This window comes from Labrenzia sp. 5N, from assembly GCF_012395805.1.
GTDB classification, from domain to species: domain Bacteria; phylum Pseudomonadota; class Alphaproteobacteria; order Rhizobiales; family Stappiaceae; genus Roseibium; species Roseibium algicola.
The window spans coordinates 227894-275088 of record NZ_JAAZTM010000011.1; the positions used below are offsets into that span (position 1 = coordinate 227894).

Sequence of the window (47195 nt, forward strand, 5' to 3'; positions counted from 1 at the left end):
TTATCGGGATGAGGGGCCGGGTGAAAAGCCGCTTGATCCTGCGGCCGAACGCATCCAGGCCAAGCTGAAGCGTCTGTTGCTCGGCTCGTCCCTCGTCATGATCGCCGGCTTTATCGCTGTCTTTGCAGCAATTCTCTACAAGATCAACTCCAATAAGTCCGATGTTTCAGCCGATCAATATGCCGCAACAGTGGCAGTTGGCGCTGACGCGGAAATTTTGCAGGCCGACCTTTCGAACGGTCTCTTGCTGGTTCTGGTGCGCGAAGGCAGCAAGACGGCGCTACTGCGCTTCGATCCCGTCACGGGCAAGCAACTGGGTCGCACGGATTTTGTCGCGCGCTGACGTAGCGTCGCGCATACGGCGCGCGGTTATGAACAGGCATGTGACAGAAAAATGAAAATTAGGGCTTGCGTCTTTTGTCATGCAGCCGTATACGCACGGTCCTCGGCTTGAGGCACTGAGCTTCTCAAGCCCCGCGCGCCCATCGTCTAGCGGTCTAGGACGCCGCCCTTTCACGGCGGAAACACGGGTTCGAGTCCCGTTGGGCGTGCCATTTCTCCCCAAGGCACAAACAGCATATCCACATCCTGCGCACAGGGTTCTCCACCCGTTTGTGCACCGGCTACACGGAGTGCTGTGTTCGATCAGCCGGCAGTGCTGTCTTCCTGCTGGCCGGTCTCGATCAGCTCGACTTCCGCGTCTTGCGCGATCTGCGCGAAGTCTGGCGAGGGGCAATAATCCGTCACGAAAGTAGTGACCTGTCGCAGGTGTCCGACACGGACCGGTGCAGTGCGCTCGAACTTGGTGCTGTCGGCCGCCAGAATGACGTGCCTGGCGTTGTCCATGATGGTCTTGGTGACTTTCACTTCCCGGTAGTCGTAATCGAGCAGGGAGCCGTCGGGATCGATCGCTGAAGCGCCGATGACCGCGAAATCCACCTTGAACTGGCGCATGAAGTCCACCGCGGCCTCGCCGACAATGCCGCCGTCGGAATGGCGCAACACGCCACCGGCAATCACCACCTCGATCTGGGAATAGCCGCGCATCAGGCTGGCGACGTTGATGTTGTTGGTGATCACCATCAGGCCGCGATGCTGGAGCAGCGCCTGTGCGACGGCTTCCGTGGTGGTGCCGATGTTGATGAAGATGGACGCGTTGTCAGGAATGAGCGAGGCAACCTTCTCGCCGATGTCTGCCTTTTCCCTGCTGGAGATGATCCTGCGGGCCTCGTAGCCGACATTTTCGATGCCGGACGACAGCAGGGCCCCGCCGTGGGTACGCGCCAGCAGGCGCCGGTCGCAAAGCTCGTTGAGGTCCTTGCGGATCGTCTGCGGGCTGACATCAAACCGCCGGGCGAGATCGTCGACGCTGACGCGGCCCATCTGCCGTGCGAGTTCGAGAATGGCGTTGTGGCGTTCGATCAACATGTACGGCAGACTCATCCTGTGCATGACGGGCTGGTTGCGTTCCTGCATCTGCAAACGGAAATGCGGGCGAGGAGCAACAGCGCGTCAGGTTCGTTCAATTTTCGGACGAATGTCCATCGGACTAGATGACCGGAGCGACCTGCTCAGATCAAGCCACATCTTTCTTTTTTTGTTTCGTGGCTTTCGTTTTCCGGTCGCTGTCTTGCGCGGCGCCGGTACTTGCAGGCGCTGTTTCCGCCTCCGGCTTTGGCTTGTTCCGGCTGGAGGCAACGATCCTGCTTACCAGCGCTTCAGCCGCGTTGGCGATATCGCCGGATCTTGATTGTGCTTGTGCCGTGCCCTGGTCCGCGTCTGCCTGCAGATTTTCCTTGGAGGATGCCTCAGGCCGGTTGCGATCTTCCGGCGGGCTGTCCTTGGTCTGAAGAGAAACCGGGACGAAAGGCGGTGCCGGCTTTGCGGGAGCGCCTGCGGCAGAAGCATTGACGGCTGGAGACGCCTGACCGGTCAGCTTTTCGGCAAGGGCGCGGAAATCGCGGCGCAGATCCACGAGAGCAGGAACCGAGGACAGGTCCTTCTGCAGCTTTGCCATCTGGGCGGTGATCCGCTGAAGCGCACGGTCTTTTTCAGCAGCGTCGGCCTGGTAGCGGGCAGCTTCGCCGGAAAGCTTTTCCAGCTCGGCATCAAGATGTTTCTGGCGCTCGTTTTCCGGAAGCCTGGCTGCGTCCAGCATCAGCGACAGACGGGTGACTTCAGCCTGTGCGGACACATAGTTGGATTCGGTGTCAACCAATTGGGCTTCCAGTTCGGCGAGCCTTGTCTTGGCGGTTTCGCTGCGCGCAGCATCCATCTGGCCTGCAACTGTCGGCTCATACCGGGCCAGCTTGGCCTTCAAAGTGGCAACTTCCGCTTCAAGTCCGGTGATTGTCGCAAGTGCCATGGTGCCGGACGCTGGCAGCCAGCCGCTGTCGTCTTCTGCGGGTTCTTCCGGCTTCGCCTCGGCAGGCGTGTCTTCGGGGCCTTTTGTCCAGCTTTCCGCAAGAGCCCGTTCGGCTTCCGACAGCTTCTTTTTCAGGGAGGTCACTTCGGACGACAGCATGTCGACAGCGTGCTGATCACTCGCCTGGGCGGCGACCTTGGCTTCCAGGCCGGAAATCTTTTCCTTGTGAGATTTCGTCAGCGCTTCAACTTCCGCCCGCATCCGCGTGGTTTCGAGCTGAAACTTCGCAGCCTTCTCACGCTCGTTGTCGAGACGCTTCTCGACACGGCGCAATTCTACCGCATGGCGCGCACGTTCCTGGTCCTGGGCAGCGCGGACTTCGGCGTAACTGGTCGGATTGACGGCGCGCAGGGCTTCTTCGGTCAGTCGGGCGGCCCGGCGGTAAAATGCGGGCAGGATTGCCAGTCCGATCAGGCCGGCGGTGCAAAACCCCAGCGCCACATACATCGCTGCTTCAATCAAGTCCGGCTCCCGGTTACGTTCTAAAAAACGCCCACAACTCCATCATTAGACGACAGTAGGCCTGCCGCCAAGTGTCCTGCGTGGAACGAATGCAACCCGTCTTCGTCGCCAGGTTGCGACAGCCGCCTTTCCGGTCCGATCAGAACGGGTTCCAGGTCGGCTTGTCGGTGAACTTCAGATATCCCATGTTCAGCCCGAGACGGGCGCCGACACCGGCGCGCACAGGCACCAGCACGATTTCGTTGTTCAAGAGCACGGTCATGCCGACCCCGCCGACCAGGTAGGCCGATCCGTTGACACCGGCAAAGCGGGTGTAGAGGGAGTTCACGGTTGGCAGGTTATAGACCAGCATCATCACCCGGGCACCATCCGCGCCAAAGTCCCAGCCTACGGACGGGCCTTGCCAGAACAGCTTGTGAGTGCCGGCGTTGCGTGTGTAGAGGTTGCCTTCGCCATAGCGGGCGCCGGCGATGAGCGCTCCGGAGCCTTCTTCCCCAAGCACGTAACCGTTCGGTTCGCCGTAGCTGGAGAAGGCCTTCTCGACAACTGATGCAAGCCCACCCGAAACAGAGCCGAAGAACTGGTGACCTGCCTGCAGGATTTCGTCCTGGTCGTAGGTCTGACCAGACGGAATGGGCTCATTGCCGGAATTCTGGGAGTACGCCGGGTTGGAAAACGCAAATGCACACAGGGCCAGGAACGCAGCCGATATCAGGGATACAACTCGCCGGGAACTTTGTGCCATTCGATATTCTCCGAAAATCTGTTGGCCGCGCCGATTGTTGCCGCTCGGTCAGACCGCAATGTTAAACTGATGCAATATCATGCTGATTCGCATGAGATGGTGCACCTTACATAAGCCGAATCAATGGAAAGCTGGCCTCAAAAAAAGACAAGGTTATGTCTTTGTGCTGTATTGATCCTGCTCTCCTGTCTTTTTGCGGGGAAAGTCTTCGCGCGTCCCCAGGTTTTCGTTCCCGATCCGATCACGGGATACGCGCTCGGCGGACATGATCCGGTGAGCTATTTCGTCGATGGTTACCCGCGCAAGGGAAAGCGGAACCATGTGCACAAATGGGGTGGCACGGAATGGATCTTCGTCAATGAAGGCAATCTTGCCGCCTTCAAGCGGGATCCTGAAGCCTATGCACCGCTTTTTGCCGCCTGCGGCGGGTATGCGCTGTCCGAGGGCTTTGGCACGGCCGGCAATCCGTTCATCTATGCCATTGTCGACGGACGACTGGTCTTTTTCCATTCGGTGGTCAACCGGTTCCTGTTCGTCGTCAACGGCAGCCAGCTGATGACGGCGGCCCAAGACAATGCCGAACGGGTCGGCTGCGTGCCGATGCGGTAGGTGGTTACCCGGTTAAACTGCTCCCGGACACCGGAAAAGGCGGATTTCGGGGCAAACTTTCATCTGGATGACACGGTTTGCTGCCCGCCGCTGCCTTGGCAGTCGCCGTGCGGATGTGTAACTCTTGCAGCCACTATATCGAATCAGTTTCCGCCGCCTCCTCAAGAAGAGCCTCAAAACGCCATGTCTGCACTAAAAGAGCTTTCCTCTCTTGATCTTGCCGCCCTGGTGGCCAGCCGCGTCTGCCACGACATCATTTCTCCCGTCGGGGCGATAACCAACGGGTTGGAAGTGCTGGACGAGGAGGGGTCGGAGGACATGCGTGAATTCGCCATGGACCTCATCCGCAAGAGCGCGCGCCAGGCATCTGCAAAACTGCAGTTCGCCCGTCTTGCCTTCGGCGCTGCAGGCTCGGCAGGCGCGGAGATCGACCTGGGGGACGCTCAGGTCGTTGCCACCGGGTTCATGGAAAACGAAAAATCCGATCTGAATTGGCAATTGACCCGGCACCTGATGCCGAAGAACTACGTAAAACTACTTCTCAACTTGATCCTCATCGCCAACCAGTGCGTTCCGCGCGGTGGAGAAATCAAGGTTGAAATGGAAGGCGATCCACAATCTCCGTCCTTCACGCTTCAGGCCAGCGGTCTCAATCCGCGCATTCCGCTCGGAATGAAGGAAACTCTGAGCGGAGAAGAGCCTGAACGGGTCGATGCGCACTCGGTTCAGCCGATCTACACGTTGCTGCTCGCCCGTGAATGCGGAATGGTATTAACGATAGATAAACAAGAAGAGTTGGTAAAAATAACGGCCCTCTTGGCAGAATAAACAAGGCCTTCAAAAGTCTCCATCCGCTTCAGCGTATCTTAACTGTTTGCCGTCAACCTAGCTCTCATGGACTTCTCGGTCCAGACGTCCCTTTTGGGATGCGGAACCAGTAACAAGTCGGGTGAGAGCAGGCCATGGACGACCTCCTCAGGGAATTCATTACCGAGACAAACGAAAGTCTCGATGTTGTTGACGTTGAGCTCGTAAAATTCGAGCAGGAACCGAACAACGCGACTATCCTAGATAATATTTTCCGCCTGGTGCACACTATCAAGGGCACCTGTGGCTTCCTGGGTCTTCCCCGTCTTGAAGGTATCGCGCATGCGGCTGAAACCCTCATGGGCAAGTTCCGCGATGGCGCTCCTGTCACGCAAGAGGCCGTTTCCCTCATTCTGACCTCGATCGACCAGATCAAGGACATTCTGGGTGAACTGGAAGCTGCCGAAGGCGAAGAGCCGCAAGGCGACGACAGTGAGCTGATCGGCCAGCTGGAAGAGATGTCCGCGAAAGCTGATGCTGCCATGAAGGGTGGCGCAGCCGTCAAGGAAGCGCCTGTGGCTGAAGCCGTTGCGGCAGAGCCTGAAGCGCCTGCCGAAGAAGCTGCCGCCGAGCAAGCTCTTGAACGTCCGCTCCGTCCTGGCGAAGTGTCGCTGGACGAACTGGAGCGCGCGTTCCGCGAAACCGAAGTTGAAGTCGAAGTCGCCGAGCCGGAAGTTCCGGAACTCGAAGAGATCGTCGACGAAGCCGATGAGCCAGAGCCTGCTCCCGTTGCGGTCAAGGCAGAAGCCAAGGCTGCTGCGAAAGCCCCGGCGAAAAAGGCTGGCGGCGAAGGCGGCGAGAAGAAATCCTCCGGTGGCGGTGTTTCCAACCAGAGCATCCGCGTTGCGGTCGACACGCTCGAGCACCTGATGACCATGGTGTCCGAACTGGTGCTGACCCGGAACCAGCTTCTGGAAATCGTACGTCGCCATGAAGACAGCGAATTCAAGGTGCCGCTGCAGCGTCTGTCGAATGTAACTGCCGAACTGCAGGAAGGCGTCATGGCGACGCGCATGCAGCCGATCGGCAATGCCTGGCAGAAACTGCCACGCATCGTTCGCGATCTCAGCCAGGAACTTGAAAAGCCGATCGAACTGGAAATGATCGGTGCGGATACCGAACTGGACCGCCAGGTTCTCGAGATGATCAAGGACCCGCTCACGCACATGGTCCGCAACTCGGCCGACCATGGTCTTGAGCGTCCGGATGAGCGCCGCTCCGCTGGCAAGCCTGAAAAGGGTACCATTACCCTGGCGGCTTACCATGAAGGCGGCCACATCATCATCGAAGTTCGCGATGACGGTAAGGGCATCGACGTCGACAAGGTGAAGGCGAAGGTCGTGGAACGCGGCCTGGCGTCGGAAGCCGAAGTCGACAAGATGACGGACGCCCAGATCCACAAGTTCATCTTCGCAGCCGGGTTCTCCACGGCGGCAAAGGTCACGAGCGTGTCCGGCCGCGGCGTCGGCATGGATGTCGTTCGCAACAACATCGAACTGATCGGTGGTACCGTCGACCTACGCTCTACCCAGGGCAAGGGCTCGAGCTTCATCATCAAGATCCCGCTGACGCTTGCCATTGTTTCGACGCTGATCGTCGAAGCCGGCGGCGACCGGTTCGCCATCCCGCAGCTTTCCGTTGTCGAACTGGTCCGCGTGCAGACCAATTCGGAACACCGTATAGAGCGGATCAAGGACACCCCGGTCCTGCGCTTGCGCAACAAGCTGCTGCCGCTGGTGCACCTGTCCCAGCTCCTCGGTATCTATGAGGGCGAAAACGCGGACGAGGCGATTGATGCGGACAACGGCTTCATCGTTGTCATGCAGGTCGGTAGCCAGACATTCGGCGTGGTTGTCGACGGTGTCTTCCATACGGAGGAAATCGTGGTCAAGCCGATGTCGACGATGCTGCGCAACCTCGGCATGTTCTCCGGCAACACCATCCTGGGCGACGGTTCCGTGATCATGATCATCGATCCGAACGGCATCGCCGGTGCCATGGCAAGCCATGCATCCAGCGCGGTCACCGAGAACCAGGAAGACGAACGGGAAGACCTGCAGAGCCGTGCGATTTCCGGCCAGAGCTCGATCTCGCTTCTGCTGTTCCGTGCCGGTGCGCCGGAACCGAAAGCCGTGCCGCTGTCGCTGGTCACGCGCCTGGAGGAGTTCGAGGTCTCCAAGATCGAACGGTCGAACGGCCGCGATCTGGTCCAGTACCGCGGTGCGCTCATGCCGCTCGTCTATCTGAACGAAGGCGACAGCCACAAGTCGGAAGGCACGCAGCCGATGCTGGTGTTCTCCGATGCGGGACGCTCCATGGGCCTCGTGGTCGACGAGATCGTCGACATCGTCGAGGACCGCATGAACATCGAAGTCGGTTCGGAACGTCCGGGCATCCTCGGCTCTGCCGTGGTGAAGGAACGTGCGACCGAGATCATCGACCTCGGCTACTATCTGCCGCAGGCCTTTGAAGACTGGTTCATGCGCAAGGAAATGGACATCGAGGCGCTGACGAAGAAGGTTCTCTTCGTGGATGACTCGTCCTTCTTCCGCAACATGCTGACACCGGTTCTGAAGGCTGCCGGCTACGATGTGACCACCTGTACCGGTCCGCATCAGGCGTTCGAACTTCTGGAAAACGGCGACAAGTTCCATGCGATCGTCAGTGATATCGAAATGCCGGAAATCAACGGCTTCGAGTTCTGTGAATCGCTGCGCCGCGATCCCCGGTTCCGCAATATTCCGATCCTGGCCCTGTCGTCCATGGTGACGCCGGCCTCGATCGAACGCGGCCGCCAGGCGGGCTTTGACGACTATGTCGCCAAATTCGACCGTCCGGGCCTGATCGCCGCCCTGAAAGACGTCTTCTCCGGTGAAATGGGAGCTGCAGCATGAGTGTGCTGGAACACAAACTGACCGCGGAGCAAAAAGCCGCGAGTGACATGATCCAGTATGTGACCGTGGTCATCGGCGGCCAGCTGTTCGGCCTGCCCATTTCCCAGGTTCACGACGTGTTCGTGCCGGAAAGCGTAACTCGCGTGCCGATGTCCGCACCCGAGGTTCAGGGTGTCCTGAACCTGCGTGGACGCATCGTCACCGCAATCAACATGCGCCGCCGCCTTCACTTGCCTCCGCTGAAGGAAGGGCAGATGATGGCCGTGGGCATCGAGTACAAGCAGGAAAGCTACGGCCTTGTCATCGACACGGTTGGTGAGGTGCTGACGCTGCCGTCCGCATCTGCAGAGCCCAACCCGTCGAACCTGGATCGCCGTTGGGCCGAGATCTCCGGAGGCGTCCATCGTCTGGACGGCCGCCTGATGGTCATTCTGGATGTCGACCGTCTGCTTGGTGCGATGTTCACCGAACCCATGGCTGCAGCATAACTGGGCCGCAATGGCCATTGAGTGGAGTTACGCCTGATGAAACAGTGCCTCGTAGTAGATGACTCAAGCGTCATCCGGAAGGTGGCTCGCCGCATTCTCGAGGATATGAATTTCGAGATTACGGAAGCGGAAGACGGCCAGAAGGCGCTTGACGAATGCCGCAAGACCATGCCGGACGCGATCCTGCTGGACTGGAACATGCCCGTCATGGACGGACTTGAGTTCCTGACCAGCCTGCGTGCGGAAGAAGGCGGAGAAAACCCGATCGTCGTATTCTGCACGACCGAAAACGATGTTGCTCACATCGCCCGCGCCATCCGCGCCGGTGCAAACGAGTACATCATGAAACCGTTTGACCGCGAAATCGTGGAAGCCAAGTTTCAGGAAGTCGGTCTTATCTAGTTTCGAGTTGGGCAGTCTAAATGGCGTTTGCGCAAAGAAGCATAACTGCGGGCACGAGTCCGGGCAGCGACCCCATCAAAGTCATGGTCGTAGATGACGCTGTCGTCATCCGCGGACTCCTGACACGCTGGCTCGGTGAAGACAAAAGTCTGAAAGTCGTCAGCTCGCATCGCAACGGCAAGCTTGCTGTAGAAGATATCGAAAAAAGCAATCCCGACGTCGTCGTTCTCGACATCGAGATGCCGGAAATGGACGGCATGACGGCCTTGCCGCTCATGCTGGCGAAGAAGCGCGATCTCGTCGTGATCATGGCTTCGACACTGACCCGCCGCAACGCGGAAATCAGCTTGAAGGCCCTGTCTCTGGGCGCGGCCGACTACGTGCCGAAGCCGGAATCGACTTCCGAGGTCACGACGTCCATCGATTTTCGCCGTGAGCTGATCGAGAAGGTCAAGGCTCTTGGGGCACGTGCACTGCGCATGCGCGGTCCTGCGCGCACCATGCGGGCAGAAACCAGCGCAGGCCGCACCGCGCAGCCGGTCAGACCGATTTCTGCGCGTCCGGCAACGGATACACGGGCGACCTTTCGCGGAGCTGCTCAACCGGCGGGAGCTGCTGCCGGTGCAGTGAAGTACCAGACACGTCCGTACTCTTCCGCGCGTCCGCGCATCCTTGCGATCGGTTCCTCGACGGGCGGTCCGCAGGCACTGCAGGAAGTCATGCGCGAAGTCGGTACGGCCATGAATGATGTGCCGGTGGTCATCACCCAGCATATGCCGCCAACCTTCACAGCCATTCTGGCCGAGCATATGGGCAAGGCTGCCCTGCGTCCGTCCAAGGAAGGTGAAGATGGCGAAGTGCTGAAACCCGGCAATATCTATGTCGCGCCTGGCGGCAAGCACATGATCGTGGAAAAGGACGGCGGCGTTGCCAAGATCCGGCTGACCGACGGTCCTCCCGTGAACTTCTGCAAGCCTGCCGTCGATCCCCTGTTCGACAGCGTTGCGAAGGTATTCGGTTCGGCAAGCCTGGGTGTCATCCTGACCGGTATGGGTCATGACGGCGCTGAAGGCGTCAAGACCATTGCAGCAGGCGGCGGCAGCGTGATCACGCAGGACGAAGCCACAAGCGTGGTCTGGGGCATGCCGGGCGCAGCTGCACAAACGGGCGTCTGCAGCGAAATTCTACCCTTGAAGGAGATCGGCCCGAAGATCTCGCGCGTTCTGAAGGGGAACACGAGATGACCCCGAGCGAGTTCGAGTTTCTGAAAAACTTCCTGAAGACACGCTCCGGCCTGGTTCTGTCGAACGACAAGCAATACCTGGTCGAAAGCCGTCTTCTGCCGATTGCACGCAGCTCCAAGCTGGAAACGCTCAGTGCGGTGATCCAGCAGCTTCAGCGCGGCACCAACAGAGCGCTGGAAACGGACGTCGTTGAGGCGATGACGACCAACGAGTCGTTCTTCTTTCGCGACAAGACACCGTTCGAGCACTTCAAGGACACGATGCTGCCGGCGCTGCTGGAAAGCCGCGCGACACGCAAGCAGATCAAGATCTGGTGTGCGGCTGCCTCGACCGGGCAGGAGCCTTATTCCCTGGGCATCTGCCTGAAGGAAGATGCGGCCAAGATGGCTGGCTGGCGAACCCGGATCCTGGGTACGGACCTCTCCAACGAAGTGCTGGAAAAGGCCAAGACCGGCCTCTACAGCCAGTTCGAGGTTCAGCGTGGTCTGCCGATCCAGATGCTGCTGAAATACTTCGAGCAGAAGGGCGACATGTGGCAGATCAATGCCGGCATGCGCGCCATGATCGAATGGAAGAAGCTGAACCTGCTGGAAAGCTTCACCCATCTGGGCGAGTTCGACATCATTTTCTGCCGCAACGTGCTGATCTACTTCGATCAGGCAACCAAGACGGAAATCCTCGGCCGGTTGGCGAAATCCCTGCCGGATGACGGGTATCTCGTTCTCGGTGCCGCAGAAACCGTGGTCGGTCTGACGGATGCCTTCAAGCCGGTGCCCGGTAAGAGAGGCCTCTTCCAGAAGAAACAGGCTGCACAGGCCGCGACCGGCACGGCAGCAACGCCGCGCCTGGCCGTGGGAGCTGGAGCAGGCCTGGGTCTGCAGCGTTAGAGCCTGCGTCCCTTCTTCAGCACGGTTCGGACATATCGGATCAAGTTCAAAGGCGGCCTCTGGCCGCCTTTTTCATTCGCTGCACCGTGAAGGAAACCCGTCAAAAAAGCGGTCTGTTGCGAGTGAGCAAGTTTTTGAAATTCATTTCGTTCGTTCGCTCTCGTGAAGTTTATCCGGCTGGCGGCGAACAGCACTTGTCTGCATCTGCATCCATTCCATTTTCTCGAACGTAAGCTTTGCGTCCTGCCGGGCACTCGGGGTGTTCGACTGCGGGACTGTTTTTATGGATCGGAATTGCAGGGAGTGGGAATATGACCGAGATAAAAGTTGAACTCACGCGTCGCGCGGCGCTTCTGGGAGCAGGTGGAGCGCTTGCCGGGGCAAGTCTTGCCGGAACCACCGTTGTCCATGCGGCTGCAGAAAAGCAGGCCTCTGTGCCGGCGCCCGTCGCCCGCTATTCCGTAGGCGGGTTCGAGGTAACCACCCTGCATGACGGTGCGGTCTCCCTGACCGAACCGCAGAAGACCTTCGCCATGAATGTAGACGCGGATACTTTTTCTGCGACCAATGCCGATAACTTCCTGCCCAACGACAGTTTCCAGATCAGTTTCACGCCAACGCTCGTGAACACGGGCAGCGAACTGATCCTGTTCGACACCGGCAATGGCGAAGGTGCCAGGCCAGGTCGCGGCAAGATGCGCGCTGCGCTGGAAAATGCGGGCTACACGCCGGAGCAGGTTGACGTGGTGGTGCTGACGCACATGCATCCCGACCACGTCAGCGGTCTGATGGAAGGTGGCTCGCCGACCTTTGCCAATGCCCGCTATGTGACCGGGCAGAAGGAATATGATTTCTGGGCGGCAATGGATGCGGAAGCCAATGGGGTGACCAAGCTGATGGCGAGCCACGTCAAACCGTTGGCGGAGAAAATGACTTTCCTCGACGATGGCGGCAGCGTGACGACGGGCGTCACCGCGATGGCTGCTGCAGGTCATACCCCCGGTCACATGATCTACATGCTTGAAAGCGACGGCAAGCAGCTTGCCATAACAGCGGATACCGCCAATCACTACGTCTGGTCGCTGGCGCATCCCGAATGGGAAGTGCGCTTCGACATGGACAAGGAAGGCGCCGCGGCCACCCGCAAGACCGTCTTCGGCATGCTGGCCGCCGACAAGATCCCGTTCGTGGGCTATCACATGCCGTTCCCGGCGGTCGGCTACGTGGAGACCAACGACAGCGGTTTCCGTTACGTCCCTGCGTCATACCAGCTGCAGCTCTGATCCTGCCATCGCAAGTGCGGAAAGGCCGGCGGCAACGCCGGCTTTTTTGTTTTCGCCGGATAGTTACGAGTTTCCGTCTGGTAGTGAAAATGTCATAAACGTGTGAAAGCCTTCTTCTCGTTACTTCAGGTTGAGGCGCGCATGTCAGACCATATCTATCAGGCCATTTGGAACGAAGATGCCGACCGGTTCAGCGTCAGCACGCGCAACGTGGATGGCGACTGGACGGACATGACAGCCGACATTCTGCTGGACGAGCAGGTGAAGGCCAAAGGGTCCCGCCAGGTCGACCTGGCCGCGAACCCGCTCTTTGCCCGGGTCGATTTCGACAAGATGGCGGCGAGCGATCTTTATCAGTCCTTCATCCGGCTTCTGGACAACTATGCGGTCCACTTTCGCGACCCGGAAACCATTTCGCCTGCCGAGCGAGACGAGATCGAAGGGTTTCTCGATCTGGTGATTGCAAGCCGGCCGATGCAGATCGCCTTCGAGCATATTTCTGCCGAGCTCGTCAGGGACATGACCGCTGAAACCTTCCGGCAGGATCTGTTCCGGATGTGGTTCGAGGTCTACACCAACTTCTTCCGGGGCAAGTCGACCCACTTCTGCACCGGTTTCGAGCATGTTTTTGTCGGCGAGGGCAAATACAAGAAAGGGGCGAATTCCGCCTCGGAGAAGGGTGAAATCTCCGGTTATCACTCCTGGGTGAAATTCGCGCTCGATGAACTCAACAACCGGGTCGACTACCTTGGTTACAAATACGATCTCGGAGGTCCGGGACCGGAAAATCCCCATGTCGTGACGCTGCAGATGGTCTGGAACCACCAGGACATGACCGGCAACCTTGTCGCTGAGCTCTTCAAGAGCAAGGGTGGATTTTTTGTCGGCAGCAGTCCTGCGTGCGAATTCGCGCTCGGCACGCTTGCCTATTACGAAGGCCTGCACGGCTTGCTCACCAACCAGAAGAAGCGTGTTCAGCTCGGTGAGGGCAAGTTCGATCTGGTGATGTATCACGAGACCACGGCTGATGGCTCGCTGGGACAGCACATCCGCTCATTCTACCCTGTGTTCCTTGGTGACGGCAGCACCCGCACGGACGATTCTGGCAATGTGGTCGTGCGTCCAAGGACCGTTGAAATGCAGAATGACGGTCCGCTTCGCATTCTTTCGGCCCTGCCGAACCCGCCGGGGGATGACCAGGGCACGGAATGGGTGGAGATCTGGAATGCCGGTGCAGCGGACATCGACCTCACGGGCTACGAACTGCGGGACAGGATGGGCCGGCCGCAGCCGGTGGAGGCGGTCGTTCTGATTGCAGGTGCCGTTTTGAAGGTGTCGGTGACGCGGGCAACGGTCCATCACATGCAGATGTCGAACCGCAAGGGGTTGATTACCCTGCATGACAGTTCCGGCGAGATGCTGGCGTCTGTCAATTACGGGCAGGCGGGGGAAGGGGCTGTGCTGACCTTTGCCGAGCGCGCAGGTGGCCAGGGCTAGATCAGCCTTGTCACATCCAACCCTCAACAACAAAAAGCCCCGGCAGTGCCGGGGCTTTTAAAACGTCAACGTCTGATGCTGGATCAGGCGGCTGCTTCGACGTCCGGCTCGCGCAGAACGTAACCTCGGCCCCACACCGTTTCGATGTAGTTCTTGCCGGAGGTTGCAGCTGCCAGCTTCTTGCGAAGCTTACAGATAAACACGTCGATGATCTTCAGTTCCGGCTCGTCCATGCCGCCATAGAGATGGTTCAGGAACATCTCCTTGGTGAGCGTCGTTCCCTTGCGCAGGGAGAGAAGCTCCAGCATCTGGTATTCCTTGCCGGTCAGATGGACGCGCTGGCCGCCGACTTCGACGGTTTTGGTGTCCAGGTTGACCTTCAGGTCGCCAGTGACGATGACCGACTGTGCGTGCCCCTTGGAGCGGCGGACGATTGCGTGGATACGCGCGACCAGCTCGTCCTTGTGGAACGGCTTGGTCATGTAATCGTCGGCGCCGAAGCCGAGGCCGCGAACCTTGTCTTCGATACCCGCGTTACCGGAAAGGATCAGGATCGGTGTCTTGACCTTGGAAACGCGTAGTGTCCGGAGAACCTCGTAACCGGACATGTCCGGCAGGTTCAAATCCAACATAATGATGTCGTAATCGTACAGTTTGCCGAGGTCGATGCCTTCCTCGCCAAGATCTGTCGTGTAGACGTTGAAGTTCTCGGACTTCAGCATCAGCTCGATGCTCTGCGCCGTGGCGCTGTCATCCTCAATCAACAATACACGCATGCCAATCCCCTTGTTCTGCCTTTCCTGGGCAAGTCGCAACGGCTCTGTCGGTGCCTGCTACGAAGGACTGATGTTAACCCCGACTCAAAGCTATCGGTTAATGGTTAACAAAATATGATTCGTAACGGCAAGCTCTGGAGAGAGGAAACTGTGAACAACACTCAACTTATTGAATCCCCAGAAAAAATTCGGATTCACAAATCTTAATGTTGAACTTTAAGAACCGGCGCTAACCGATTCCGTTCAGATTCCTTTCAACAAAGCCGTTTTGACTTCGAAATGGCTCTCGCTTGTCAGCCTTCCAAAGGTTAAGATTAACCAGAGTCGTAAACGATCGGTTACCAAAACCGTTAACGAGGGAAGGAATCTTACGTGAAGGCGCTTTTCGCCGAGATTGATTCGCTCATGCCGACCGAAATTTATGGCCGGGTGACTGCGGTTCAGGGACTTCTCGTCGAGATTGCGGGCCCTATTCACGAAATGAGTGTCGGCTCGAGATTGTTGATCGACAACGGTGAGGATAACCCGAAAGTGCCTGCAGAGGTTGTGGGTTTTCGTGAAGGACACGCACTTTGTATGCCTTTTTCCGGGCTCGAAGGCGTGCGAATGGGTTGCAAAGCCGTGATTCAATCGCGTGACAGCGTGGTTCATCCGGCAAATGCCTGGCTTGGCCGAGTGATTAACGCACTTGGTGAACCGATTGATGGTAAAGGAAGTCTTGTTCATGGCGGAGTGCCTCGCAAATTGCGAAGTTCGCCTCCGCCGGCCTCCGAACGTAAACGAGTTGGACCGCCCCTGGATCTCGGCGTTCGCGCACTTAATACATTCGTAACCTGTTGCGAGGGGCAGCGAATGGGCATTTTTGCCGGCTCCGGCGTCGGCAAGTCCGTGCTGATGTCCATGCTGGCGCGCAATACAAAATGTGATGTCGCGGTCATCGGCCTAATCGGTGAACGCGGTCGAGAGGTTCAGGAGTTCATCGAGGACGATCTGGGCGATTCGGGGCTGGAGCGCTCCGTGGTCGTCGTCGCGACCTCAGATGAAAGCGTTCTGATGCGGCGGCAGGCCGCCTATCTGACCATGACTGTTGCCGAACATTTCCGCGATGAAGGCAAGAACGTGCTGTGCATGATGGACTCGGTAACGCGATTCGCCATGGCACAGCGCGAAATCGGCTTGTCGATCGGCGAGCCGCCAACCTCCAAGGGCTATACGCCGACGGTCTTCACTGAATTGCCGCGACTTCTGGAACGGGCAGGTCCCGGCAAGGAGAACAGCGGATCGATCACCGGCCTTTTCACCGTTCTTGTGGAAGGTGACAATCACAACGAGCCTGTGGCCGACGCGGTGCGCGGTATTCTCGATGGCCACGTGGTGATGGAACGCGGCATTGCCGAGCGTGGCCGTTATCCGGCAATCAATGTGCTGAAATCCGTGTCACGAACCATGCCGCGCTGCGTGCCGCCGGAGCAGCTCCCGGTTCTTCGCAGGGCCCGACAACTTCTGTCGACCTATACGGACATGGAAGAATTGATCCGGCTGGGCGCATACCGTAAGGGGTCGGACCCGACCGTGGACGAAGCCATCTACAGGTTCGACATGATCGACGAATTCCTGAATCAGGGAAAAGACGAAGCGACATCACTTTCTGACGGGTATGAGCAACTTGCCAACCTTTTGGAAATGACTCAGGGGTAGACTGCCCGTGTTAGGGGAGTATTGAGTAATGAAAACCCGAGACAGTTTGATCCGTTTGAAGCGGTTTCAGGTTGACGAGAAACGACGACAGCTTGCTCAGATCGAGAGCATGATCGCCGAGTTCAACCGTATGGCCGATGAACTTGATGACCAGATCCGGTCGGAGCAGGAGCGGGTCGGTATTACGGATGTCACGCATTTTGCCTATCCGACGTTTGCCAAGGCCGCAGCGGACCGTCGCGACAACCTGCGCAATTCCGCGCATGAACTGGACGACCAGCTGCAACGTGCCCAGGACGAGCTCAGCGAGGCGATCGAGGAGCTGAAGAAGTTCGAGCAGCTGGAAGAACGCGACCAGCAGCGCGAGCGCACGGCCCAGGAACTGGCGGAGCAGGATCAGCTCGACGAAGTTGCTGCGCGGGCTCGAGGTCGATAACGGCTTACTGAACTCCCCTGGAAGCAGCCGGTCTCCGAATGGGGGCTGGCAGGGCTTGATATACGTTCTTATATTCCTGATCGTTGCTCGCGGCGGTCAGGTTTTGTGCTTTCCGATCCGGGTGATATAGGAAATGGTGCTCCTCTCGGTGTTGCCGGGCGCAGGTGCCGCTACAAGTTTACGCGATAGCCAGGGTACGGCAGTTTCAATGCGATTTTTTCTGGCTTTGCTGCTTCCCGTTTCCACTTTCTCGTTCGCCCTCGGACTGACGCAGCCGCTCATGCGGTTCGAGCGCCTCTATTTTCTGGAAGACCGACCGACGCTGATCGAAATGGTGACCAGCCTCTATCACGAGGGCGATGCGGTTCTTGCCGCGATCGTGGCGCTGTTTTCGATCGGGTTTCCCGCGCTAAAGATCCTTCTGATCCATGTGGCCGTGCTTAGTGGTGCCAAGACGCGTTCGCTTGCGCTCCTGTCGATGGTCAGCAAGTGGTCGATGCTGGATGTCATGCTGGTGGCGCTGGTGCTTTTTGCCGCCAAGACAAGCGGACTGGCGGCAGCCGCCATTTTGCCGGGCCTCTGGTTCTACGCGGCCGCGACCCTGTCGACGGCAATCGCCGCGACGCTTTGTTCCAAAAGCTGAATTCTCGGAAAACGCGGACTAGAAAAAGCGCTGACAAGGTTGCGCTTCGATAAGTCGGTTGGCGCGAAGCAACGCTGCGCGTTGTCGCTACATTGCCGCGACACGTCCGGGACGATCACCCGTGGGTCTTGGTTTCTTTTCCCGCCGGTTCGCCTGGAAATCACCGCATCGGGATTGTTTGGTCTGTGCCGTGCTGTCGAGAAACTTCTTGTAGGTGGCCGTCCATTCGGAGCCCTGCGTTGCCGGGATCTTCAAGTGGTCGCAGCGAACCTTGGCGAAAAGGGCGAAGGTCGGCGTGTCGAGGCCGGCTTTCTCCGCGGTTCTGAGAACCAGATCCTTCTTGCCGTTGAAGACCGCATCCTTGAGCGCCTTCTGGGCCGTTCGGCCGCGCGCGCTGAGCAGCTCGATCGCATGATTGAAGCGGCCATCCTGCAGCAACAGAATCATAAGCTCGTTGACGGTGATTTCCGCACGCTCCGCTTCGCGCCACAGGAGGGTCATGTCCGGATTGTTGAGGGCATCGCCGAACTCCCGGCGCAGCACCTTCAGTCTTGCGATCTGGTCCAGTTGATCCTGCGACAGGGAGCCTTCGATGATACTGCGCAGACGCTTCTTGGTTTCATCGTCCACAAGCGGCAGCAAGGCCCGGCACACTGCCGGGGAAAGATCGGAGCGCAGGCACAGGTCCTCGCGCAGGACCACGTCTTCCGTGGCGTATTTGACGAAACTCAGCATCGTTTCGCGGGACAGTTTGATCTCGCGGTTGCCGGCCAGAATACGGTGCACCGGGCGGTCGCCTTTTTCGGCAATGGCATCTGAGACTTCAGGCGAGAGATCCGTGCGGCGGGCAATCACCTGCAGGTGGCTGTTGCTCAGCCGTTCGACAAAGTCGATCAGGTCTTCCTGGGTCAGCGCGGGGCTTTGCGCAAGTAGCGGCATGGCCACGTTGACGTCGTCTTCGGCGATCTTGCGGGCAAGCTCCGGCGGGGTGTTGACTTGCGAAGCGAGCTTGTGGGCCAGCCTGGCACGGTCCCTGGGCGAGCCGACACTGTACAGTTTTATGATTACTTCGGAGAAGATTGCCAGTTCCCGGTCGGTCCGCTCATCGAGGTTCGCGATCACAAGTTCGCTCACCTGCGCGAACAGCCGTCGTCGCGCCTCGTCTGTGCCTTCCTGTGCAAGTTTGATCAAGGACCTGGGCATCCTTCCTCCTCGTCGGGCCAGATTGGCGCCCATATTGTTATTATTACGTTACCCGATAAATGGAGGCTGGCATATTACCTTGCGTAAAGGTGAAATCTTTTTGCGATTTCCAGTGAATCCTTGTTTCTGCTGGTTTTGATACGGTCGTTACTGCACGGGAAACTTGCGTTTTATAATAGTACCTAAAAAATGTCCGAAGACAGCAGTCTGAACCCTTTTCATCCGCGAGCGTTCCTCCATATTGTCCCTGCCATGGCCGGACCCCCGCCGGTCTTCCTGGAATTGACAAGAGTTTGAAATGAAGATTTTGCGCTGCTGCCTCTTTGCCCTGATGACAATGATGCTTGCCGGGTTGGCTCCGGTTCTGGCTCAGGAAAGCGGGGGGCAGGCCCCAGCGCAGGAGCAGACGCCACCGGCCGATGTCGAACAGGCGAGCCAGGCCCTGATAAAGGTCCTGAACGACCCTGAAAGCCGGGCGGCGTTGATCGATCTCTTGCAGAAAAGCACAGGGAACGGTCAGCCTGCTGATGGTGACAGGCAGGTTCCCGGGAATGAGGCTGCAATTCCGGTTGAGGGTATCTCCCAACCCCTACAACAGGAAAACTTTGCCCTGCGGATCGGTGAATACACACGGGTTCTGGTAGATGACGCGGGGTATCTGCTGGAGCAGGCAATGCGCTCGTTGAACGGCCTGGTTCTGGTCGCGCGCGGCGATATTCCGGTGAAATGGGACCGGGTCGAGGATATCGCGATCCAGGTCGGCATCGTGCTTCTTGCGGCTTATCTCGGCTTTTTTGCCAGCCAGCTGATCGCGAAGGCACTCTATCCGCGCATGTCGCTTTATGCGCGTTACGGCGGTGGGCTGACGCGCAGCTTCATTCTTGTTCTGACATCGGTCGTCGATGCAGTGACGGTAGGCGTCGGTTGGGCCGTCGGCAACGCGGCGGCCCTGGCAAGCTTCGGTGGAATAAATGCAGGCGTAACGCTTCAGGAAAGTCTCGCGCTGAACGCGTTTTTCATCCTTGGCATGGCCAACGTTTCGCTGCGCTTCATATTTGCGCCGGGGCGGCCGGAACTGCGGTTGCTGCCGTTCACCGATGAAAGTTCGCTCTACTGGTACGGCCGTTTGCGGTTGTTCATGTACTGGATGGTCTTCGGCCTGTTCCTCGCCGTGCCGATCGCCAATGTTGCGGTATCCTTCGTGCTCGGCAACGCCTTGCGGTTCCTCGTCGTGCTTCTCGGGATGATCTATCTTCTGGTGCTGGTGCACCAGAACAGGCACCGGGTAAACGAGGGTGCGCGGGATTACGCCGAGCATCTGCAGAGCGCCCTTGCCAAGCGTGCGCTCGTGCTCGTCGGTCAGCTCTGGCACCTGGCTGCCTACGGCTATATCGCGGCGGTTTTCATCATCTGGGTGACCCGGCCGTTTGACGCGACAACCATTATTCTGCGGGCAACGGGTCTGTCGATCCTCACCATCATGGCGGGCATGGCCATTTCTCTGGTTGTCACCAAGGCCATCAAGGGAGGGATACGTCTGCCGGATGACCTGAACCGGACCCTTCCGGCGCTTCAGAGCCGGCTGAACGCCTTTGTGCCGCGCCTTCTGAAGTTCATCCGGTTCGCCGTCTTCCTGGTGACGGTGTTGCTGCTTCTGGAGATCTGGGGTCTGTTGACGGTTGCCGAATGGCTGGTCAGCGAAGCCGGGGTGCAGCTTCTGAGCAGCTACGGTTCTGCCTTCCTGGTTCTGCTCGTCGCTTTCATGATCTGGCTTGCCGTCATGTCGTGGGTGGACCTCAGGCTGCAGTCACGTTCCGGATACATCGTTACAGCGCGCGAACGCACGCTGTTCCAGTTGTTCCGCAACGCATCGACGGTCGTCATTGTGGTGATGGCACTGCTCTTGTCACTGTCGGAAGTGGGTGTCGATATCGGTCCGCTGATCGCCGGTGCCGGTGTTGTCGGTCTGGCAATTTCCTTCGGTGCGCAGACCCTGGTCAAGGACATCATCACCGGAGCCTTCATCCAGGTCGAGAATGCCATCAACGAGGGCGACGTCGTCACTGTTGCCGGGATAACGGGAACGGTCGAGGGGATCACCGTCCGGTCGGTGCGCATGCGCGATATCGATGGAACAACCCACATCATTCCGTTCTCGTCGGTCGACATGGTGTCCAACTTCATGCGCGGCTTCTCCTATCATGTCGCGCTGATCGGTGTTGCCTACGACACGAATATCACCCACGCCAAGGACGCGATGCTGGAAGCCTTCCGCAGACTGAAGGAAACGGATTTCGGACCAAAGATCATCGGTGATTTCGAAATGCACGGCGTTACCAATTTCGGTGCCAGTTCCATTGATATCCGCGGCCGTATCAAGACCGTCCCGGGGGATCAGTGGGGCGTCGGGCGTGCGTATAACGAATTCGTCAAACAGGTCTTTGACGAACGGAACATCGAAATCCCGTTCCCGCAAGTGACCTATCACGCCGCGACGCCTCCCTTCGTGGAAGACGGGGACAAACCGAAACAGCGTAAGAAGGTTGACGTTTCTTCGACCCAGTTGGAGGACGATGCTCCGGCAGAGGACGGAGAAAACTAGACAGATCAATACCTTGTAGTTTCTGAGTGGTCTATTTAACCCCGGCGGAGGCGCGAGCTTCTTGCCGGGGTGTTTCGTCTTGGTGTGCGAAATTGTTGATTGAATTTCGAGAAGTTTCGTTTTATTTTCATTTTCAATCCTGAGACGCAAAAACACAGGCCGGGGACAGTTATGGCTGCGGATTACGATCTTTTGATCATTGGTGGGGGCATCAACGGAACGGGCATCGCCCGCGACGCGGTCGGCCGGGGGGCTTCGGTTCTTCTGGTCGAAATGGGTGACCTTGCCGGCGCCACATCGTCGGCCTCGACCAAGCTCATCCACGGCGGGCTGCGCTATCTGGAATATTACGAGTTCGGTCTGGTGCGCAAAGCGCTGAAAGAGCGTGAAGTGTTGTGGCGCGCAGCGCCGCATATTGCCTGGCCGCTGCGGTTCATCCTGCCGCATCACAAGGACCTGCGTCCGGCATGGCTCCTGCGGCTCGGCCTCTTCATGTATGACCATCTCGGCGGGCGGGAATTGCTGCCGGCCACCAAGACCGTGCGCCTGGATCAGGCTCCGTTCTCGCAAGGGCTCAAGAAGCTCTTCAAGAAGGGGTTCGAATATTCGGACTGCTGGGTGGACGATGCCCGGCTGGTGGTTCTGAATGCGCGCGATGCGGCTGATCGCGGTGCCGAAATCCAGACGCGCACCAAATGCATCAGCGCGCGGCGCGACGGCGACGTCTGGCAGGTCGTTCTAAAAGACTTTGCAAGCGGCGAGGAAAAGACCGTCACTGCCAATGTGCTGGTCAATGCCGCCGGGCCCTGGGTTGCGGACATGCTGAGCGGCGTTACCGGGGCGAACAACAGTTCCAGCGTCCGGCTGGTCAAGGGCAGCCACATCATCGTCAAGCGCCAGTTCGAACACGACCGTTGCTTCATCTTCCAGAACGGTGACGGCCGGATCGTGTTCGCCATTCCTTATGAAAACGACTTCACACTGATTGGCACGACCGATGTCGATTTCCAGGATGACCTGAGCAAGGTCGAGATCTCGAAAGACGAGATCGCGTATCTGTGCAAGGCGGCGAGCGAGTATCTGGCAAATGCGATCACGCCTGAAGACGTGGTTCATACCTATTCCGGCGTCCGCCCGCTCTACGATGACGGCGCAAAGGATGCCAAGGCAGCGACGCGCGACTATGTGCTTGAGCTGGATGCGGGCGATGCAAAGCCGGCGATCCTGTCCGTCTTTGGCGGCAAGATCACGACCTATCGCAAGCTTGCCGAGCATGTCCTGGAAAAGTTGGAGCCGTATCTGCCTTTCAAGCGCGGGGTTTGGACGGCCTATGCGCCGCTGCCGGGCGGTGATTTTAAGGTGAGCGAGTTCGATGCGGAAGTGTCACGCCTCAAGGCTGATTATCCGTTCCTGGACAAGGTCTTCGCCACTCGTCTGACCCGTCTTTACGGCACGGATGCGCGTTTCATACTCGGGGAAGCAAAGACGCTCGACGATCTCGGCCGCTGTTTTGGCTACAATCTACATGAAGCGGAAGTGAAATGGCTGGTCCGCCGCGAATGGGCTCGCAGTGCGCAGGACATCCTGTGGCGACGGACGAAACTGGGGTTGCGGCTCAGCGGGGAGGAAGCTGCCGAGCTGGACACCTATCTGTCGGCTTATCTTGCGGAGCAGGCCGGCGCTGCGGCATAGTTTTATCAAACGGAACCAAATGACCTGCCGGCCTTGCCGGCAGTTTTCATGACAAGAAGAAAACGGGAGGTGCGCCATGGCCGGATGTGTTTTGGCAATAGACCAGGGCACGACGTCGAGCCGGGCAATTGTCTTCGGCGACGATTTCCATCCAATCAGTGTGGGGCAGCAGGAGTTTCCGCAACACTTCCCGAAGTCGGGTTGGGTGGAGCATTCGCCGGCCGATATCTGGACGAGTACGCTGCGCGTGTGCCGGGAGGCGCTGGAAAAGGCACCGTCCGGTGGCGCGGATGTTGCCGCGATCGGGATCACCAACCAGCGAGAAACCACCCTTGTCTGGGACCGCTCAACGGGCGAACCGGTCTACAACGCCATTGTCTGGCAGGATCGGCGTACGGCCGATTTCTGCGCGAAATTGCGCTCGGAAGGCCGCGAAGGAGTTTTTTCCGCCAAGACGGGCCTGTTGCTGGATCCCTATTTTTCCGGAACCAAGATCGCCTGGATCCTCGAAAATGTGGACGGTGTGCGCGAGCGTGCGGAACGCGGTGAGCTTGCCTTCGGCACCGTCGACACATGGTTGATCTGGCAACTCACGGGCGGCAAGGTACACGCTACCGATGCCACCAACGCTTCCCGGACGCTGATCTACAACATTCACGAAAACAAGTGGGATGAAGAGCTGTGCAAGCTCCTCAACATCCCGCAGAACCTGCTGCCCGAGGTCAAGGACAGTGCGGATGATTTCGGCGTCACCGATACGGAATTGTTCGGCCGGGCAATACCGATCCTCGGTGTTGCCGGCGACCAGCAGGCCGCGACGGTCGGGCAGGCATGCTTCAAGCCGGGAATGGTCAAGTCCACCTACGGCACGGGTTGCTTTGCACTGATGAACACCGGGTCCAAACCGGTCCGGTCCAACAACCGCATGCTGACGACCATCGCCTACAGGCTGAACGGCGAAACCACATATGCGCTCGAAGGGTCGATCTTCGTTGCCGGTGCTGCCGTGCAGTGGCTGCGCGACGGTCTGGGGCTCATCGAAAGTGCCGGCGACACGCAGTCACTTGCCGAACAGGCAGATCCCAACCAGAACGTCTACCTTGTTCCTGCCTTCGTTGGTCTTGGCGCTCCCTATTGGGACGCGGAAGCCCGGGGAGCGCTGTTCGGTCTGACGCGAAACACGGGTCCGAAGGAAATTGCCCGGGCGGTCCTGCAAAGCGTCGGTTACCAGACCAGCGACCTGGTTGAAGCCATGCGGGCAGACTGGCCGGAGGCCGAACAGCCGGTGCTCCGTGTCGATGGCGGCATGACGGCATCCGACTGGACGATGCAGTTCCTGGCCGACATTCTGGGCGCGCCGGTCGACCGGCCGACTGTCCCGGAAACGACGGCGCTCGGGGCTGCGTGGCTCGCCGGATCGAAGGCAGGTATCTGGCCTGGCGCCGAGGCATTTTCGGCAGAATGGAAGCTGGAAAAGCGTTTCGAGCCGCGTTTACAGGAAAGTGAGCGGGCCAGATTGCTTGCCGGATGGCAGGACGCTGTCAAACGAACCCGTTCTACGCAGGATTGAGAAATTCAGGGGCTCCCGTTGTTGCGGGAGCCTTTTGTTTTCAGGCGGTTAGATGAAGCTTGAAAAACGCTGCCGTTGCGGTATTTGTTTCTCGTGAGTTAACGTTGCCGCATTAAAAATTTACGGCAGCAACTCTTACCTAGCAAAAAAATTTCAAAAACATCCTCAAATTAGAAATATGTTGGCAGTTGATTTTCTGCCAAAAAAACGCCTTAGTTTGCGCTGGCTTGGGCTTAACTCCTTTGCGCGATTCAACGATGCAAGGCCCTTGCTCTTCATCAAGGGGAGAACAGTTTGATGAATTTCCAAAAAACCTTGAAGGCATCCCTTCTTGGCGTAAGCCTTGCTGTGATTGCAGCAACCGGCGCTTCTGCAAAAAACCTGGTTTATTGCTCTGAAGGTTCGCCTGAAGGCTTTGATGCTGCACTTTACACCGCAGGCACGACGTTCGACGCTTCCTCCAAGCCGATCTACAACCGGCTTGTCGAGTTCAAGCGCGGCACGACCGAAGTGCTGCCGGGCCTGGCTGAAAGCTGGGAAGTTTCCGAAGACGGTCTGGAATACACCTTCAAGCTGCGTCAGGGTGTGAAGTTCCACACCACCAGCTTCTTCACGCCGACCCGTGAATTCAATGCAGACGACGTGATCTTCACCTTCGAGCGTCAGCTGAAGAAGGATCATCCGTGGCACGAATACACCGCCGGTACCGCGTGGGAATATTTCGATGGCATGTCCATGCCGGACCTGATCAAGGAAATCGTCAGGGTTGACGACTACACGGTCAAGTTCGTCCTGAACCGTCCGGAAGCACCGATGATCGCCAACCTGGCGATGGACTTCGCTTCCGTCGTGTCCGCCGAATACGCAGCCCAGCTTGAAGCAGCCGGTTCCAAGGAACAGCTGAACCAGCAGCCGGTCGGCACCGGTCCGTTCTCCTTCGTGGGTTACCAGAAGGACGCCGTGATCCGTTATGCGGCAAACCCGGACTACTGGGGTGGCAAGCAGCCGGTCGACAACCTGATCTTCGCGATCACTCCGGATGCAGCCGTGCGTCTTCAGAAGCTGAAGGCCGGTGAATGTCACGTCATGCCGTACCCGGCACCGGCCGACATCGCCGACATCAAGGCTGACGGCAACCTGACCCTGATGGAACAGCAGGGCCTGAACGTCGGTTACCTCGCTTACAACACCAAGCAGGCACCGTTCGACAAGCCGGAAGTCCGCAAGGCGCTGAACCACGCGATCAACAAGCAGGCGATCCTCGACGCAGTTTTCCAGGGCTCCGGCCAGGCTGCCAAGAACCCGATCCCGCCGACCATGTGGTCCTACAACGACGCCGTTGAAGACGACGACTACAATCCGGAACTGGCCAAGGAAATGCTGGCAGCAGCTGGTGTATCCGATCTTTCCATGAAGATCTGGGCAATGCCGGTACAGCGTCCGTACAACCCGAACGCTCGTCGTATGGCTGAAGTCATGCAGGCCGATTTCGCGAACGTCGGCGTGAACGTCGAGATCGTTTCCTACGAATGGGGTGAATACCTGTCCCGTTCCAAGGACGAGAACCGCGACGGTGCCGTGCTTCTCGGCTGGACCGGTGACAACGGTGACCCGGACAACTTCCTGGCCGTTCTGCTCGGCTGTGACGGTGTCGGCGGCTCCAACCGCGCCCAGTGGTGCAACGAAGAGTTCGACGCGCTGATCAAGAAGGCAAAGACCGTGACCAGCAAGGAAGAGCGCACCAAGCTCTACGAAGAGGCACAGGTCGTGTTCAAGGAGCAGGCTCCGTGGGCAACCATCGCGCACTCCGTGGTCTTCATGCCGATGTCCTCCAAGGTCTCTGGCTACGTCATGGACCCGCTCGGCGGCCACTGGTTTGACGGCGTGGACATTGCGGAGTAAATCCGCCTAACTCGAAGAGGGCGCTGGCAGCAATGCCGGCGCCTTCGGACATTCTGGCCGGCGGATGCTTTCCTGACATCAGGTCGTTTCCGCTGGCTCTTCGTATCTGGAACCTGACATGCTTCGCTTTCTTCTAGGTCGTCTCGGCCTGTTGATACCGACATTCTTCGGCGTCACCCTCGTCGCCTTCTCGTTTATCCGCATGCTGCCCGGCGATCCTGCCGAACTGCTCGCAGGCGAGCGCGGTATATCTGATGAGCGGAGGGCTCAGGTCCTTGGCCAGCTTGGCTTCGACAAACCGCTCTGGCAACAGTACCTCGACTACATCGCAGGTATCTTCCAGGGGGATCTGGGCACGTCCTTCGTGTCGAAGAAGCCGGTGCTGGATGAATTTCTGACACTGTTTCCGGCGACTGCCGAACTCGCGCTCTGCGCCATCATCATTGCCGTCTGCCTTGGCATTCCCGCCGGCATTTTCGCGGCCGTGAAGCGCGGATCGGTTGCCGACCAGGCAATCATGGGCACGGCGCTGGTCGGCTACTCGATGCCGATCTTCTGGTGGGGCCTGCTGCTGATCATCCTGTTTTCGGGAACCCTCGGCTGGACACCGGTCTCCGGGCGCATCTCGCTGATGTTCTTCTTCCCGCAGGTCACCGGCTTCATGCTGATCGACAGTCTGTTGTCCGGCGAGAAGGGGGCCTTCCTCTCCGCCGTCCGGCACCTGATCCTGCCGTCCATCGTTCTGGCGACCATTCCGATGGCGGTGATCGCACGCCAGACACGATCCGCCATGCTGGAAGTTCTGGGCGAGGACTATGTGCGCACGGCCCGCGCGAAAGGCCTGCCGCCCCGCGCGGTGATCGGTCTGCATGCGCTGCGCAATGCCCTTATCCCGGTGGTGACCACCATCGGCCTGCAGGTCGGGGTGCTTCTTGCCGGCGCGATCCTGACCGAGACTATCTTCTCCTGGCCGGGCATCGGCAAATGGCTCGTCGACAGCATCTCGCGCCGCGACTACTTCGTGGTCCAGGGTGGTCTGCTGCTGATTGCCGGGATCATCATGATGGTCAACCTGATCGTGGACGTGCTCTACGGCCTGATCAATCCGCGAATTCGCCACAACTGAGCCGGGGACAAGGAAAATGACAAATACCTCGCCGGCTGCGAAAGCCGATCAGACCAAGCTCCAGGCAGAAAGCCGCAACGCCACCAAGGCGCAGCTTGTCGAGTTCTGGTACTACTTCTCACAGAACAAGGGTGCCGTTGTCGGCCTCGTGGTGTTCGCGTTGCTGGTCCTCATGGCCATCTTCGCGCCGCTGGTCGCACCGCATAGTCCCGACTTTCAGTATCGCGACAGTTTCCTCGTGCCTCCGGTCTGGGAGGAGGGCGGCAAGGCCGCGTTCCTGCTGGGAACGGACGCCGTTGGCCGTGATATTCTTTCGCGCCTCATCTTCGGCGCGCGCTTCTCGCTGTTCATCGGTGTTGTCGTTGTCACCATCGCCCTTGTCGGCGGTGTCGTGATCGGCCTTGTCGCCGGTTACATGCGCGGCATGACCGACACGCTGATCATGCGTGTGATGGACATCATCCTGGCATTCCCCTCGCTTCTGCTGGCCCTCGTGCTGGTGGCTATCCTGGGGCCCGGGCTGATCAACGCCATGATCGCAATTGCCATCGTGCTGCAGCCGCATTTCGTGCGTCTGACCCGCGCGGCCGTCCTGTCCGAACGCACACGGGACTATGTCGTCGCGGCGAAAGTGGCAGGTGCCGGGCACATGCGGCTGATGTTCAAGACGATCCTGCCCAACTGTCTGGCGCCGCTGATCGTTCAGGCGACGCTGTCGTTCTCCAACGCGATCCTGGATGCGGCCGCCCTCGGCTTCCTGGGCATGGGAGCACAGCCGCCAACACCGGAATGGGGCACCATGCTTGCCGAAGCGCGTGAATTCATCCTGCGCGCGTGGTGGGTGGTAACCTTCCCGGGTCTGGCGATCCTGATCACCGTTCTTGCCATCAACCTGGTCGGTGACGGTCTGCGCGATGCGCTCGACCCGAAACTGAAGAGGAGCTAAGCCATGTCTCTTCTTGAAATCAGAAACCTGAAGGTCGAGTTCGACACCGCCAAGGGCCCGTTCAAGGCGCTCGACGGCGTTGATTATGCGGTCGATGCGGGCGAAGTCCTGGCGATCGTCGGCGAATCCGGGTCCGGAAAATCCGTCGCCATGCTGGCGACCATGGGTCTGCTGCCGAACACGGCAACGATCACCGCCGACAAGATGGAATTCGAGGGTCTCGACCTGCGCACCCTGTCGGCCAAGGAACGGCGCCGGGTGATCGGGAAAGACATCTCGATGATCTTCCAGGAGCCGATTGCCAGTCTCAACCCGTGTTTCACGGTTGGCTTCCAGCTCAGTGAAACATTGAAGACCCACATGGGGTTGAAGGGACGTAAGGCCCGGGACCGGGTGGTCGAGATCCTGACCTCCGTCGGTATTCCGAACCCAGCCGAACGCCTGTCCGCATTTCCGCATCAGATGTCCGGCGGCCAGTGCCAGCGCGTGATGATCGCCATGGCAATTGCCTGTGCCCCGAAATTGCTGATCGCCGATGAGCCGACGACTGCCCTCGACGTGACAATCCAGAAACAGATCCTGGATCTCCTGGTCAAGCTGCAGCAGGACAGCGGCATGGGGCTGATCATGATTACCCATGACATGGGCGTGGTGGCCGAAACGGCCGATCGTGTCATCGTGCAGTACAAGGGCCGCAAGATGGAGGAGGCCGACGTGCTGTCCCTCTTCGAAAACCCAAAGAACCCGTATACGAAGGCATTGCTTTCAGCGCTGCCGGAAAATGCCACGGGCGACCGCTTGCCGACGGTGAGCGACTTTGCCGAAGCGGGAGGTTTCTGAGATGGCTGACGATGTGATCCTCAAGGTCCGCGATCTGTACCGGACCTATGACATCAAGGGCGGCATGTTCAAGAAGGCGTCGACCCTGACTGCCGTCAAGGGTGTGAACCTGGATGTGGAACGCGGCACCACCCTTGCCGTGGTCGGCGAAAGTGGCTGTGGCAAGTCGACCCTTGCGCGCATGCTTACCATGATCGACGCTCAGTCTTCCGGCCTTATCGAGATCGACGGCCTGCCGATCGATATCTCCAAGACCGGTATTTCCCGAGAAATGCGCCAGAAGGTGCAGATCGTTTTCCAGAACCCCTATGGCTCGCTGAACCCGCGCCAGAAGATTGGCCATGTTCTGGAAGAGCCGCTTCTCCTGAACACCGACATGCCGTCGGCAGAGCGCCGTGACCTGGCGCTGCAGATGCTGGAGAAAGTCGGGTTGCAGCCGGAGCATTACGGCCGTTATCCGCACATGTTCTCCGGTGGCCAGCGCCAGCGCATCGCGATTGCGCGGGCGATCATGATGAAGCCGAAGTTGCTGGTGCTCGACGAGCCGGTCTCCGCGCTTGACCTGTCGGTCCAGGCGCAGATTCTGAACCTGCTTGCAGACCTGCAGGAGGAAATGGGCCTCACCTATGTGTTCATCTCTCACGACCTGTCGGTGGTGCGCTACATCGCAGACAAGGTGATGGTGATGTATTTCGGTGAAGTGGTGGAATACGGCACGCGGGACGAGGTTTTCGAGAACCCGCAGCACGATTACACCAAGACACTGTTCGCCGCGACGCCGAATGCGGATGTGGAAAGCATCAGGAAACGACTGGCTGCAAAGGCTGCCTGAACCGGCAGTTCTGTCAGACGCGGAAAATAAGACCCTCGCTCTTTCCGGAGCGGGGGTCTTTTGCTTTCGGTCACGGAGCTGCCGGGATTGACCTGCGCTCACATTCCCGCCCGGTCGCAGCTTCGGTTTGCAATTTCTCGCAATGCAGCAATTTTTGGGTTGCATAGTTCCATATTTCGAGTATTCTCGAAATATGGAAAAAGAAGACGCCCTGAATGCATTGGCAGCTCTTGGTCAGGAAACCCGCCTCGACGTCTTTCGCCTGTTGGTGAAGGCCGGAAAAGAAGGCATGACCGCCGGTGCCATCTCAGATGCACTCGATGTGCGTCCGAATACCCTGTCGACCCACCTGGGCGCCTTGTCCCGTTCCGGCCTTGTGCACGCCGAACGGGACGGGCGCTCGATTTGTTATCGGGCGAGCCTGGAAGCGATGCAGGGCCTCGTGACCTACCTGTTGCAGGATTGCTGCGGCGGCAACCCGGAACTCTGCGCACCGATCGCATCGCTTGTGGCCGGTGGCGGCTGTGAACCAGGTGGGAAGTGCTGACATTCAGGAAACAGATACGCCTGGATGCCGGAAGGGGGTTCCTTTCGACTGCAAGGCAAGCTGCGTGACCGGTTCTGAGCGAATTGATGTTGAGACACCTCGGGCAGGTTTTCCACGCTGCTCCCTGGTTTGCTGAAATGCCGATGTGAGAGAGAGTTGGAATGACACAGGAAACGTCACCCATGGGGCTCTTCGAGCGCTTCTTGTCGCTCTGGGTTGCCTTGTGCATTGCCGCCGGGGTCGGGCTCGGCGCCCTCTTTCCCGGGATCTTCGAGGCGATCGCCTCTCTGGAATATGCCAGCGTCAATCTGGTTGTGGCCGTACTCATCTGGGTGATGATCTACCCGATGATGGTCAACGTCGATTTTGCCTCGCTGAAGGATGTCGGCCGCAAGCCGAAGGGGCTCTGCATCACGATCGTCGTCAACTGGCTGGTGAAGCCCTTCACGATGGCTGCACTCGGCATCCTGTTCTTCGAGCACGTATTTGCGGGGCTGGTGGATCCGCAGACTGCGAAAGAGTACATCGCCGGCATGATCCTGCTCGGGGTTGCGCCGTGCACGGCCATGGTCTTCGTCTGGAGCCAGCTGGTGCGCGGCGATGCCAACTACACGCTGGTCCAGGTCTCCATCAACGACATCATCATGGTGTTTGCCTTCGCGCCCATCGCAGCGCTGCTGCTTGGTGTGACAGACATTGTCGTGCCGTGGCAGACCTTGCTGCTGTCGGTGATCCTTTATGTGATCATTCCGCTGGTGGCCGGCTATTTTACCCGCAAGGCGCTGGATGGATCGGGGAGCGACGAGCGCATCGCCGAGTTCACGGGAAAGGTCAAACCCTTCTCCGTCATGGGGCTTCTGGCAACCGTTGTCCTGCTGTTCGGATTTCAGGCGCAGACCATTCTGGAAAAGCCGCTGGTGATCGTGTTGATTGCCGTGCCCCTGCTGATCCAGAGCTATGGCATTTTCTTCGTCGCCTACGCCTGGGGGTATCTGTGGCGGGTGCCGTTCAACACCGCCGCGCCGGCAGCGCTGATCGGGACGTCCAACTTCTTCGAACTTGCCGTGGCCGTTGCCATCAGCCTGTTCGGTCTGAACTCGGGCGCTGCCCTTGCGACGGTTGTCGGTGTTCTTGTGGAAGTGCCGGTGATGCTGTCCCTGGTCGCCTTTGCAAACCGGACACGGTCTCACTTTCCGGCGGCTGCCTAACCGGAGCCGCTGACCAGCGTTGTTGCCTGACGGCGCAGGTACAGCATCAGGTTTTCCGCGTGATCCATCGCGGCGGCCTCGTCTCCGGCGGCAACGGCGCGCATGACCTCCATGTGGCTCCAGGCTGCCGGGGTGAGATCCTCCTCACCAAAATGGCGGTACCAGAACCGGCGGCTCTGCGTCTGCAAAGGGGCCAGAGCCTTTGCTGCAAATGGGTTGCAGGCAGCGGCCGAAACGACTTCGTCGAAGGCTTTGTCCAGGCGCAGATAGTCCGCCACGTCCGGCTTCGCAGCCGCCTCGCGCATGTCTAGCGCAATCGCTTCCAGGGTTCTGCGGTCGTCCTTGCTGGCAAGCCGCGCTGCCAGCCCTGCAACGAGACGTTCCAGGGCGTGGCGGGCCTCAAGGACCTTCAGAAAATCGGACGGGTTCATTTCCGCAACGACAATGCCAAGCCGCGGCCGGATGCTCAAAAGGCCTTCCCAGGACAGCCGCTGAATGGCTTCGCGTATGGGTGTTCTGCCAAAACCCAGTCTCTGTGTAAGCGCGGCTTCCGTGACTGTTGCCCCTGGTTTCAGTTTCAGGGTCACGATTTCTTCTTCCAGCAGGCGGTAGGCCTGAGTGGATCGGCTGGAATCTGCGGACATGAAAGTCTGAGCCTTTATATGTTTCAGATGTGCGAGTGATATATCAGAAGGTTGGCCGCTAGACGAGCCTTGCCGGTTCTGGCAGGACGGTGAACCTGAAAACAGACTGTTGGTCCGGTCGGTGGATCCTTGCGATACCCGCATTGTTTCGCCGAACAGGTCGTTGATCGCGAACGAGAAAAGACACGCCGAATGAGCAAGGGACATGTCCATGTGATTGGTGCGGGCATCGTCGGGCTGGCGACTGCTGCCAGCCTGGTGCAACGCGGATACGGCGTAACGGTGCTGGACCGCGAAGGCCCTGCGGCAGGCGCAAGCCAGGGCAACGCCGCTGCCATCGCCTGGACAGACGTTGCGCCTCTTGCTTCGCCTGGTCTTTGGAAACAGGCCTTCAAATGGATGCTGGATCCGCTGGGTCCCTTGTCGGTCCGTCCGGCTTATGCGCTCAAGATCCTGCCGTGGATGCTGCGTTTCATGGCAGCTTCAAACCCTGCAAAGATGGCGCAGAGCACGAAGGCGCTGGCGGATCTGAATGGAGGCGCTCTTCCGGCGTGGGAAGCGCTCTGGCGGACAACGGGAACCCACAACCAGGTGCGCCGGGACGGCTGCCTGGAACTGTTCGACACGGTGCAGTCGCTTGAAGCCTCGCGCGCGGGCTGGGCGGAGCAGCGCGACTACGGCATCAAGGTTGAGGAGCTGGATGCATCTGCGATCCGGGATCTGGAACCGGACCTTTCTTCCCGTGTCGTCGGCGGGGCACTCGTGCCGGACTGGGTGCAGGTGGATGAGCCCAAGGTCCTTTGCCTTTCGGTTGCCGAGTGGCTGTCATCTCAGGGTGTCAAGTTCGAGGTTGGTGAGGTCAGCCGCTTGCAGCCCAATGACAAGGGCTGTGACGTGATCCTGAAAGATGGCAGCACGATCGCGGCCGAGCGACTGGTCATTGCCTGCGGGGCATGGTCGAAGGCCCTTGCCGCGCAGCTGGGAGATCCGATCCCGCTGGATACGGAGCGCGGTTACAACATCACCATCCCGAACCCCGGCGTTAACGTGAACCGCATGATCATGCTGTCCGGTCACGGGTTCGTCCTGTCGCGTCTGTCCAGCGGCTTGCGTGTCGGCGGGGCGGTGGAATTCGGTGGTCTCGACCTGCCGCCGAACTGGCGCCGCGTGGACGCAATGCTGGCCAAGGCAAAGCTGTTTTTCCCGGAGCTCAAGTCGGAAGGCGGCAAACGCTGGATGGGGTTCCGCCCGTCCATTCCTGACAGCCTGCCGGTCATCTCGCCGGCAACACGGCATAGCAGCATCTTTTATGCCTTTGGCCACGCCCACCACGGTCTGACGCAGTCTGCCGTCACAGGGCGGATGATTGCGGACATGATCGAGGGCGCGCGGCCTGATATCGATCCAGCGCCCTTTGCGGCAAGCCGGTTCTGAGCCAAAGCCTGTTGCGGCGGCCCGAAGGCCGCCGCTTTCCTGTCAGGGCTTCATCGTCATTTTAATGCTGACGTGCTGTGCCTGTTCGTGAAAGTATTCTTCGGTCGGCACAAAGCCATAGGCAGTGTAAAAACGCCGGCCGCGAGCATTCTCCTTGAAGACTTCAACCGTGAGCGGCCCCTTCTGTTTGACCGCGTGATCCACAAGGGCCCTTCCGAGGCCGCGTCCATGATATTGCGGGTCCAGAAACAAGCCGCCGATGTAGTTGTCCAGCAGCGAGATGAAACCGACGGCAACACCATTGATCTCCGTGACGTAGGTTTCCGCCTTTGGCAGATAGATGTCGCGGATGGCAATGGCGGCCATGTCGTGGAAGTCGTCACTCAGAAACGGGTGGGCGAATTCACTGGCCTTGCGCCAGATATGGATGATCCGTTCAGCGTCCTGGCTGACATAGGGTCTGATCATTTGGATAACATTGTCCTCGTCCGATCATGAGGTCACGACCGGGTGGTGTCTCTCTTCAGGTTTGGCAAATGCACTCCATGACAGCGGAGGCGATTTGCGGATGGGCACCTATGGGTGCCCGAGAGGTCAGGACATAAAATCTCCGAAGTGGACTGAGAGGCCCATACCACACCCTGCTGCCGGAGGAAAAGACACATGCTTCTCGAAGCTGACATCGGCTGTCTCAGATCGACTGCATCGGCGAGCGGCGTTTTTCCCGGTAGAGCTTGTCCAGCCGCAAGGTCACGATGGCAAACACCACCCAGCTGGTATGAAAGACAAGACCTGCAAGCATGACGGTCCATCCGGGGATCGGCCCTATCGCCGCCCGTTGGAACACGTCGGCAAGGCTGGTCAGTGGGACGGGGTGTATCGCCAGCTTGCCGTAGTAGGCGACAGCCTGGATCGCCAGGATCCAGGAATAGTTGCTGCGCAAGCGCCGTCCTGCCGCCCTGACCAGCGAGATATGATAATGCGGCATCTCATAGTCGTCGGAGAGCATCGTTGCCCAGCTTCCGCGCATGGGCACTTTGCCTCCAGCGAGGATAGGCGCGTAAAAGTCCGTCTCCATCAGCCGTGCCCGGGCCCGAAACATGTTGTAGTAGCGGTAGCGGCGAGCTTCGAAGATCAGGAAAACAGTTACCAGCAGCCCCACCAGCACCATGGGCAAGGGTGAGGCTTCCTTGTTGGAGAATGTCGCGGACAGGGCGATGCCGGTGGTGACGACGGCCCAGTTGGTGGTGTTATCGAGGCGGGTGCGCCAATGTGTGCTGCGAAACACCTCCGCGCGGTAAAGGTGGGCAAGCGCGGTGAGCGTGCCGGACTCCATGTCCTGCTTGGGCCAGTCCTGTTCCTGATCCTTCTGAGACATATTCCGTTCCTAAACGGACTTCCTTTTAAAACAGAGTAATGCAGTTTCCCGCTATTGCCAGAGGGGCAAAATTGACCATGGCGAAGCCGGGGAAGGGCGCGCGCTGCCTGTCTGACATAGTGCCGCGCAAGTAGCCGCAAAACGAAGTTCCATTTCCTGTTCGTATGACCTAAAGTTCGTCGTTGAATACAGTAATTTTCTCCGAAGACGCTGCATTTCCTCTTAAGTAACTTCAATAGAACAGGCATTTTGATGAGCAGATTTTCGCTTTTTGTCGTGCTGGCAACACTTGTTTTGCCAGCCAGTTTCGCTTTCGCCTCACCGGACGTCGATTTCCCGCAAAACGGTGCATCCTACGGCGGCAAGGTTCGCAGTGGTCCTGGTATGCAATACGGGCAAAGTGGCAGTCTCCGTCAGGGGGATGCCATTTTGATCCTGTCCGGTACCGGGGTCATGATGAATGGATACGAGTGGTTCCAGGTCAGGTACCGCAACGGACAGACAGGCTACCACTGGGGCGGGCTGTTCTGCTCGGAGCGCCCATACCCGGGGATATATGAGGTCTGCGGAGGCCGGCCTCAGGTCCAGAACCCGGTGCCGCAGCAACCTGGTGGCCAACTGTCGGCAGCTCCTGGTGTGAATGGCCAGAATGTTGGTGTCGTCCGGCATTCTGGCGGCAGTTTCACAAACGTTGGAAACGGCCAGTGGCAGGAAGCGGACGTCTACGGCACCGTGAATTTCCATTTTCAGGAATTCGGCCGGGACGACTGGTCGGTGTATCTCCACGATGCTTCAAGAAATGTGACGCTGCAGCTGGATCTGCATCGGCGCATGATCCTTTATGCGCAGGGAAATGGTCCGCGGTCGGACCTATACCAGATCACCGATGCCTTTCCGGCGCGCAACTATCAACCGGCAGCAGCTGGCAATGTGGCGCAGCCGGCCGCCGGTGACTCAATCACGGTGCATTACACGTGCACCGAAGGATTGCCTTTGACGGCCACCTACGTGCAAAGCGGCAATGGCCACCTGATCTACACCATTGACGGTCACACGCCGAGACGGCTCGAGCAGGTCGTCTCAGGGTCAGGCGCGCGTTATACGGACGGTCAGTACACGGTTCACAGCAAGGGACGGCAGCTCTTGCTCCAGTCGCCTTCGGGCATCGATGAATGTTACGAAAACCAGTAACAGGTTGATCCAGCGGCGCTGATAACGCCGCTGGATCAGTCCGTCATTTCTTCTTGTTCATCGCTGCGGCGAGTGCCGCGGCCAAGGCGTTGTTGCCGCTGTCTCCGCCGGAGGACTTCGGCGCGCCGCCACCACGGGGGCCATTTCCGCGCGGGCCGTTACCGCCGCCGGGTCCCTTGCCGCTGGGGGCTCTGCCTCCCGGACCGTTCCGGTTCTGGCCACCCCTGTCCTGACCACCACGCTCGCGCTGGCCCTGGTAATCTGCCTGGGACTTCATGGTCATGGAGATGCGCTTGCGTGGAACATCCACTTCCAGGACCGTCACCTTGACGATGTCACCGGCCTTCACGACCTTGTGCGGATCATCGACGAACCGATCAGCCAATTGGGAAACATGCACCAGCCCGTCCTGATGAACACCAACATCGACGAAGGCGCCGAAGTTGGTAACGTTGGTGACCGTGCCTTCCAGCTTCATGCCCGGTTTCAGGTCGGAAATTTCCTCGACGCCGTCCTGAAGGGTCGCGGTCTTGAATTCGGGGCGCGGGTCGCGGCCCGGCTTTTCCAGTTCCGACAGGATGTCCTTCACGGTTGGAAGGCCGAATTTCTCGTCGGTGAATTCTGACGGTTCGAGGCCTTTCAGCAGTGAGGCATCGCCCATGATCTGGCGCACGTCGCGGCCGCAGGCCTTCACGATCCGTTTTGCCAAGGGATAGGCTTCCGGGTGGACGGAGGAGGCGTCGAGTGGTTCCTTGCCTTCGTTGATGCGCAGAAAGCCTGCGCAAAGTTCAAAAGCCTTGGCGCCGAGGCGCGGGACTTCCTTGAGCTGGGTCCGACTGTCGAACCGGCCGATGGCTTCACGGTGTTCGACCACGGCCTTTGCCAGACTGTCCGACAGGCCGGAAATGCGCGACAGCAGGGCGGGAGAGGCGGTGTTGAGATCAACGCCGACGGCATTCACCGCGTCTTCGACAACCGCATCCAGCGCACGGGCCAGCTTGGTCTGGTTGACGTCGTGCTGGTACTGGCCGACCCCGATGGACTTCGGTTCGATCTTGACCAGTTCGGCAAGCGGGTCCTGCAGGCGGCGGGCGATGGAGGCCGCGCCGCGCAGGGAAACGTCGACATCCGGCATTTCCTTCGCCGCCAGTTCCGAGGCCGAATAGACCGAAGCACCGGCCTCGTTGACGATGACCTTTACCGGGCGCTGGGCGGCGGGAATGTCGGCAAGAACGTCACCCGCCAGCTTGTCTGTTTCACGGCTGGCCGTGCCGTTGCCGATGGCGATCAGGCCGACCTTGTGTTTCGCGATCAAGGCGAGGAGAGCGGCGCGGGAGCCGGAAACATCATTGCGCGGCTGGAACGGATAGATGGTCGCGGTTTCGACCAGCTTGCCGGTTGCATCGACAACGGCAACCTTCACACCTGTCCGGATGCCGGGATCGAGGCCGAGTGTGGTTCTGGAGCCGGCGGGCGCTGCCAGCAGAAGATCCTTGAGGTTGCGGGCAAAAACCTGGATGGCTTCTTCTTCCGCCTTGTCACGCAGGACACCCATCAGGTCGAGTTCCAGGTGCAGGGCAAGCTTCACCTTCCAGGCGAAACGCGCAGCTTCCATAAGCCACTTGTCGCCAGGGCGGCCCCGGTCAGCGATGCCATAGGTGTCAGCAACCATCTTTACGGCGGGCAGGACAGGGGAGACGTCGTCAGCATCAACCGTCAGGTCGACAGACAGGATGCCTTCGTTGCGACCACGGAACAGCGCAAGGGCGCGGTGACTCGGGATCTTGGACCATTGTTCGGAATAGTCGAAATAGTCGGCGAATTTCGCACCTTTTTCCGCCATGCCGTCGATGAGTTTCGATTGAACGACACCACGTTCCTCGACATGGCGGCGCAGGCGGCCGACCAGCTCGGCGTTTTCGGCAAAGCGTTCCATCAGGATCTGGCGAGCACCGTCAAGCGCCGCCTTGGTGTCGGCAACGCCCTTGCCTTCATCCACGTAAGCGGCCGCTTCGGCTTCGGGGTCTCGGGTGGGATCACCCAGAAGAGTGTCGGCCAGCGGTTCCAGGCCGGCTTCACGGGCAATCTGTGCCTTGGTGCGACGCTTCTTCTTGAACGGCAGATAGATGTCCTCAAGCTGGGACTTTGTATCGGCTGCCTGAATGCTGGCAACAAGATCGTCTGTGAGCTTGCCCTGCTCTTCGATTGATTTGGTTATGGCGACGCGGCGGTCTTCCATTTCGCGCAGATAAATCAGCCGCTCTTCGAGCTTGCGCAGCTGGGTGTCGTCAAGCCCGCCGGTGGCTTCCTTCCGGTAGCGGGCGATGAATGGCACCGTCGAACCTTCGTCCAGCATCTGGACGGCCGAATTCACCTGGCCGGCCTTGCAGCCGATTTCATCCGCGATCCTCTGTGCGATGCGCAGGGCGGTCTGGGCGGACAGGTCGGCCTTGGGAGTGGACGTGGTCGGGTCGGTCATCGATACGCTTGCCATTTACGAAAGGTACTTTCCGTCGAGAAAAATCTGAGCCGCAGACGATAAGCCCCCTCAATCGGGCGGAAAAGGGACCGATGAGCTCCGTCCACTGTGAAATACCGAAAGATTGCCGGATCGGGCGCGCCGGATTGAAACGAGCTGAGCCCAATGGCGAACCAATTTCACAGCAGGCAGTGCAGTGAAATTGTTTTGGTATGCACTTTTGGGTTGAATGGTGGGTAGTTCCTGTACGAATTGCAATAAATTGCGTATTCTGCGTTGAAAACGAGCAGCTATTCTTTCAACAGGATGTCGTGGTCGGTTGGTGGTGCGCATGGTGGGCAAGGGCACACATCCTGCCGAGGTTCAAGGTTCCCGAGCTTTAATAACCGGATCACACGGTTTGTTATGAGGAGTGCAGACCGATGGCGCGCGGACGGCCAAGAAAAATCGATACCAAAGACGCTCTTCATTCCGTGATGATCGCCTTTTGGCAGAACGGCTATACCGGCACATCCATGAGCGATCTTGCCGAAGCGTCAGGCATGGCCAAACCGGGCCTTTATGCCGCGTTCGGCGATAAGGAAGCACTGTTCGAAAAGGCGCTTCTGCATTATTTCGAAACCTATGGCGGGCCGGTTTTTGCCAGGTTGAAACGGGCTGAAAAACACGTTGTACAGGACTTCAGGGATTTTCTCGGTGCCGTCGCGGACCTGACGCTGGACAAGGAAACGCCGGCTGGATGTTTTCTCGTCAATGCGCTTGTCGATTGCACATATGGCGCTCAGCGGCATCAGGAAGTCGTGCTGAACCTGAGGGCTGCACGGTTCAAGGCCATCAGGGATCGCCTTTTAAAGGCGGTTGCCGCGGGGGAGATGTCTGAAGATACCGACGTGGACCGGACGGCAACCTTCATCGACGGACAGTTTTCGGCAATTGCCCTGCTTGGGCGCAGCGGCAGCAGCGAGAACGACCTCAGAACCTTTATCGAGACCGGTCTCCAGGCACTTCCTGCCAGCAATGATCTGCAGGAGATTTCCGAAGCCGCGTTCGACTCGCCTATCTTACGACAGTGATCTTCTCGGCGGCGCGGGTGACTGCGGTATAAAGCCAGCGGCTCTTGTGCTCGCGGAATGCCCAACTTTCATCGAACAGGACAACGTTGTCCCACTGCGAGCCCTGGGCCTTGTGGACGGTCAGCGCATAGCCGTAGTCGAATTCGTCCGCCTTGCGCCGGATGGCATAGGGAATGCTTTCCGCGCCATCCTCGAACATGGCCGGCAACACCTTCACCTTGACGGCGTTTCTCGAGAGCTCGTCCTCGGACACGACATCGAAGCGCAACGTGTTGCCACGTGGGGGCCGCAGGCGCTTGACCGTCCATAGACCGCCGTTCAAAAGCCCCTTGGTCTTGTCGTTCCTGAGGCACACCAGCTTGTCGCCGACCGCTGGCATGGGAGTGGAGAAATCCTTCAACTCGCGAATGCGGGCGTTGTAGAGCCTGCGCGTCTTGTTGGTGCCGACCAGCACCTGATCGGCGGCAAGGATCTGGTCCTTGTCGATGTCGCGCCGGTGGATCACCCGGCTTTCGCCGAATGTGCCGTAGTCGAGCTGGCCACCGTCGCGAATGGTCATCGACATGCGCACGATCGGATTGTCCTGCGCCTGCCGGTGAACCTCGGTCAGCATCACGTCGGGTTCTGCTTCGGTGAAAAAGCCGCCGCCCTTGACCGGAGGCAGCTGTGCCGGGTCACCCAGCACCAGAACAGGCGTGCCGAAGGACAGAAGGTCCTTGCCCAGGTCTTCGTCCACCATGGAGCATTCGTCGATGACGATCAGGCTCGCGGTCGAAGCCTGGCTGTCACGCTTGATGGCAAACTGCGGGCCGCTGTCGTCATCATCGTCGTCAAGGTCGTCTTCTTCCTTGGCCGAGCGTGGGCGGTAGATCAGCGAATGGATCGTGCCCGCGTCCTCGCAGCCTTTCTGGCGCAGCACATGAGCAGCCTTGCCGGTGAAGGCGCCAAAACAGACGTCGCCGTCGATGCCTTCCGCCAGATGCCGGGCAAGCGTTGTCTTGCCCGTGCCCGCAAAGCCGAACAGGCGGAACACCTGCCTGTCGCCGCGCTTTAGCCAGGCAGCGGCTTCTTTCAGGGCTTCATCTTGTTGCGGGGACCAGGCCACGGAATGCTCCTTCAGGATCAGAACCGGTTGCTTACCCCGAAACGGGCGATTCGACCACGGCGGAATTGGGGGGGCTTGAGGCCGTTATGTTCAGGCGCGCGCACCGGGCGTTCGTCCAGCGAAGCCAGACAGGAGCCGTTTCCAATCCAGACGCCAGCCTCAGACCTTGCCGTAGTTCCAACCCCAACCCCAGCCGCAGCCGTAGACCCAGGCTCAGCCCCAACCCAGTCCCAACCTCCCCCTCATCCTGAGGAGGGCCGAAGGCCTGTCTCGAAGGATGGGTAGCACACTCAGGAGCAAGTAGCCCATCCTTCGAGACGCGCACTTTCGTGCGCTCCTCAGGATGAGGGGGAGGGTTGGGGATCGCCCCTACGATTTCGGCTCAGAAGAACAGAAGCTTGAGTGAAATTACCCGAGCACCGAAAACGAACTTTCCTTCGTCAGCTCGCGCTTGCGGGAGAACGTCGCCGTGTTGAGCGTGTGGGGGACATGCTCCAGCTTGAATTGCAATGGCGTGGCGTCATGATCGTTGCCAGCTTCGCAGTAACCGATCAGATCTGTCATCAGGCGCCCGGCAACGGTTGCGTTCTTGAACTGGTTGCCGCTGGTTCCGATGGCCAGGTAGTAGCCATCGACATTGGTGCGGTCGTAAATCGGAAGCCAGTCGTCCGTCGCATCATAGAGCGCTGCCACACCGACAGGGTGTTGGGATACGCCCAGCTCGGGAACTCGTTGAGAGTAGCGGTAGGCATAGGTGAGACCGCGGTCAGTCAGGTCCATGGCGAAATCGTCGGGATCTTCCACGAGATGCGGGTCGCAGGCAGGGTTCTGGCTGCCGATCATCAACTGGCCGCCGCCACCTGGCTTGACGTAGACGGAGATGTCGTTGTCGGAAACGACCAGACCTTCGCGGGAATAGTTCAGACTTTGAGGCGGGGCGATCTGAACCACTTCCTGGCGCAGCGGGCGGTGGCCGATCTTCAGTCCGGTTTCGCCTTCCAGGAGCGCGTTCACCTTGCCGGAATGCGGGCCAGCGACATTGATGACGATAGCTGCCGGGATATGTTCGCCGTTCTCAGTGAGAACACCGGTGACACGGTTGTTCTCTACCGGAATCTTGACGATCCTGGTCTTGAAGCGGAACTGCGCCCCAAGCTTGGCTGCCGCATCCTTCAGGTTGCGGGCGGCGATTTGCGGATCGTCGACGTAGCCACCTGCCGGGAAGAAGACACCTCCCTGAAGAGCGCCACCGGTCGGCATGCCGAAGTCGTCGTCATCCATGGTTTTCGCCGGAGCGAAACAGTCCAGGTTGTAGCCTGGGAGTTCCTGTGTGATGCGGTCGGCCGACCAGTGTTCATAAGGGATGCCGAGGGCGTCGGCATGTTCCAGAACATGCTTCTGGTAGTTGTCGGATGCGGTCTTCATCACCAGGGTGCCGGTCTCGATGAAATGCGCCAGTTCCCCGGCGTCTTCCGTTTCCAGATAGGCCTGCCAGTTCTTCCAGTCGTGATAGCCTTCAAGGGCCATCGCCGTGCCGTCGCGCGTGGAATAATAGGTGCGGATCACCGCCGCGGAACTGGAGGTGGAGCCATAGCCGGCTGCCGGCAGGGCGTCGACATTCAGTGTCTTGTAGCCCTTGCGCGTCATGGACAATGCGATGGCGCAACCGATGATGCCGGCACCGATGATAATCACGTCATGGCGGTTCGGCGTTTCGTTTGATGTTGGCATGGCAGTCCTTCCTTCCGGCGTTTCGCCCAGAACAGAGGACAGTCCCTTTTTTGTCTAGCGGCAAAACCGCCACTTGATGTTCCGATCCAGTCATATCGTTTGTCGGAAAGGCTGCAGATGCAGCTAAAAATCATCATCTGTTTACAAATAAAACCATCATGCTGAGTTTGCTAAATATCGTGGAATTTGTTCTCAAGTCTCAAATTGTCCTGAAGATGGCCCGCGCGCATAGTCAAACCAGTTCATGTCGGTTTACGCCGATTTTTCAAACATTTGGAGACTTCCTTGCCGCGCGCGAAATTCTGCGAGTGGCCGACATTGGCCCTGATTCTGGCCACCTCGTCGGCTTGGGTTTTGTTGATAGGGTTCTATTCCGAGCTTGGACCTTTCGTGGTCTGCCCCCTGGCGGCGATTCTGGTGACACTGCAATCCTCACTGCAACACGAGGTGCTTCATGGTCACCCCACGCGCAGTCCCGCACTCAACGAAGCCCTGGTCTACTGCTCGTTCGGCCTGTGCGTGCCGTATCGCCGCTTCAAGTCTCTTCACCTGCGCCATCATAACAATGACCGGCTGACGGATCCCTACGACGATCCGGAAAGCTACTATCTCGCCTGGGCGGACTGGCAGAGCCTTCCCCGTCCGATACAAATGATCCTGACGATCAACAACACGCTATTGGGCCGGCTGCTGATCGGGCCGGTGGTCTCGATGGTCGGTTTCGTGGGAGCCGAAATCCGGATGATGCTTGCGGGGGACAAGGTCGTCATGCGCGCCTGGGCACATCATGTTGCCGGTGTGGTGCCGCTTGTCCTGTTTGTCACTCTGGTCGGCGGCATGCCGTTCTGGCTGTATGTTCTCGGGGTCGCCTATCCGGGCATGAGCCTGTTGATGCTGCGCACCTATGCGGAGCACCGTGCGCATGAACATGCGGAGGCGCGGTCGATCATCGTCGAGTTCTGCCCGGTGTTCTCGCTTCTGTTTCTGAACAATAATCTCCATGTCGTTCATCACGCCAATCCGCGTGCACCCTGGTATCATCTTCCGAAGATCTACCGCGCTGCCCGCTCGGAATGGCAGGAGCGGAACGGCGGCTATGTCTTTGCGAGCTATTTCCAGTTGGCCAGGCACTATTTTTTCAAGGTGAAGGAGCCCGTTGTGCACCCGATCAAATACAATGAGACCAGCGGATTTCCTGCCGCGGAAAAGGCGGTGTCTTGACCGGTGGATCTTTTCTAGCTGTCCGGCTGCCGATGTACGACTGGCCGGAGGTACGTCATGCCACGCGGGATCTTGAAAGCGCGCTCCAGGGCGCGCTTTGCAGCGTTCTGGGACTGAGTGAAAGCGATAACCGGCCATGGCAGAATGGGCAAGATCTGGTGGCGGCCTGGACGGACCCGGATCTCCTCTTGTCGCAAACCTGCGGTTACCCCCTGACCCATGCACTTGCGGACAAGGTCCGGCTCGTGGGGACGCCTCACTACGATGCGGAAGGGTGCGATGGTCCACGATATTGCAGTCAACTGATCGTCAAGCATGACAGCTCCCACCAAAACCTGGAGGGCCTGCGCGGTCACCGGGCGGTTTTCAACGGATCGGACAGCCAGTCAGGCATGAATACTTTCCGTCATGCGGTGGCACAGCTTGATACTGAGGGCGCTTTCTTTTCAGACGTCATTGTGAGCGGGAGCCACCTGGCGTCGTTGAAGGCCGTTGCGGAGGGCAAGGCCGACATCGCATCCATCGATGCAGTTTGCTGGGCACTGGTCTGCCGGGAAATGCCGGAGCTGGCGGCGCAAGTTCGGCCGCTTGGCCGCACAGCATCCGCGCCCGGGTTGCCGCTGATCACTTCCCGCCGTTTCAGCGATGCGGAACACGCACTTATTAGCGATGCCGTTGCCGAGGTGCTTTCAGCGCCTGAAACGCAACAAAGCCGTGAACGCCTTGGCATTCACGGCTTTTCGAAACTGTCTTCCGACGATTACGCGGTCATCTTGAAGATGGAAGCCGAGGCGGCAGAGCGCGGGTATCCCGTGCTGGCCTGACGCTGGTTTCGCACCCTCTGGAAAATTGTCAGATTGCCGGCTTCAGGCCGGCAATCGGCAGTTATCCAGATCGTCGGATCAGCGTTTCTTGGACTTCTGAGCTTCGCGCTGACGCAGGGCCTGGTTCATACGAGCCAGCTCTGCCGTGGTGTGTCCGCTGACGACACCCATGAGGTTGGTGCCGAGGGCTTGTGCAAGATAGGTCATGGCGTTGCCAATCCTGAGCGTATTCGATTGTTACAAGAAAGTGCGGTCCACTGCTTAAACGCGAGGCCGCTTGCCTGCTATATGGGCAGAACTTGCAGTTCAATCAATCGAATAGTATTCATCTATTCGTTCAAGAAAATTGAACTGAACTTCTGGGAAATCTGGACCATGCAAAAGTTGCCCGGCACCGGCATGCCGCTGATCGATCTGGATCTTTACAGGACCTTTTTGGTGATCGCGGAAACCTCAAGTTTTTCAAAAGCTTCCGAGCTTGTTGGGCGAACGCCGTCAGCAGTTTCAATGCAGATCAAAAAACTTGAATCGATCCTCGGGGTTTCGGTGTTCGCCCGGGAAGGGCGCACCGTACGTATGACTACGGAAGGCGAAGCTTTGCTTGGATATGCGCGGCGTATCCTGATGCTGAACGAGGAAGCTGTTTCGCTGTTCCTGTCTCCTGAAGTGGAAGGCGAAGTCCGCTTCGGAGCGCCGTCCGATTTCGGCACCAGGTTCCTGCCCAACATTCTTTCACGCTTTGCACGCTCTCATCCTGGTGTGAATGTGGACGTGCATCTCGATGGCAGTCCGATGCTGGATGAGAAGGTGAAGAAGGGGGAGCTGGACCTTGCGCTCTTTACCGCCCGTCCGGGTACCGCACTGGCGCGGGGAGGCACAATCGTCTTCACCGAGCCGCTGGTCTGGGTAGGACTGGAAGGTGGTATCGCCTATGAGCGCGATCCGTTGCCGCTTGCCGTTTCCACGCCCGGGTGCCCCTGGCGCAGAGCTGCGCGGGTTGCGCTGGACGATGCCCAGAAGCCTTACCGCGTTTCCTACACCAGCTTTCACAGTGCCGGCCAGGAAGCCGCACTTCTGGCGGACCTTGCCGTGGCTCCCTTTCCGGCGAGTGTGGTCGAGGCGCCCCTGATGGCCCTGGACGAACGGCATGGCCTGCCGGAAATCGGCGACTATCACATTCTCATGGCCGAGCGGGCCCATGCGGGCAAAGCCACTCATGCGTTCGCCAAGCATGTTGCCGAAAGCTTCAAGGACCTCAGCCACGGCGTCTCGGTCTGAAGTCAGTCTGTCGCGTTAACCATAATTTCTGTTTCACGGGACAAACCCGCAGGACCTCTGGCGCAAAAGTTAACGAGCGGTTACGATTCATGGTAAATGAAGCGTTAACAGCGAGACGTGTCATGAATTCCATCTGCAAAACCCTGCTGGCCGCAGCCGGCTTTAGCATCGCCCTTGGAGCCGCGGTGCAGGCCGAAAGCGGCACGACGCGCATTGTCCACGACGAACCTTATGGTGCCATCGTGACCAAGGAAGCCGGTGTGCTGGTGTTCCGCGGCCTGCCACCGACCCGCAAGGTGATCGTCAATCCGGACGGCAAGACGCCGCTGGAACTGAAGCAGACCGAAGTGACCGAGACCAACGTGATGGTTTTTGCCGATCAAAGCGATTACGTGCGCGCCCTCGGCCCGAAGATCATCCGGTTGAAGTAAAGTCCGAGAACCGGTCTGCAGGCGTGTTCTGATAAGCCGACTGGCGTCTGCCATCGGTTTGCTTAGGTCGCATTATTATCTGCCAGTCCCCACCAAACTCCTCATCCGGAGGAGGGCTGAAAGCCCGTCTCTAAGGATGGGCCACTTGTGTTGGCGTTTGTCGCCCATCCTTCGAGACGGCGCTTCGCACCTCCTCAGGATGAGGGGGGAGAAGTTCGGGATGAGGGGAGCGGAAAGCGGAGTTCAGCAAAGGCGAAGAATCGGGGTGTTCCGGATGGAGTGACTGCGCAGGTCTCTGAATCGATCTGTCGCTCTGCGCTCTGCGCTCTTCGGAACTCGGCAGGTATCCTCAGTGCTGGGACGCTCTTGTCCGCTCAACTGTCCTCGTCTTCCCTGCCTTTTCGTGCCGACCCCACCTCCGGTAAATCCTAATCGTTCCCTACACCAACCCCTCATCCTGAGGAGGGCCGGAGGCCCGTCTCGAAGGATGGCCGCTTGTTCCCGAGTATGCTGCCCATCCTTCGAGACGGCGCTTTGCGCCTCCTCAGGATGAGGTTGAGGGGAGCCCGGGAGGATAGGGGG

The 47195-nt window shown here is 59.0% G+C and carries 42 protein-coding genes and 1 tRNA gene (1 of these 43 cut by a window edge); 31 read left to right on the forward strand and 12 right to left on the reverse strand.

The annotated features are described in order from the left end of the window. Together HEP89_RS12235 and HEP89_RS12240 are read left to right on the forward strand one after the other, a co-directional pair. A protein-coding gene (locus HEP89_RS12235) for a hypothetical protein (protein ID WP_023003421.1) crosses the window boundary here: on the forward strand, positions 1 to 343 show its 3' portion. Its footprint begins 14 nt before the window's first position; 343 of the gene's 357 nt are visible here — the last part of the coding sequence; its start codon lies off the left edge, out of view; the stop codon is at positions 341 to 343. 135 nt (positions 344 to 478) lie between these two features. Next, positions 479 to 554: transfer RNA gene (locus HEP89_RS12240), tRNA-Glu, on the forward strand. 91 nt (positions 555 to 645) lie between these two features. Here the strand turns inward: HEP89_RS12240 and HEP89_RS12245 are convergent. The 3 genes from HEP89_RS12245 to HEP89_RS12255 form a co-directional block, all read right to left on the reverse strand. Continuing rightward, positions 646 to 1428, reverse strand: a complete 783-nt coding sequence (locus tag HEP89_RS12245; RefSeq protein WP_055661274.1) for a DeoR/GlpR family DNA-binding transcription regulator — start codon at positions 1426 to 1428, stop codon at positions 646 to 648. Positions 1429 to 1576: 148 nt separating this feature from the next. After that, positions 1577 to 2887, reverse strand: coding sequence for a hypothetical protein (locus tag HEP89_RS12250; RefSeq protein WP_209014622.1), 1311 nt, complete (start codon positions 2885 to 2887; stop codon positions 1577 to 1579). A 139-nt stretch (positions 2888 to 3026) separates the two neighbouring features. Beyond that, complete coding sequence (locus tag HEP89_RS12255) at positions 3027 to 3632, reverse strand: DUF1134 domain-containing protein (RefSeq protein WP_023003415.1); 606 nt, start codon at positions 3630 to 3632, stop codon at positions 3027 to 3029. Between the two features lie 171 nt (positions 3633 to 3803). On the opposite strand from HEP89_RS12255, the gene HEP89_RS12260 reads away from it, so the two are divergent. From HEP89_RS12260 to HEP89_RS12300, 9 genes are all read left to right on the forward strand, one after another. Beyond that, the gene (locus tag HEP89_RS12260; RefSeq protein WP_023003414.1) at positions 3804 to 4241 is read left to right on the forward strand and encodes a YHS domain-containing (seleno)protein; all 438 of its coding nucleotides are present in this window, start codon (positions 3804 to 3806) and stop codon (positions 4239 to 4241) included. Positions 4242 to 4424: 183 nt separating this feature from the next. After that, complete coding sequence (chpT, locus tag HEP89_RS12265; protein WP_023003413.1) at positions 4425 to 5069, forward strand: histidine phosphotransferase ChpT; 645 nt, start codon at positions 4425 to 4427, stop codon at positions 5067 to 5069. A 134-nt stretch (positions 5070 to 5203) separates the two neighbouring features. Next, the gene (locus HEP89_RS12270; RefSeq protein WP_023003412.1) at positions 5204 to 8002 is read left to right on the forward strand and encodes a chemotaxis protein CheW; all 2799 of its coding nucleotides are present in this window, start codon (positions 5204 to 5206) and stop codon (positions 8000 to 8002) included. Further along, positions 7999 to 8490: a chemotaxis protein CheW gene (locus tag HEP89_RS12275; protein WP_023003411.1), complete on the forward strand. Its 492-nt coding sequence runs from the start codon at positions 7999 to 8001 to the stop codon at positions 8488 to 8490. Before HEP89_RS12270 ends, HEP89_RS12275 begins: the two co-directional genes overlap by 4 nt. A 36-nt stretch (positions 8491 to 8526) precedes the next feature. Then, the gene (locus HEP89_RS12280) at positions 8527 to 8892 is read left to right on the forward strand and encodes a response regulator (protein WP_031270504.1); all 366 of its coding nucleotides are present in this window, start codon (positions 8527 to 8529) and stop codon (positions 8890 to 8892) included. 20 nt (positions 8893 to 8912) lie between these two features. Beyond that, positions 8913 to 10136, forward strand: a complete 1224-nt coding sequence (locus HEP89_RS12285) for a chemotaxis response regulator protein-glutamate methylesterase (protein WP_023003409.1) — start codon at positions 8913 to 8915, stop codon at positions 10134 to 10136. Further along, positions 10133 to 11023, forward strand: coding sequence for a protein-glutamate O-methyltransferase CheR (locus HEP89_RS12290; RefSeq protein ID WP_023003408.1), 891 nt, complete (start codon positions 10133 to 10135; stop codon positions 11021 to 11023). The genes HEP89_RS12285 and HEP89_RS12290 overlap by 4 nt, the downstream gene beginning before the upstream one ends. A 311-nt stretch (positions 11024 to 11334) precedes the next feature. Then, the gene (locus HEP89_RS12295; RefSeq protein WP_168692133.1) at positions 11335 to 12306 is read left to right on the forward strand and encodes an MBL fold metallo-hydrolase; all 972 of its coding nucleotides are present in this window, start codon (positions 11335 to 11337) and stop codon (positions 12304 to 12306) included. Positions 12307 to 12447: 141 nt separating this feature from the next. Continuing rightward, positions 12448 to 13803: a lamin tail domain-containing protein gene (locus tag HEP89_RS12300; RefSeq protein ID WP_168692134.1), complete on the forward strand. Its 1356-nt coding sequence runs from the start codon at positions 12448 to 12450 to the stop codon at positions 13801 to 13803. 83 nt (positions 13804 to 13886) lie between these two features. Here HEP89_RS12300 and ctrA read toward each other — a convergent pair whose 3' ends face one another. Further along, positions 13887 to 14579 (reverse strand): response regulator transcription factor CtrA, encoded by a 693-nt coding sequence (gene ctrA, locus HEP89_RS12305; protein ID WP_031270498.1) that lies wholly within the window; start codon positions 14577 to 14579, stop codon positions 13887 to 13889. Positions 14580 to 14951: 372 nt separating this feature from the next. Here ctrA and fliI point away from each other — a divergent pair, with 372 nt between their 5' ends. The 3 genes from fliI (at position 14952) to HEP89_RS12320 (ending at position 17356) form a co-directional block, all read left to right on the forward strand. Next, positions 14952 to 16277, forward strand: a complete 1326-nt coding sequence (fliI, locus tag HEP89_RS12310; RefSeq protein ID WP_031270495.1) for a flagellar protein export ATPase FliI — start codon at positions 14952 to 14954, stop codon at positions 16275 to 16277. Between the two features lie 28 nt (positions 16278 to 16305). Beyond that, positions 16306 to 16713 (forward strand): flagellar export protein FliJ, encoded by a 408-nt coding sequence (gene fliJ / locus HEP89_RS12315; protein WP_023003403.1) that lies wholly within the window; start codon positions 16306 to 16308, stop codon positions 16711 to 16713. A gap of 208 nt (positions 16714 to 16921) precedes the next feature. Beyond that, on the forward strand, positions 16922 to 17356 hold the full coding sequence (locus HEP89_RS12320) for a paraquat-inducible protein A (RefSeq protein WP_055661214.1): 435 nt from the start codon (positions 16922 to 16924) through the stop codon (positions 17354 to 17356). 87 nt (positions 17357 to 17443) lie between these two features. Here the strand turns inward: HEP89_RS12320 and HEP89_RS12325 are convergent, their stop codons facing one another. After that, on the reverse strand, positions 17444 to 18559 hold the full coding sequence (locus tag HEP89_RS12325; RefSeq protein ID WP_023003401.1) for a DUF2336 domain-containing protein: 1116 nt from the start codon (positions 18557 to 18559) through the stop codon (positions 17444 to 17446). Positions 18560 to 18857: 298 nt separating this feature from the next. Between HEP89_RS12325 and HEP89_RS12330 the strand changes: the two genes are divergently transcribed. The 10 genes from HEP89_RS12330 (at position 18858) to arsB (ending at position 31824) form a co-directional block, all read left to right on the forward strand. Beyond that, on the forward strand, positions 18858 to 21161 hold the full coding sequence (locus HEP89_RS12330; RefSeq protein ID WP_209014624.1) for a mechanosensitive ion channel domain-containing protein: 2304 nt from the start codon (positions 18858 to 18860) through the stop codon (positions 21159 to 21161). A 171-nt stretch (positions 21162 to 21332) separates the two neighbouring features. Further along, complete coding sequence (gene glpD, locus HEP89_RS12335; protein WP_168692135.1) at positions 21333 to 22853, forward strand: glycerol-3-phosphate dehydrogenase; 1521 nt, start codon at positions 21333 to 21335, stop codon at positions 22851 to 22853. Positions 22854 to 22929: 76 nt separating this feature from the next. Further along, complete coding sequence (gene glpK / locus HEP89_RS12340) at positions 22930 to 24423, forward strand: glycerol kinase GlpK (protein WP_168692136.1); 1494 nt, start codon at positions 22930 to 22932, stop codon at positions 24421 to 24423. A 297-nt stretch (positions 24424 to 24720) separates the two neighbouring features. Continuing rightward, a complete protein-coding gene (locus tag HEP89_RS12345) occupies positions 24721 to 26325 on the forward strand; it encodes an ABC transporter substrate-binding protein (RefSeq protein ID WP_023003397.1) in 1605 nt (534 codons plus the stop codon). A 118-nt stretch (positions 26326 to 26443) separates the two neighbouring features. Then, a complete protein-coding gene (locus HEP89_RS12350; protein ID WP_023003396.1) occupies positions 26444 to 27451 on the forward strand; it encodes an ABC transporter permease subunit in 1008 nt (335 codons plus the stop codon). Positions 27452 to 27467: 16 nt separating this feature from the next. Further along, positions 27468 to 28397: an ABC transporter permease subunit gene (locus HEP89_RS12355; protein WP_023003395.1), complete on the forward strand. Its 930-nt coding sequence runs from the start codon at positions 27468 to 27470 to the stop codon at positions 28395 to 28397. 3 nt (positions 28398 to 28400) lie between these two features. Further along, positions 28401 to 29237, forward strand: a complete 837-nt coding sequence (locus tag HEP89_RS12360; RefSeq protein ID WP_055661219.1) for an ABC transporter ATP-binding protein — start codon at positions 28401 to 28403, stop codon at positions 29235 to 29237. Position 29238: 1 nt separating this feature from the next. Continuing rightward, the gene (locus HEP89_RS12365; protein ID WP_023003393.1) at positions 29239 to 30069 is read left to right on the forward strand and encodes a dipeptide ABC transporter ATP-binding protein; all 831 of its coding nucleotides are present in this window, start codon (positions 29239 to 29241) and stop codon (positions 30067 to 30069) included. Between the two features lie 193 nt (positions 30070 to 30262). Beyond that, positions 30263 to 30616: a metalloregulator ArsR/SmtB family transcription factor gene (locus HEP89_RS12370; protein ID WP_055661220.1), complete on the forward strand. Its 354-nt coding sequence runs from the start codon at positions 30263 to 30265 to the stop codon at positions 30614 to 30616. Between the two features lie 161 nt (positions 30617 to 30777). Continuing rightward, complete coding sequence (gene arsB / locus HEP89_RS12375; protein WP_168692137.1) at positions 30778 to 31824, forward strand: ACR3 family arsenite efflux transporter; 1047 nt, start codon at positions 30778 to 30780, stop codon at positions 31822 to 31824. On the opposite strand, the gene HEP89_RS12380 is transcribed toward arsB, so the two are convergent. Beyond that, on the reverse strand, positions 31821 to 32468 hold the full coding sequence (locus HEP89_RS12380; protein WP_168692138.1) for a GntR family transcriptional regulator: 648 nt from the start codon (positions 32466 to 32468) through the stop codon (positions 31821 to 31823). The genes arsB and HEP89_RS12380 overlap by 4 nt on opposite strands. A gap of 192 nt (positions 32469 to 32660) precedes the next feature. Here HEP89_RS12380 and HEP89_RS12385 point away from each other — a divergent pair, with 192 nt between their 5' ends. Further along, positions 32661 to 33902: an FAD-dependent oxidoreductase gene (locus HEP89_RS12385; RefSeq protein WP_168692139.1), complete on the forward strand. Its 1242-nt coding sequence runs from the start codon at positions 32661 to 32663 to the stop codon at positions 33900 to 33902. 42 nt (positions 33903 to 33944) lie between these two features. Here the strand turns inward: HEP89_RS12385 and HEP89_RS12390 are convergent, their stop codons facing one another. Both HEP89_RS12390 and HEP89_RS12395 read right to left on the reverse strand, forming a co-directional pair. Further along, a complete protein-coding gene (locus HEP89_RS12390) occupies positions 33945 to 34370 on the reverse strand; it encodes a GNAT family N-acetyltransferase (protein ID WP_168692140.1) in 426 nt (141 codons plus the stop codon). A 223-nt stretch (positions 34371 to 34593) separates the two neighbouring features. Continuing rightward, on the reverse strand, positions 34594 to 35280 hold the full coding sequence (locus HEP89_RS12395) for a DUF2270 domain-containing protein (RefSeq protein WP_023003387.1): 687 nt from the start codon (positions 35278 to 35280) through the stop codon (positions 34594 to 34596). A gap of 252 nt (positions 35281 to 35532) precedes the next feature. Here HEP89_RS12395 and HEP89_RS12400 point away from each other — a divergent pair, with 252 nt between their 5' ends. Beyond that, positions 35533 to 36471, forward strand: coding sequence for an MliC family protein (locus HEP89_RS12400; protein WP_077291790.1), 939 nt, complete (start codon positions 35533 to 35535; stop codon positions 36469 to 36471). Between the two features lie 43 nt (positions 36472 to 36514). Here HEP89_RS12400 and HEP89_RS12405 read toward each other — a convergent pair whose 3' ends face one another. Continuing rightward, complete coding sequence (locus tag HEP89_RS12405) at positions 36515 to 38965, reverse strand: Tex family protein (protein WP_077291791.1); 2451 nt, start codon at positions 38963 to 38965, stop codon at positions 36515 to 36517. Positions 38966 to 39372: 407 nt separating this feature from the next. On the opposite strand from HEP89_RS12405, the gene HEP89_RS12410 reads away from it, so the two are divergent. After that, on the forward strand, positions 39373 to 40023 hold the full coding sequence (locus tag HEP89_RS12410; protein WP_077291792.1) for a TetR/AcrR family transcriptional regulator: 651 nt from the start codon (positions 39373 to 39375) through the stop codon (positions 40021 to 40023). Here the strand turns inward: HEP89_RS12410 and HEP89_RS12415 are convergent. Then, positions 40007 to 41128 carry an ATP-dependent RecD-like DNA helicase gene (locus HEP89_RS12415; RefSeq protein WP_077291793.1) on the reverse strand — a complete coding sequence of 374 codons (1122 nt, stop codon included), beginning with the start codon at positions 41126 to 41128 and terminating at the stop codon, positions 40007 to 40009. The genes HEP89_RS12410 and HEP89_RS12415 overlap by 17 nt on opposite strands. Positions 41129 to 41536: 408 nt before the next feature. Next, on the reverse strand, positions 41537 to 42859 hold the full coding sequence (locus tag HEP89_RS12420) for an FAD-dependent oxidoreductase (RefSeq protein WP_168692141.1): 1323 nt from the start codon (positions 42857 to 42859) through the stop codon (positions 41537 to 41539). A 285-nt stretch (positions 42860 to 43144) separates the two neighbouring features. Between HEP89_RS12420 and HEP89_RS12425 the strand changes: the two genes are divergently transcribed. Together HEP89_RS12425 and HEP89_RS12430 are read left to right on the forward strand one after the other, a co-directional pair. Then, positions 43145 to 44080: a fatty acid desaturase gene (locus tag HEP89_RS12425; protein ID WP_075284089.1), complete on the forward strand. Its 936-nt coding sequence runs from the start codon at positions 43145 to 43147 to the stop codon at positions 44078 to 44080. Beyond that, positions 44077 to 44904 (forward strand): PhnD/SsuA/transferrin family substrate-binding protein, encoded by an 828-nt coding sequence (locus tag HEP89_RS12430; protein ID WP_209014626.1) that lies wholly within the window; start codon positions 44077 to 44079, stop codon positions 44902 to 44904. Before HEP89_RS12425 ends, HEP89_RS12430 begins: the two co-directional genes overlap by 4 nt. Before the next feature lie 78 nt (positions 44905 to 44982). Here the strand turns inward: HEP89_RS12430 and HEP89_RS29840 are convergent, their stop codons facing one another. Next, positions 44983 to 45111, reverse strand: a complete 129-nt coding sequence (locus HEP89_RS29840) for a hypothetical protein (RefSeq protein WP_267480514.1) — start codon at positions 45109 to 45111, stop codon at positions 44983 to 44985. Positions 45112 to 45279: 168 nt separating this feature from the next. On the opposite strand from HEP89_RS29840, the gene HEP89_RS12435 reads away from it, so the two are divergent. Together HEP89_RS12435 and HEP89_RS12440 are read left to right on the forward strand one after the other, a co-directional pair. Beyond that, positions 45280 to 46182, forward strand: a complete 903-nt coding sequence (locus HEP89_RS12435; RefSeq protein WP_062487111.1) for a LysR substrate-binding domain-containing protein — start codon at positions 45280 to 45282, stop codon at positions 46180 to 46182. Positions 46183 to 46304: 122 nt separating this feature from the next. Continuing rightward, positions 46305 to 46613: a hypothetical protein gene (locus HEP89_RS12440; RefSeq protein WP_077291796.1), complete on the forward strand. Its 309-nt coding sequence runs from the start codon at positions 46305 to 46307 to the stop codon at positions 46611 to 46613. Positions 46614 to 47195 lie beyond the last annotated feature (582 nt).

Coding starts and splice junctions, on each gene's coding strand:
- HEP89_RS12345 (WP_023003397.1), top strand. CDS start 24,721: ATGAATTTCCAAAAAACCTTGAAGGCATCCCTTCTTGGCGTAAGCCTT.
- HEP89_RS12385 (WP_168692139.1), top strand. CDS start 32,661: ATGAGCAAGGGACATGTCCATGTGATTGGTGCGGGCATCGTCGGGCTG.
- HEP89_RS12400 (WP_077291790.1), top strand. CDS start 35,533: ATGAGCAGATTTTCGCTTTTTGTCGTGCTGGCAACACTTGTTTTGCCA.
- HEP89_RS12370 (WP_055661220.1), top strand. CDS start 30,263: ATGGAAAAAGAAGACGCCCTGAATGCATTGGCAGCTCTTGGTCAGGAA.
- HEP89_RS12405 (WP_077291791.1), bottom strand. CDS start 38,965: ATGGCAAGCGTATCGATGACCGACCCGACCACGTCCACTCCCAAGGCC.
- HEP89_RS12300 (WP_168692134.1), top strand. CDS start 12,448: ATGTCAGACCATATCTATCAGGCCATTTGGAACGAAGATGCCGACCGG.
- HEP89_RS12330 (WP_209014624.1), top strand. CDS start 18,858: ATGAAGATTTTGCGCTGCTGCCTCTTTGCCCTGATGACAATGATGCTT.
- HEP89_RS12245 (WP_055661274.1), bottom strand. CDS start 1,428: ATGTTGATCGAACGCCACAACGCCATTCTCGAACTCGCACGGCAGATG.
- HEP89_RS12320 (WP_055661214.1), top strand. CDS start 16,922: ATGCGATTTTTTCTGGCTTTGCTGCTTCCCGTTTCCACTTTCTCGTTC.
- HEP89_RS12275 (WP_023003411.1), top strand. CDS start 7,999: ATGAGTGTGCTGGAACACAAACTGACCGCGGAGCAAAAAGCCGCGAGT.
- HEP89_RS12390 (WP_168692140.1), bottom strand. CDS start 34,370: ATGATCAGACCCTATGTCAGCCAGGACGCTGAACGGATCATCCATATC.
- HEP89_RS12325 (WP_023003401.1), bottom strand. CDS start 18,559: ATGCCCAGGTCCTTGATCAAACTTGCACAGGAAGGCACAGACGAGGCG.
- HEP89_RS12360 (WP_055661219.1), top strand. CDS start 28,401: ATGTCTCTTCTTGAAATCAGAAACCTGAAGGTCGAGTTCGACACCGCC.
- arsB (WP_168692137.1), top strand. CDS start 30,778: ATGACACAGGAAACGTCACCCATGGGGCTCTTCGAGCGCTTCTTGTCG.
- chpT (WP_023003413.1), top strand. CDS start 4,425: ATGTCTGCACTAAAAGAGCTTTCCTCTCTTGATCTTGCCGCCCTGGTG.
- HEP89_RS12410 (WP_077291792.1), top strand. CDS start 39,373: ATGGCGCGCGGACGGCCAAGAAAAATCGATACCAAAGACGCTCTTCAT.
- HEP89_RS12380 (WP_168692138.1), bottom strand. CDS start 32,468: ATGTCCGCAGATTCCAGCCGATCCACTCAGGCCTACCGCCTGCTGGAA.
- HEP89_RS12270 (WP_023003412.1), top strand. CDS start 5,204: ATGGACGACCTCCTCAGGGAATTCATTACCGAGACAAACGAAAGTCTC.
- HEP89_RS12280 (WP_031270504.1), top strand. CDS start 8,527: ATGAAACAGTGCCTCGTAGTAGATGACTCAAGCGTCATCCGGAAGGTG.
- fliJ (WP_023003403.1), top strand. CDS start 16,306: ATGAAAACCCGAGACAGTTTGATCCGTTTGAAGCGGTTTCAGGTTGAC.
- glpK (WP_168692136.1), top strand. CDS start 22,930: ATGGCCGGATGTGTTTTGGCAATAGACCAGGGCACGACGTCGAGCCGG.
- HEP89_RS12255 (WP_023003415.1), bottom strand. CDS start 3,632: ATGGCACAAAGTTCCCGGCGAGTTGTATCCCTGATATCGGCTGCGTTC.
- HEP89_RS12395 (WP_023003387.1), bottom strand. CDS start 35,280: ATGTCTCAGAAGGATCAGGAACAGGACTGGCCCAAGCAGGACATGGAG.
- HEP89_RS12350 (WP_023003396.1), top strand. CDS start 26,444: ATGCTTCGCTTTCTTCTAGGTCGTCTCGGCCTGTTGATACCGACATTC.
- glpD (WP_168692135.1), top strand. CDS start 21,333: ATGGCTGCGGATTACGATCTTTTGATCATTGGTGGGGGCATCAACGGA.
- HEP89_RS29840 (WP_267480514.1), bottom strand. CDS start 45,111: ATGACCTATCTTGCACAAGCCCTCGGCACCAACCTCATGGGTGTCGTC.
- HEP89_RS12440 (WP_077291796.1), top strand. CDS start 46,305: ATGAATTCCATCTGCAAAACCCTGCTGGCCGCAGCCGGCTTTAGCATC.
- HEP89_RS12365 (WP_023003393.1), top strand. CDS start 29,239: ATGGCTGACGATGTGATCCTCAAGGTCCGCGATCTGTACCGGACCTAT.
- ctrA (WP_031270498.1), bottom strand. CDS start 14,579: ATGCGTGTATTGTTGATTGAGGATGACAGCGCCACGGCGCAGAGCATC.
- HEP89_RS12290 (WP_023003408.1), top strand. CDS start 10,133: ATGACCCCGAGCGAGTTCGAGTTTCTGAAAAACTTCCTGAAGACACGC.
- HEP89_RS12295 (WP_168692133.1), top strand. CDS start 11,335: ATGACCGAGATAAAAGTTGAACTCACGCGTCGCGCGGCGCTTCTGGGA.
- HEP89_RS12420 (WP_168692141.1), bottom strand. CDS start 42,859: ATGCCAACATCAAACGAAACGCCGAACCGCCATGACGTGATTATCATC.
- HEP89_RS12355 (WP_023003395.1), top strand. CDS start 27,468: ATGACAAATACCTCGCCGGCTGCGAAAGCCGATCAGACCAAGCTCCAG.
- HEP89_RS12285 (WP_023003409.1), top strand. CDS start 8,913: ATGGCGTTTGCGCAAAGAAGCATAACTGCGGGCACGAGTCCGGGCAGC.
- HEP89_RS12435 (WP_062487111.1), top strand. CDS start 45,280: ATGCAAAAGTTGCCCGGCACCGGCATGCCGCTGATCGATCTGGATCTT.